This is a genomic window from Glycocaulis albus (assembly GCF_014639075.1).
GTDB classification, from domain to species: Bacteria; Pseudomonadota; Alphaproteobacteria; order Caulobacterales; family Maricaulaceae; genus Glycocaulis; species Glycocaulis albus.
In genome coordinates, this window is sequence record NZ_BMFS01000004.1 from 55152 (window position 1) to 111249 (window position 56098).

52 protein-coding genes, 1 tRNA gene and 1 pseudogene (1 of these 54 running past the window's edge) are annotated in these 56098 nt (G+C 63.7%); 34 read left to right on the top strand and 20 right to left on the bottom strand.

Going from position 1 to position 56098, the window contains the following annotated elements:
* From IEV75_RS05670 to IEV75_RS05685, 4 genes are all read left to right on the top strand, one after another.
* Positions 1-392 carry the 3' end of a phosphonate ABC transporter ATP-binding protein gene (locus IEV75_RS05670; RefSeq protein WP_188451586.1) on the top strand. Its footprint begins 409 nt before the window's first position, so 392 of the gene's 801 nt are visible here — the last part of the coding sequence; its start codon lies beyond the left edge, outside the window; its stop codon occupies positions 390-392.
* Positions 389-2392, top strand: a complete 2004-nt coding sequence (gene phnE, locus IEV75_RS05675) for a phosphonate ABC transporter, permease protein PhnE (RefSeq protein WP_188451587.1) — start codon at positions 389-391, stop codon at positions 2390-2392. Before IEV75_RS05670 ends, phnE begins: the two co-directional genes overlap by 4 nt.
* 115 nt (positions 2393-2507) lie before the next feature.
* Positions 2508-3650 carry a substrate-binding domain-containing protein gene (locus IEV75_RS05680; RefSeq protein WP_188451588.1) on the top strand — a complete coding sequence of 381 codons (1143 nt, stop codon included), beginning with the start codon at positions 2508-2510 and terminating at the stop codon, positions 3648-3650.
* Between the two features lie 101 nt (positions 3651-3751).
* The gene (locus tag IEV75_RS05685) at positions 3752-5053 is read left to right on the top strand and encodes a pentapeptide repeat-containing protein (protein WP_188451589.1); all 1302 of its coding nucleotides are present in this window, start codon (positions 3752-3754) and stop codon (positions 5051-5053) included.
* Positions 5054-5146: 93 nt separating this feature from the next.
* Here the strand turns inward: IEV75_RS05685 and secA are convergent, their stop codons facing one another.
* Positions 5147-7906, bottom strand: coding sequence for a preprotein translocase subunit SecA (gene secA, locus IEV75_RS05690; protein WP_188451590.1), 2760 nt, complete (start codon positions 7904-7906; stop codon positions 5147-5149).
* Positions 7907-8087: 181 nt separating this feature from the next.
* Between secA and IEV75_RS05695 the strand changes: the two genes are divergently transcribed.
* Genes IEV75_RS05695 through IEV75_RS05705 form a run of 3 tightly spaced genes read left to right on the top strand, consistent with a single transcriptional unit; the run spans position 8088 to position 9727 of the window.
* On the top strand, positions 8088-9095 hold the full coding sequence (locus IEV75_RS05695; protein WP_188451591.1) for a peptidylprolyl isomerase: 1008 nt from the start codon (positions 8088-8090) through the stop codon (positions 9093-9095).
* 48 nt (positions 9096-9143) lie between these two features.
* Positions 9144-9563 (top strand): (deoxy)nucleoside triphosphate pyrophosphohydrolase, encoded by a 420-nt coding sequence (locus IEV75_RS05700; protein WP_188451592.1) that lies wholly within the window; start codon positions 9144-9146, stop codon positions 9561-9563.
* On the top strand, positions 9560-9727 hold the full coding sequence (locus IEV75_RS05705) for a Flp family type IVb pilin (protein WP_188451745.1): 168 nt from the start codon (positions 9560-9562) through the stop codon (positions 9725-9727). Before IEV75_RS05700 ends, IEV75_RS05705 begins: the two co-directional genes overlap by 4 nt.
* Here the strand turns inward: IEV75_RS05705 and IEV75_RS05710 are convergent.
* Positions 9724-10647: a methyltransferase domain-containing protein gene (locus IEV75_RS05710; protein WP_188451593.1), complete on the bottom strand. Its 924-nt coding sequence runs from the start codon at positions 10645-10647 to the stop codon at positions 9724-9726. The two genes, IEV75_RS05705 and IEV75_RS05710, sit on opposite strands and share 4 nt — an antisense overlap.
* A 47-nt stretch (positions 10648-10694) precedes the next feature.
* Here IEV75_RS05710 and IEV75_RS05715 point away from each other — a divergent pair, with 47 nt between their 5' ends.
* The 5 genes from IEV75_RS05715 to IEV75_RS05735 all read left to right on the top strand — a co-directional run bounded on the left by IEV75_RS05715 (position 10695) and on the right by IEV75_RS05735 (position 15288).
* On the top strand, positions 10695-11420 hold the full coding sequence (locus IEV75_RS05715; RefSeq protein WP_188451594.1) for a ComFC family protein: 726 nt from the start codon (positions 10695-10697) through the stop codon (positions 11418-11420).
* A 46-nt stretch (positions 11421-11466) separates the two neighbouring features.
* On the top strand, positions 11467-11727 hold the full coding sequence (gene grxC / locus IEV75_RS05720) for a glutaredoxin 3 (protein ID WP_188451746.1): 261 nt from the start codon (positions 11467-11469) through the stop codon (positions 11725-11727).
* Positions 11727-12551 carry a carbon-nitrogen hydrolase family protein gene (locus IEV75_RS05725; RefSeq protein ID WP_188451595.1) on the top strand — a complete coding sequence of 275 codons (825 nt, stop codon included), beginning with the start codon at positions 11727-11729 and terminating at the stop codon, positions 12549-12551. The genes grxC and IEV75_RS05725 overlap by 1 nt, the downstream gene beginning before the upstream one ends.
* Positions 12548-12976: a DUF1178 family protein gene (locus IEV75_RS05730; protein WP_188451596.1), complete on the top strand. Its 429-nt coding sequence runs from the start codon at positions 12548-12550 to the stop codon at positions 12974-12976. The genes IEV75_RS05725 and IEV75_RS05730 overlap by 4 nt, the downstream gene beginning before the upstream one ends.
* 404 nt (positions 12977-13380) lie before the next feature.
* The gene (locus IEV75_RS05735) at positions 13381-15288 is read left to right on the top strand and encodes a peptide MFS transporter (RefSeq protein ID WP_188451747.1); all 1908 of its coding nucleotides are present in this window, start codon (positions 13381-13383) and stop codon (positions 15286-15288) included.
* Positions 15289-15337: 49 nt separating this feature from the next.
* Here the strand turns inward: IEV75_RS05735 and IEV75_RS05740 are convergent, their stop codons facing one another.
* The 3 genes from IEV75_RS05740 to IEV75_RS05750 form a co-directional block, all read right to left on the bottom strand.
* Positions 15338-17344: a TonB-dependent receptor plug domain-containing protein gene (locus tag IEV75_RS05740; RefSeq protein ID WP_188451597.1), complete on the bottom strand. Its 2007-nt coding sequence runs from the start codon at positions 17342-17344 to the stop codon at positions 15338-15340.
* Positions 17345-17481: 137 nt separating this feature from the next.
* Positions 17482-18906, bottom strand: coding sequence for a metalloprotease TldD (tldD, locus tag IEV75_RS05745; protein WP_188451598.1), 1425 nt, complete (start codon positions 18904-18906; stop codon positions 17482-17484).
* A 202-nt stretch (positions 18907-19108) separates the two neighbouring features.
* Positions 19109-19690: a tetratricopeptide repeat protein gene (locus tag IEV75_RS05750; RefSeq protein WP_188451599.1), complete on the bottom strand. Its 582-nt coding sequence runs from the start codon at positions 19688-19690 to the stop codon at positions 19109-19111.
* 216 nt (positions 19691-19906) lie between these two features.
* On the opposite strand from IEV75_RS05750, the gene coxB reads away from it, so the two are divergent.
* From coxB to IEV75_RS05800, 10 genes are all read left to right on the top strand, one after another.
* A complete protein-coding gene (gene coxB, locus IEV75_RS05755) occupies positions 19907-20773 on the top strand; it encodes a cytochrome c oxidase subunit II (protein WP_188451600.1) in 867 nt (288 codons plus the stop codon).
* A gap of 18 nt (positions 20774-20791) precedes the next feature.
* Entirely contained in the window at positions 20792-22411 is a 1620-nt protein-coding gene (gene ctaD, locus IEV75_RS05760; protein ID WP_188451601.1) for a cytochrome c oxidase subunit I, read from the top strand.
* A 35-nt stretch (positions 22412-22446) separates the two neighbouring features.
* Positions 22447-23427 (top strand): heme o synthase, encoded by a 981-nt coding sequence (locus IEV75_RS05765; protein ID WP_217980817.1) that lies wholly within the window; start codon positions 22447-22449, stop codon positions 23425-23427.
* Between the two features lie 6 nt (positions 23428-23433).
* Positions 23434-23598 (top strand): cytochrome c oxidase system small membrane protein, encoded by a 165-nt coding sequence (locus IEV75_RS05770; protein ID WP_170175458.1) that lies wholly within the window; start codon positions 23434-23436, stop codon positions 23596-23598.
* Between the two features lie 7 nt (positions 23599-23605).
* On the top strand, positions 23606-24190 hold the full coding sequence (locus IEV75_RS05775; RefSeq protein WP_188451602.1) for a cytochrome c oxidase assembly protein: 585 nt from the start codon (positions 23606-23608) through the stop codon (positions 24188-24190).
* 115 nt (positions 24191-24305) lie between these two features.
* The gene (locus IEV75_RS05780) at positions 24306-25184 is read left to right on the top strand and encodes a cytochrome c oxidase subunit 3 (RefSeq protein WP_188451603.1); all 879 of its coding nucleotides are present in this window, start codon (positions 24306-24308) and stop codon (positions 25182-25184) included.
* A gap of 9 nt (positions 25185-25193) precedes the next feature.
* A complete protein-coding gene (locus IEV75_RS05785) occupies positions 25194-25562 on the top strand; it encodes a DUF983 domain-containing protein (RefSeq protein WP_188451604.1) in 369 nt (122 codons plus the stop codon).
* A 32-nt stretch (positions 25563-25594) separates the two neighbouring features.
* A complete protein-coding gene (locus tag IEV75_RS05790; RefSeq protein ID WP_188451605.1) occupies positions 25595-26293 on the top strand; it encodes an SURF1 family protein in 699 nt (232 codons plus the stop codon).
* A 41-nt stretch (positions 26294-26334) separates the two neighbouring features.
* The gene (locus tag IEV75_RS05795) at positions 26335-26913 is read left to right on the top strand and encodes a GNAT family N-acetyltransferase (protein ID WP_188451606.1); all 579 of its coding nucleotides are present in this window, start codon (positions 26335-26337) and stop codon (positions 26911-26913) included.
* Positions 26910-28067 (top strand): EAL domain-containing protein, encoded by a 1158-nt coding sequence (locus IEV75_RS05800; protein ID WP_188451607.1) that lies wholly within the window; start codon positions 26910-26912, stop codon positions 28065-28067. Before IEV75_RS05795 ends, IEV75_RS05800 begins: the two co-directional genes overlap by 4 nt.
* Here the strand turns inward: IEV75_RS05800 and IEV75_RS05805 are convergent.
* Positions 28053-28634 (bottom strand): YqgE/AlgH family protein, encoded by a 582-nt coding sequence (locus IEV75_RS05805; protein WP_188451608.1) that lies wholly within the window; start codon positions 28632-28634, stop codon positions 28053-28055. The two genes, IEV75_RS05800 and IEV75_RS05805, sit on opposite strands and share 15 nt — an antisense overlap.
* A 140-nt stretch (positions 28635-28774) precedes the next feature.
* On the opposite strand from IEV75_RS05805, the gene IEV75_RS05810 reads away from it, so the two are divergent.
* The gene (locus tag IEV75_RS05810; RefSeq protein ID WP_188451609.1) at positions 28775-29257 is read left to right on the top strand and encodes a peroxiredoxin; all 483 of its coding nucleotides are present in this window, start codon (positions 28775-28777) and stop codon (positions 29255-29257) included.
* A 187-nt stretch (positions 29258-29444) separates the two neighbouring features.
* On the opposite strand, the pseudogene IEV75_RS14045 reads toward IEV75_RS05810, so the two are convergent.
* Positions 29445-30007, bottom strand: a pseudogene (locus tag IEV75_RS14045) (AMP-binding protein); the annotation flags it as partial.
* A gap of 223 nt (positions 30008-30230) precedes the next feature.
* Here IEV75_RS14045 and IEV75_RS05820 point away from each other — a divergent pair.
* Positions 30231-30473 (top strand): hypothetical protein, encoded by a 243-nt coding sequence (locus tag IEV75_RS05820; protein WP_188451610.1) that lies wholly within the window; start codon positions 30231-30233, stop codon positions 30471-30473.
* Here IEV75_RS05820 and IEV75_RS05825 read toward each other — a convergent pair.
* The 10 genes from IEV75_RS05825 to IEV75_RS05870 form a co-directional block, all read right to left on the bottom strand.
* The gene (locus tag IEV75_RS05825; protein ID WP_188451611.1) at positions 30470-31309 is read right to left on the bottom strand and encodes a ferredoxin--NADP reductase; all 840 of its coding nucleotides are present in this window, start codon (positions 31307-31309) and stop codon (positions 30470-30472) included. The genes IEV75_RS05820 and IEV75_RS05825 overlap by 4 nt on opposite strands.
* A 42-nt stretch (positions 31310-31351) precedes the next feature.
* Positions 31352-32455: a phosphoadenylyl-sulfate reductase gene (locus tag IEV75_RS05830; RefSeq protein ID WP_188451612.1), complete on the bottom strand. Its 1104-nt coding sequence runs from the start codon at positions 32453-32455 to the stop codon at positions 31352-31354.
* Positions 32445-34076, bottom strand: a complete 1632-nt coding sequence (locus IEV75_RS05835) for a nitrite/sulfite reductase (protein ID WP_188451613.1) — start codon at positions 34074-34076, stop codon at positions 32445-32447. The genes IEV75_RS05830 and IEV75_RS05835 overlap by 11 nt, the downstream gene beginning before the upstream one ends.
* Before the next feature lie 4 nt (positions 34077-34080).
* Complete coding sequence (locus IEV75_RS05840) at positions 34081-34362, bottom strand: DUF2849 domain-containing protein (protein WP_188451614.1); 282 nt, start codon at positions 34360-34362, stop codon at positions 34081-34083.
* Positions 34359-35774 (bottom strand): siroheme synthase CysG, encoded by a 1416-nt coding sequence (gene cysG / locus IEV75_RS05845; protein WP_188451615.1) that lies wholly within the window; start codon positions 35772-35774, stop codon positions 34359-34361. The genes IEV75_RS05840 and cysG overlap by 4 nt, the downstream gene beginning before the upstream one ends.
* A 173-nt stretch (positions 35775-35947) precedes the next feature.
* Complete coding sequence (gene radC / locus IEV75_RS05850; protein ID WP_188451616.1) at positions 35948-36631, bottom strand: RadC family protein; 684 nt, start codon at positions 36629-36631, stop codon at positions 35948-35950.
* 6 nt (positions 36632-36637) lie between these two features.
* Positions 36638-37447 carry a type I methionyl aminopeptidase gene (gene map / locus IEV75_RS05855; RefSeq protein WP_188451749.1) on the bottom strand — a complete coding sequence of 270 codons (810 nt, stop codon included), beginning with the start codon at positions 37445-37447 and terminating at the stop codon, positions 36638-36640.
* 119 nt (positions 37448-37566) lie between these two features.
* Entirely contained in the window at positions 37567-38481 is a 915-nt protein-coding gene (locus tag IEV75_RS13890; RefSeq protein ID WP_233351773.1) for a hypothetical protein, read from the bottom strand.
* 177 nt (positions 38482-38658) lie between these two features.
* Positions 38659-40272: a M28 family metallopeptidase gene (locus tag IEV75_RS05865; protein WP_233351774.1), complete on the bottom strand. Its 1614-nt coding sequence runs from the start codon at positions 40270-40272 to the stop codon at positions 38659-38661.
* A 123-nt stretch (positions 40273-40395) separates the two neighbouring features.
* Positions 40396-40905 (bottom strand): acyl-CoA thioesterase, encoded by a 510-nt coding sequence (locus IEV75_RS05870; RefSeq protein WP_188451617.1) that lies wholly within the window; start codon positions 40903-40905, stop codon positions 40396-40398.
* Between the two features lie 109 nt (positions 40906-41014).
* Here IEV75_RS05870 and IEV75_RS05875 point away from each other — a divergent pair, with 109 nt between their 5' ends.
* The 8 genes from IEV75_RS05875 to IEV75_RS05910 all read left to right on the top strand — a co-directional run bounded on the left by IEV75_RS05875 (position 41015) and on the right by IEV75_RS05910 (position 49415).
* Positions 41015-41767 carry a competence/damage-inducible protein A gene (locus IEV75_RS05875; RefSeq protein ID WP_188451618.1) on the top strand — a complete coding sequence of 251 codons (753 nt, stop codon included), beginning with the start codon at positions 41015-41017 and terminating at the stop codon, positions 41765-41767.
* Positions 41768-41857: 90 nt separating this feature from the next.
* On the top strand, positions 41858-42481 hold the full coding sequence (locus IEV75_RS05880; RefSeq protein WP_188451752.1) for an ATP-dependent Clp protease proteolytic subunit: 624 nt from the start codon (positions 41858-41860) through the stop codon (positions 42479-42481).
* 22 nt (positions 42482-42503) lie between these two features.
* Positions 42504-42592, top strand: a tRNA-Leu gene (locus IEV75_RS05885).
* A gap of 339 nt (positions 42593-42931) precedes the next feature.
* Entirely contained in the window at positions 42932-43378 is a 447-nt protein-coding gene (locus tag IEV75_RS05890; RefSeq protein ID WP_188451619.1) for a GNAT family N-acetyltransferase, read from the top strand.
* A gap of 148 nt (positions 43379-43526) precedes the next feature.
* The gene (locus IEV75_RS05895) at positions 43527-47117 is read left to right on the top strand and encodes a PAS domain S-box protein (protein WP_188451620.1); all 3591 of its coding nucleotides are present in this window, start codon (positions 43527-43529) and stop codon (positions 47115-47117) included.
* Positions 47118-47149: 32 nt separating this feature from the next.
* Entirely contained in the window at positions 47150-47542 is a 393-nt protein-coding gene (locus IEV75_RS05900; protein WP_188451621.1) for a DNA-binding transcriptional response regulator, read from the top strand.
* Positions 47543-47553: 11 nt separating this feature from the next.
* Positions 47554-48372 (top strand): sulfurtransferase, encoded by an 819-nt coding sequence (locus IEV75_RS05905; RefSeq protein WP_188451622.1) that lies wholly within the window; start codon positions 47554-47556, stop codon positions 48370-48372.
* Positions 48373-48455: 83 nt separating this feature from the next.
* The gene (locus IEV75_RS05910) at positions 48456-49415 is read left to right on the top strand and encodes an NAD(P)H-dependent flavin oxidoreductase (protein WP_188451623.1); all 960 of its coding nucleotides are present in this window, start codon (positions 48456-48458) and stop codon (positions 49413-49415) included.
* Between the two features lie 446 nt (positions 49416-49861).
* Here the strand turns inward: IEV75_RS05910 and IEV75_RS05915 are convergent, their stop codons facing one another.
* On the bottom strand, positions 49862-51835 hold the full coding sequence (locus IEV75_RS05915; RefSeq protein WP_188451624.1) for an alpha/beta hydrolase family protein: 1974 nt from the start codon (positions 51833-51835) through the stop codon (positions 49862-49864).
* 127 nt (positions 51836-51962) lie between these two features.
* Positions 51963-53081, bottom strand: coding sequence for an alanine dehydrogenase (gene ald, locus IEV75_RS05920; RefSeq protein WP_188451625.1), 1119 nt, complete (start codon positions 53079-53081; stop codon positions 51963-51965).
* Between the two features lie 196 nt (positions 53082-53277).
* Between ald and IEV75_RS05925 the strand changes: the two genes are divergently transcribed.
* Positions 53278-53784, top strand: coding sequence for an Lrp/AsnC family transcriptional regulator (locus IEV75_RS05925; protein ID WP_188451626.1), 507 nt, complete (start codon positions 53278-53280; stop codon positions 53782-53784).
* Here IEV75_RS05925 and IEV75_RS05930 read toward each other — a convergent pair.
* On the bottom strand, positions 53742-55445 hold the full coding sequence (locus IEV75_RS05930; protein WP_188451627.1) for a cation:proton antiporter domain-containing protein: 1704 nt from the start codon (positions 55443-55445) through the stop codon (positions 53742-53744). The two genes, IEV75_RS05925 and IEV75_RS05930, sit on opposite strands and share 43 nt — an antisense overlap.
* Positions 55446-55566: 121 nt before the next feature.
* On the opposite strand from IEV75_RS05930, the gene queF reads away from it, so the two are divergent.
* Positions 55567-56031 carry a preQ(1) synthase gene (gene queF, locus IEV75_RS05935; protein ID WP_188451628.1) on the top strand — a complete coding sequence of 155 codons (465 nt, stop codon included), beginning with the start codon at positions 55567-55569 and terminating at the stop codon, positions 56029-56031.
* Positions 56032-56098 lie beyond the last annotated feature (67 nt).

Here is a 56098-nt window from a genome sequence, read left to right on the forward strand (position 1 = left end):
AGGCGCTTGAGCGCGTCGGCGTGGCCGGCCATGCCGGCAAGCGTGCGGCCAACCTCTCCGGCGGCCAGCAGCAGCGCGGCGCCATTGCCCGCGCGCTCGTTCAGCGCGCCGAAGCCATTTTTGCCGACGAGCCTATCGCCTCGCTCGACCCCGTGTCCGCGCGGCGCGTGATGCGCCTTCTGGCCGAGCTTAACGAGCAGGACGGGCTTACCGTCGTGGTGACGCTCCACCAGGTGGACTACGCGCTGAAATATTGCCGCCGGGCGGTCGCGCTGAAGGCGGGCAAGATCATTTATGACGGCCCGATATCCGGGCTTACCCGTGAACGCCTGATCGAAATCTATGGTGACGAATACCGCGACGTGATGGACGAGGAGCCTGTACGCGCATGATGATCCTCGTCCGCATTCTGGGCGCCCTTGCGCTTGCTTGTGCCAGCGGTGCCGCCATCGCGCAGGAGCGCGAGCGCATCGTGTTCTCTGTCATTTCCACCGAGCAGACAGAAGCGGTTGAAGCCCTGTGGCAGCCCTTCGTGGAAGATATGGAGGAGACCACCGGGCTGGAGGTCGAGCTGGTCTCTGCCATTGACTATGCCGGCGTGATCGAAGCCATGCGTTTTGGTCAGGTCGATGTAGGCTGGTTCTCCAACCTCTCCGGCCTGCAGGCCATCCGCCTTGCCGATGCCGAAGTTTTCGCCAAGACGCTCTATCCCGGCGGGCAGGAGGGGTATCGCTCCGTCATACTGGTGCGCGATGACAGCCCTATCCGCACACTGGAAGATCTGCTGGTCTGTGACGGCTCGCTCTCCTTTGCCCTGGGCGATCCCAATTCCACCTCCGGCACGCTGGTGCCGCTGGCCTACATTTTCGCGCCGCGCGGCATTGATCCGCAGTCCTGCTTCTCGCAGGTCACCAACGCCAATCACGAGCAGACCGCGCTGGCGGTCGTGAACGGGTTTGTAGACGCGGGCACGAACAACACCACCAATCTGGACCGCCTGCGCCAGACCCGGCCGGAGGCACTGGCAGACCTGCGCATTTTGTGGACCTCGCCGCTGATCCAGACCGACCCGATTGTCTGGCGCCGTGATCTGTCCGAGGAGGTCAAGTCCGAGCTGCTGTCCTTCTTCCTGACCTACGGCTTTCGCGGCGATGCCGCCCAGCGCGAGTACGAGCAGGCGATACTGGAAGACCTGTTCCTGGGCGGTTTCCTGCCGGCCACTGACGAACATCTGCTGCCGATCCGGCGGCTGGAGCTGATGCGCGACCTGGCCGAGACGCAAGCCAGCGACGCGCTGGAAGAGGGCGAACGGGCAACGCGGCTGGAGCAGGTAGAGCTGGCCATGCGTGAGCTGGCCGTCGAAGAACGGCGCGTCGCCGTGCGCGATCTCGCCGATGACCTCATCGAGGCCCGCGGCCGCATGGAGGCCGAACCGGACGCTGCCAGCGCCGACATCAACACGCTGGTCTCTGCCTTCCTGTCTGCCCAGCCCCGCATCGAGGTCGAGCGCCGCATCCGGCGGGTGACGGCCAGCGAGCTGACGCGTGGCCTTATCGGCCTCGGGGCCGGTCTTGCCCTTTTCACACTCCTGATGATCCGCTCGCGCCCGCCGCGCTTTGGCCCGTCGCGGCTGATGAGCGACCGTCTGATCGATGCAGCTATCTGGTCGGGTCTGTTCGGCCTGCTGATCTGGAGCTTCTGGCCGGCGGAAATGTTCAAGCTGCCGCTTCTGGGCACGAATGCACCGCGCATGGGCGAGTATATCGCCGGCTTCTTCCAGCTCGATCTCGATGGCTGGGAGACCTATGCCCGCCAGACCCTCATCACGGTGCAGATCGCGCTGTGGGGTACGGTGGTGGCCGTTATCGCGGCCATTCCGTTCGGCCTGCTGGCTTCTCGCAATATCGCGCCTGTCTGGATCGTGCAGCCGGTGCGCCGCCTGATGGATGCCTTCCGCGCCATCAACGAGCTGGTTGTGGCGGCGATTTTCGTGGCGGCGGTCGGCCTTGGCCCGTTTGCCGGCGTGATGGCCCTGGCCCTGCACACCACAGGCGTTCTCGCCAAGCTGTTCTCCGAGGCCGTGGAGGCGATTGATGACGGCCCGGTGGAGGGCGTGCGCGCAACCGGGGCCGGACCGATGAACGAGGTGGTCTGGGGCGTGATCCCGCAGGTCATTCCGCTCTGGGCGTCCTACGCGCTCTACCGGTTTGAATCCAACACGCGCGCGGCGACCATTCTGGGGCTGATTGGCGCGGGTGGTATCGGTCAGGTGCTGATCCAGAACATCCGCTCGTTCGAGTATGGCAAGACGGCCACCATCCTGCTCATCATCATTGCGGCAGTGACAGCGGTGGACCTGATCTCGCAAATGCTACGCAAGCGGCTGGTCTAGGGGGCCGCCTTCAAGATGACGTACACGTGACAGATATATCGGCAAGATGTCACACAGCTGACATCTTGCCGTGCGAAGTGCTGCGCAACGTTTGTCAGCCCCGAAGGGTCAAAGCATGAAGCTCGCTGTCCTGTCTTGCGTCTCTGCCATTGCTATCTCGCTGGCTATGGCGGCGCAGAGCGCCGAAGCGCAATCGCGTGATTCGATCCGCATTGTCGGCTCATCTACCGTGTTCCCGTTCACCACGGCGGCCTCGGAGAATTTCGGTTCGACCTCCGGCTTCCGTACGCCGGTCGTGGAATCAACCGGTACCGGCGGCGGCATGAACCTGTTCTGCGCCGGTGTTGGATTGCGTCACCCGGACATTACAGGCGCATCGCGCCGCATGCTGCCGACCGAGTTCGAGCTTTGCCGCCGCAATGGCGTGACGGCCATTACCGAGGTGCCGATCGGTTTTGACGGTATCGTTGTGGCGCGCGCAAGCGGCTCGCCGGCGATCGATTTCGAACGCCGCGAGCTTTTCCTGGCTCTTGCCGCGACCATACCGATGCCGGTGGACGCCGATGGCGCGCCGGTATTTGATGCCAGCGGAGCTTTGCTGAACGGGCGCGATTTCAATGATGTCGCAGCCTATTCCTGTGAGGCCTTCATCCCCAACCCGCACCGGCTCTGGTCCGATGTTTCCAACGATCTGCCCAGCGACCGTATCGAAGTGCTCGGACCGCCCCCGACCTCGGGTACGCGCGATTCCTGGATTGAGCTAGGCATCCATCCCGGTGCCCGTCAGATCGAATGCATGGATGCACTGCGCAGCAGCGACGCCGACCGCTTCGACGAGGTGGCGAGCCGCATGCGCGAGGATGGCCCGTGGATCGATAGCGGCGAAAACGACAACGTTATCGTCCAGACGATTGCCAATTCCGCGACCGCCTTCGGCGTGTTCGGCTATTCCTATCTCGAACAGAATGCCGACCGTCTGACAGCGGCCACGATCGAAGGCGTCGAGCCGGAATATGACGACATCTCCGAAGGTGTGTATCCGATCGCCCGTTCCATGTTCGTCTACGTGAAGAACCAGCACGTGTCTGCCGTACCGGGTATCGTGGAATGGATTGAGGAGCTGACCAGCGAGGATGCGTTCGGTCCGTTCGGATATCTGGCTGACCGGGGCCTTGTTGCCCTTCCCGAGGCACGCCGCGAAGAAGTGCGCGAGCAATCGCAGGCGCTGACACCGCTGACGGGAATCGATTCGCACTAGCCGCATTTAATGTCATCAACGCGCCGTTAAGCCCGGCAGGGTTATCCTGAACGCATGGCGGGACCTGTGGCCCGCATGGCGGCAAGGGCTTGACGCGCGTAATGATTGGACGCCCCGTAACCTATCACCGGCTCTCGCAGGACGAGGTCGACAATATCTGCCAGCGTCATGCCAATCTGTTGCAGGGGCGCATGAATGGCGCACGCGCGAGTTTCGCCTACAAGGTGATCGAGGGGCTCGACCTGTCGGGGCGCAATCTGTCTGACGCCGATTTTTCAGGTGCGGTATTGGCTGGCGCCAATCTGGCCGGTACCAATTTTACCAGCGCAAACCTTTTTGCGGCGGACATGCGCCGCGCCAATCTCGCGGGCGCGACATTGCGCCGGGCCGACATGCGCGGTGCGATCCTGAGGGGGGCCAACCTCACCGGAGCCGATCTCAGTCAGGCCGATCTGCGCGAAGGCGCCATTGCCCAGGTGGACCGGGAAAAGGGTCTCGCCATCATTACGCATGAGCAACGCCCCAACGAGGCCGTGGAGGCCAATTTCACGGGCGCCAACCTGTCCAATTCCAAAATGACCGGCGCTATCGCCCAGCGCGCGGATTTTTCCGATGCGGTGCTGATCGGCGCGCGCATGCAGCGCGCGAACTTGCGTGGCTCGCGCTTCCCCGGCGCCAATCTGGAAGGCGCTGACCTTTCCGGCGCAGACCTTACCGAAGCTGACCTGTCGCACACCGTGCTTATCGGCACGAAGCTCGATTCCGCACGCACTCGCGGCATGTGCACTGACGGCGCCCTGACCGACACCCCCACCGGCCCCGAACTGGCGGCCAATGCCGATGAGACGGCGAAGGCACTGGAAGCCCACGCGCTCTGGTGTGAGACCGGCGGCAAGCAAGGTGCCCCATCCACGTTCGATGGCGCGGACATGCGCGGCCTGAAAACGCTCTCGGGGCGCAATCTGACGGCCTTGCAGGCGCGCGGGGCAACCCTCTACGGGCTGGATCTGGGCGGTGCGCAGTTGCAGGGCGCGCGCCTTGAAAGAGCCGATTTGCGCATGGCTTCCTTGCGGGGCGCAGACTTGCGCGGTGCAGACCTCACGGGCGCCCGGCTGAACAATGCCGATCTGCGCGGCGCCAAGATCGGTGCGCTATTGCTGCCCAACGACCGCAAACTGGCCGCCAGCCTGGCTGCCGCCGTGCTGCGCTATGCCGATCTTGATGGCGCGGACTTACGCGATATCAGCGCGACAGGCGCGGACTTTTCATACGCCAGCCTGAAAAATTGCGATGTGCGCAGGGCGCGCTTCACCGGCTCATGCTTTACCGGCACCAAACTTCCCGGTGATTTTCGCGAGCACGCGGAGGATCTTGCCGGCGCCGTGGACCTGGACGCCGCCTGAAATTGTAGAATTCTTGGCGCGGCAGCGGTCCGGGGCCTCTCTCCGGATTTGCCGGGAACGGGTTCCTGATAGCCTTCCGGACTATGCGGGCGTTCAGCGTGCCTCGGTTTCCGCTCCGATAGCACCATGACAATGCTTGTACTTCTTGCCTGACCCGCAAGGGCAGGGCGCGTTGCGCTGGACACGGCCCCAGGTGGAGGGATCATTCGGGTTGATCGCGGTTGCGGCAGCCCGGCTCACTGCAGGGCCCCGCGCTGTGGTGCGCGGTGCGCCATCACCCGAGACGGGCTCGCCGGTCGCCGGATCCACGCGTGAAGCCTGCATGTTTTGCGGCGCGCGCGGCATTTGCGGCGGCGGCGCAGCGGGCTCAACCCGGATTGAGGACAGGATGCGCGTGGTTTCAAAGCGCAGATTGTCCAGCAAATGCTCGAACAGGGCGAAGGCCTCGCTCTTGTACTCGTTCAGCGGATCGCGCTGGGCATAGCCACGAAGACCGATCACCGAGCGCAGCGCATCCAGCTGATGCAGATGTTCGCGCCAGTTCTGGTCGATGGTCTGCAGCAGCATCTGCTTCTCGATCCGGCGCATCAGCTCCGGGCCGGTATTGGCCGCCTTTTCTGCGTAGGCCTCGTCGGCGGCTTTAAGCACGCGCTCAAGGATTTCCTCGTTCGCGATACCATCTTCGGCAGCCCATTCCTTGATAGGCAGCTGCAGATTGAAGTGTTTTTCGATCTCTTCCTGCAGGCCTTCCGTGTCCCACTGGTCAGCATAGGCGCGCGGCGGCATGTGGCGTTCCACCAGGTCTTCGGCGCACTGGTGGCGCATGTCCTTCACCACGTCAGAGACGTTTTCCGCTTCCATGAACTCGATGCGCTGTTCGAAGATCGCCTTGCGCTGATCGTTCATCACATCGTCGTATTTCAGGATGTTCTTGCGGATGTCGAAATTGCGCTGTTCGACCTTTTTCTGCGAGGTTTCGACCGCCTTCGACATCCAGGGGTGCTGGATATGTTCGCCCTCTTTCATGCCCATGGTGCGCATGATCGTGTCGAGGCGCTCGGGCGCAAAGATGCGCAACAGATCGTCTTCCACCGAAATGAAGAATTTCGAGCGGCCCGGATCGCCCTGACGGCCGGTCCGGCCGCGCAGCTGGTTGTCGATGCGGCGTGATTCATGGCGCTCGGTGCCGATCACGTACAGTCCGCCCGCTTCCAGCGCGACCTTCTTGCGTTCGGCGACTTCGGCCTCGATGGCCTTGCGCTTTTCCGAAATCGCGGTGTCGTCCGGCTCGCGCCCGGCCTTGCGTTCCTCGTTCAGCCAGTCATTGACCAGGAAGTCGACATTGCCGCCCAGCTGGATGTCGGTGCCGCGCCCGGCCATGTTGGTGGCGATGGTAACGGCGCCCGGAACGCCGGCCTGCGCGATGATCGCCGCTTCCTGCTCGTGATAGCGCGCATTCAGGACCTGGTGCTTGATCTTGCGCTTCTTCAGCAGCTCGGAAAGCACTTCCGACTTCTCGATGGAGACCGTGCCCACAAGAATGGGCTGCTGGCGCGCATGCGCCTCCTCGATGCTGGTGATGAGCGCGTCGTACTTCTCTTTGGCGGTCCGGTAGAGCTCGTCGTCCTCGTCAATGCGCTGGACGGGGCGGTTGGTGGGAATTTCAGTCACACCAAGGCTGTAAATGCCGGCAAATTCCTCAGCCTCGGTAGAGGCCGTGCCGGTCATGCCCGAGAGCTTCTTGTAGAGGCGGAAATAGTTCTGGAAGGTGATGGAGGCCAGCGTCTGGTTTTCCGGCTGGATTTCGACGCCTTCCTTCGCCTCGATGGCCTGGTGCAGGCCGTCGGAGAGCCGCCGGCCGGTCATCATCCGGCCGGTGAACTCGTCAATGAGCATCACCTTGCCTTCGCGGACGATGTAATCCTTGTCCTTCTGGAACAGCTTGTGGGCCTTCAGGCCCTGATTGACGTGGTGAACGGTGGCGATGTTCTCGATATCGTAGAGATCGCCCTCGTCCAGCAGGCCATGCTCGCGCAAGAGCTCTTCGATATGCTCATTGCCTTCCTCGGTGAAGGTGACCGAGCGGTTCTTCTCGTCGAGCGCAAAGTCCTCGTCGTTCAGGAAGGGGATCAGCTTGTCGATTGTCTTGTAGAAGTCAGAGCGGTCGTCGGTGCGCCCGGAAATGATGAGCGGGGTACGCGCCTCGTCGATCAGGATGGAGTCCACCTCGTCGACAATGGCGTAGGCGTGGCCGCGCTGCACCATCTCGCGAAGCGAGTATTTCATGTTGTCGCGCAGATAGTCGAAGCCAAGCTCGTTATTCGTGCCATAGGTGATGTCGCACGCATAGGCGCGGCGGCGCTCTTCATCGAGCATCTGGTTGAGAATGACACCGGTCTTCATGCCAAGGCGTTCAAATACCCGGCCCATCCATTCGGAGTCGCGCTGGGCGAGATAGTCATTGACCGTCACGATATGCACGCCCTTGCCGGGCAGGGCGTTGAGATAGGCAGCCAGGGTGGAGACAAGCGTCTTGCCTTCACCGGTCTTCATTTCCGCGATGCCGCCCTCGTGGAGCACCATGCCGCCGAGCAGCTGCACATCGTAATGGCGCTGGCCCAGCGAACGCTTGGCGGCTTCGCGCACGGCAGCGAAGGCCTCGACCAGAAGGGCGTCCAGTGCCTCGCCCTGTTCCAGCCGTGCCCTGAATTCGCCGGTTTTACCCTGCAGGGCTGCATCATCGAGCAGTTCAAACTCCGGCTCCAGCGCGTTGATCTGATGCACTTTGGGCATCATGCGCTTTACGGTGCGGTCATTTGAGGAGCCAAAGAGCTTGCGGGTAAAAGAAAGCATGTTTTATCAGCCGTCGCGGGGCGAAATGGGTGATCAGGCACGCCGGGCCAGTGTACAAGGCAAATCCGTACATGGCCTGGGCGCCTGTGCGGCGCTGGCCCTGAAGCAGCGCGCTCGAGATCAGGGACTTAAGGAGGCAGGCATAGTGTGTCAATCGAACCGGACCGCCAGACGCTGTAGTATGGCGCTCGCAGCCCTCGCCGGCCTGTCGCTGGCGGCGGCCTGCAGTGCCGAGCCCGAGGGCCCCGAAGCCCCGGCCCAGCCCGCCGTACAGGCCGAGGGCCGTGTGGACGTGCTGGCCCGTTTTCTCGCACTGGAGCCTGCCGGCCCTGACGATCAGGTGGTGGCCGAGGTCGGCACCACAGTCATTTACGCCTCCGACGTGCGCCGCGAGATCGCCGCGCGCAGCCTGCATGACAACCCGTCCAGCGTTGCGCCCTCCGACCCTGTGTTCCAGCAGGTTCTCTCCGAGCTGACCGAGCAGCGCCTTCTGGCGCTCGAAGCGCTGCGGCGGGGCATGGACCGCGATGTCGAGGCGCGCCGGCGTCTCGCCGCTGCAGAGGAACGCATTCTGGGCAATATCCTGGTGGAGACGGTCGTGGCCAATGCCATCACCGATGAGGCCATTGCGCGCATCTACGAAGAACAGAACCGCCTCGCCCCGCGCGTGGAGGAAGTGCGCGCCAGCCATATCCTCGTCACCACGCGCGAGGAGGCCGAGGAAGTCGCCCGCCTGCTGGCCGAAGGCGAGGATTTCGCCCAGCTCGCCCGGCAGGTCAGTCAGGATCCCGGCACCCGCCTCGATGGCGGGGATCTGGGCTATTTCACGCGTGACGGCATGGTGCAGGCCTTCTCCCGTCAGGCGTTCGCCACGGAGGTCGGCGAGATTTCCGAGCCCTTCCAGACCGATTATGGCTGGCATGTGCTGCGCGTTGCCGACCGGCGCGTGCAGCCGCGGCCCGGTCTTGAATCGCTGCGCGGCAATATTGTGCGCTTCCTGACGCTGGAGGGCATCCAGACCCTGCTGGACACGGTGCGCCAGACCTATCCGGTATCGCGCAGCGGTGTCCCGGCGCCGGCCCAGATACGCACGCCCGGCCCCGTGCAGCCCGGTGATCCCGAGGAAGCCGGCGAGGACGAACCCGGTGATACCGGCATGGACGAGGCCGGAGAGACGCCGGAGCGTTAGGCTGGCGCTAACCGTGTCCACACACCTCAATTTAACGAAGGAACAGGCATGATGCCGGCTGAGAAAGCCCCCCTCTTGCTGGTGGCGGCGTGTGCGCTGATTGACCCCGATGGCCGGGTGCTCATCGCGCGGCGCCCTGAAGGCAAGGCCTTTGCCGGTGCCTGGGAGTTCCCCGGCGGCAAGGTGGAAGCGGGCGAGTACCCCGAAGCAGCCGTTGTACGCGAGCTGCGCGAGGAACTGGGAGTGGAGCCATGCGAGCGTTGCCTTCAGCCCTTCGCCTTTGCGTCCCATCCGATGGAGGACGGACGCCATCTCCTGATGCCGCTCTATGTCTGCCGCAAATGGGATGGCTTCCCGGACCCGAAAGAGGGCCAGGAGATCGCCTGGGTGAAACCGCACGATTTGAGCAGATATGCGCTTCTGCCCGCCGACATTCCGCTTGCCGCCGAGCTGCGCGACCGTCTCTGAGTGCCGATCAGCGCGGCGCGACAGCGATAGAATATGCGTTGTTGGCCAGCCTGATCGCGTTGGTCCTGATCGGCACGCTGACACTTCTGAGCGGGGGCAATGGCGGCATGTGGGCTCACGTCCAGACCGAAGTTGCCGGCGCCTTGCCGGGAGAGGGGGGTTAACCCGCCTTCTCGCCCGCGCCCATCTCCTTCACGCCCAGAGCATCGGCAAGGCGGACCTTGGCCGAGCCGGGGCGCAAGGGCTTTGGCTGGCTCTCATGGGGAGCCCAGCCGGCGGCGTGCAGGATTTCAAACTTCGCCGGGATGCGCCCGTCGGCTTCGGCGAAGCGCTCTGAGTAGATCTGTGCCGTCTTCACGAAGAATTGCCGGTGGACGGGTGTGCGCGGACGGCTGGCGAGCACGCTCGTCTCGCCCATGCGGCGCAAATCGCGCATCAGCACAAAGGCATTGCCATAGCGCACGGTCACGCGGTCCACATCCGATACCGGCATGGCAAAGCCTGCGCGCGCCAGCAATCCTGCAAGGTCTACCGTGTCGGCAAAGGGCGAGACGCGCGCCGACACCTGGCCGTAGATTTCGTCCTCTGCGGCCATGAGTGATTGGCGCAGCTCGGTCAGCGTCGCCCCGCCCAGCATGGCGCAGGCAAAGAAGCCATCGGGCTTCAAGGCCCGGTTGATCTGGATCAGCGCGCCGACAAGATCATTCGTCCAGTGCAGGGAGAGGCAGGAGAGGACGAGATCGACGCTTTCGTCGGCGATCGGCAGGCGCTCCTCATCCATCACCAGTGCCGCGCCTGATGCTTTGGCGGCCATGGCGGGAGAGATATCGGCCTCGATCAGCGTTCCGATTTTGGAGGCGAGTTCCGGGCGCGCGGCAATCGCCCGGCCCACCGCGCCCGCCCCGCCGATCACCAGCGCGCGCTCGAATGTGCGGTTCACCGCCATCAGACGGTCGGCCAGATCATCGGCGGCACGGCTCGCCAGAAAGGCAAATTCCTCATAGCCTCTTGCCGCACGGGTCCGCCGCTGACGCAGCAGCGCGCGGTCAAACAGTAGAGGCGGGGTGTCAGAGGATGATGCCATGGGGCGGATATGGACCGGCGCGCCTCGCGAGGGAAGCCTCGCGGGTGATGAGGGGTTTTGCCGATCTTGTCTGGCCGCCGGTCTCGCTGCTCTCCTACGAGCCGGTTACCGCCCATGGTCAGCTGTCACCGGCCGACTGGTCGAAGATTGTTTTCCTTGATGATCCGCAATGCGCCGCGTGCGGGTTTCCCTTCGACTGGCCGCCGGGCGAGGGCGCCGTGTGCGGGCCGTGCGCCGCCAGAGCGCCTGCCTTCGATACCGCCCGCTCGGCTTTCGTCTACACGCCGGAAAGCCGCCGTCTGGTGCTGTCTCTGAAACATGGCGGGCGGGTGGACGGGCCCGCCGCCTTTGGCGGCTGGATGCGCCGGGCGGGCAGGGCGATGCTGGCAGAGGCCGATTATCTGGTGCCTGTACCGCTACACGCGCGCCGCCTGCGCCAGCGGCGCTTCAACCAGTCACTTCTGCTCGCACAGTCCGTAGCGAAACTGTCCGGCGTGGCCTGTGACCCGCATATTCTTATGCGCCGCCGAGCCACACCCAGCCAGGGCGGGCAGAGCGCCAGGGGCCGAAGGCGCAATGTGGCGGGTGCCTTCGCGGTGCGTGACGGGGCGAAGGCGCGCATCAGGGACGCCCGTCTCATCCTCATCGATGATGTCTACACCACCGGCGCCACGCTGGAGGCGTGTGCACGGGCGTTGAAACGGGCAGGCGCGGCGCGCGTTGATGCCCTGACGCTTGCACGCGTTGTCAGAACCAGCGACGTGCTTACATAAGCGCCAGACCTGATTTTGCTGATTCACGAAGGCCAAGCCTATGACCATGCCCGCCATCACCATCTACACACGGCCGTTTTGCGCCTTCTGCTCGCGCGCTCTGTCGCTGCTGGCCGATAAGGGCGTGGAGGTGAAAGAGATCGAGGCAGGCTTCGACCCCGCCTTGCGCGCCGAAATGCAACAACGTTCGGGCCGCAATACCTTCCCGCAGATTTTCATCGGCGATACGCATGTCGGCGGCTGTGATGACCTCTTCGCGCTGGAGCGCGAAGGCCGGCTCGATCCCATGCTGAAAGCAGGCGCGTAATGGCGAAGACGAAGATCGCCCTTGTCCAGATGCGCTCGGGCACCGACGCGGCGCGCAATATAGATGCCGCCGAGGCTGCGATCCGTCAGGCGGCGGGCGAGGGCGCGAAGCTGGTGGCGACGCCGGAAGTCACCAATCTGGTGCAGAAGGACACAAAGGCGCTGTTTGAAACCTTGCGCGCACCGCAGGACGACATCGCCATAAAGCGCCTCTCTGCGCTCGCGGCGGAGTTGAAGATCGATGTGCTGGCCGGATCACTGGCGCTGAAAGGTGATGACGGCCGTGCGGTGAACCGCTCCATGCTGTTCGGTCCCGACGGTGCGGTGAAGGCCCATTACGACAAGATCCACATGTTCGATGTGGCCATCGGCAATGGCGAGATCTGGTCGGAGAGCACCAATTACGCGCCCGGCAGCCGCGCCGTGATCGCGGACGCCGCGGGCATGAAGCTCGGCCTGACCATCTGTTACGATGTGCGCTTTGCCTATCTCTACCGCGCGCTGGCGATGGCCGGAGCGGTGGCCATCACCGTGCCGGCCGCCTTCACCCGGCCTACCGGCAAGGCGCACTGGGAGGTGCTCCTGCGCGCGCGTGCCATCGAGACCGGCAGCTTCATCCTGGCGCCCGCGCAAGGCGGCATGCATGAGGATGGCCGCAAGACCTGGGGCCGCTCCATGGTGGTCGGCCCCTGGGGCGATGTGATCGGCGTTCTGGACCATGACGAGCCGGGCATTCTCCACGCCGAAATCGATGCGGAAGACGCGTTGTCGGCGCGCCAGCGCATACCGGCGCTCAAAGGCGGGCGGGAGTTCACCGGCCCATGATCCGCTATGCCCTGCAATGCGATGAGGGCCATGGCTTCGAGGGCTGGTTCTCCTCCAGCGATGATTACGAGAGCCAGGAGAAGCGCGGCCTGGTCGAATGCCCGGAATGCGGCTCGGTGGCGGTCACGCGCGCCGTGATGGCGCCTGCTGTGCGCACGACCAAGGGCCGGGAAACCAGCACCAATGGCCAACCGGACATGGAGGCAGTCGCCCGCAAGGTGCGCGCCCATATCCGTAAGAATTACGACTATGTCGGGCCGGACTTCGCATCAGAAGCCCGCGCCATCCATGAGGGCGAGAAACCCGAACGCCTGATCTACGGCGAGACGACGCCGGAGGAACGCGCAAAGCTTGCCGAGGACGGCGTGCCGTGCGCGCCCTTGCCGGAACCCTTTGCGCCCACCCCGCCCAAGAAGGCGAATTAGGGGTTTCTCCCTTCATTCTTCGTTCCCGCGTGAGGCGGGAATCCAGAGCCAGCTGGCACTGGGTTAGCCCTTCGATCTGTGGACCCCGGCTCAGAGGCCGGGGCCCCGGGATATTTTGCGGCTATGAACGTTCTGCCGGATTTAGCGCTGCCCTCTCCTCCGGGGTCCCGGTCCCCGAGCCGGGACCCATGACAGTCCGTGAGGCGTTCGCCCTACCATCTCTGGATCCCCGCCTGCGCGGGGATGACCAGTAAAGCTGACGCTTTCCGGCTTGCGCCGGTGAAACGCGACAGGCGATGGAGGAACGCCCCACCTTGCCGTCAGCCCCGGAGCGTGATCCTGTTGCGCACATCAGATCAGGGCAGGCCGTCAGAAAGCCGCCCCATCGGGGACAGGACATGATCATCAATATCGTCGTTGCGCTGGGTATTCTCATAACGCTGGTGACGGCCATTCCCGTCTTCACCCAGATGGCAAAACACCCCAAGGGGCTGCACATTCTCTTTTTCGCCGAGATGTGGGAGCGCTTCTCCTATTACGGCATGCGGGCCCTGCTGATCTTCTACCTGACCCAGCACTTCCTCTTCGATGACGGCTTCGCGAGCACTCAGTACGGAGCCTATACCTCCCTCGTTTATCTCCTGCCGCTCGTCGGCGGGTTCGTGGCGGACCGATATCTCGGCAATCGCAAGGCCATTGCCTATGGCGCCCTGCTGCTGGTTGCGGGCCATCTTGCCATGGGCATTGAGGGGCGTCCGTCCGAGGAGGCGCTGCAATATGAAGGATCGTCCTATTCGCTCGTGGCCGAAGGGCGGGGCGGGCTGCGCACCGTGCAGCTCGAGGTCGACGGTGCGCTCTATGACTTCTCGGCCAATCGCGAAGGCGATCTGGTGATAGCCGGCCTGCCAGACGGTGCCAGCCTGCCCGCCACGCTGCCCGCAGGCAGCTTTGACACCGAGGTGACCTATCAGGACCAGCGTGGCCTCGCCATTCTCTATCTCGCCCTGTCGTTGATCATCATGGGTGTCGGTTTCCTCAAAGCCAGCATCTCCTCCATCGTCGGCCAGCTCTATGACGAGCATGATCCGCGCCGCGATGGCGGGTTCACGCTTTACTATTACGGCATCAATCTGGGTGCGTTCTGGGCAGCCATATTGTGCGGCCTCCTGGGCGAGACGGTCGGCTGGTGGGCCGGTTTCGGCCTTGCCGGCCTTGGCATGCTGCTGGGCTTCATCGTGTTCGTGCGCGGCAGGCTCGCCTTCTTCCTGCCGGGCAGGAATTTGCTCGCGAATGTGGGCAATCCGCCAGATCCGGCAGCCCTGAAAGCGCGCGTGCTCGGTCCACTTAACCGCGAGACAGTAATTTACCTTCTGGGCATTCTCGGCGTCGGCGTCGTCTACTGGCTGATACAGGCTCATCAGGTGCGCCTGCCGGTTCCAGGGCTGGGCGGGATTGACGCCATGCTGCTTTTGCTGATCGCGGGAGCGGCGGTGTTTCTGGGCTATATCAGCTGGTACATGAACGCCAAGTGCTCGCGCGAAGAGGGTCAGCGCCTCCTGCTGGCGCTTATCCTGATTGTCGTGTCGGTCGTGTTCTGGGCTCTATTTGAACAGGCCGGTTCCTCGATGAACCTGTTTGCCGCGCGCAACACCAATCTGGAGCTTGCGCCCCAGCGCCTGATCGAGCTGGGACCGATTACGCTGGATATGTCGCTGACGGCCTCGCAAACACAATCGTTCAATTCCGGCTTCATCCTGATCTTTGCGCCGCTGTTTGCGGGCCTGTGGGCGTTTCTGGCGCGGATGCAGCGCAATCCCAACACGCCGCTCAAATTCGGTCTCGCCCTTGTCCAGGTGGGCCTCGGCTTCCTGGTGCTCGTGTGGGGCGTGCAGTTTGCCGATGACAGCTACCGTGTGCCGCTCTTCTTCCTGGCGCTGGCCTATCTCCTTCACACCACGGGCGAGCTGTGCCTGTCGCCGGTCGGCCTGTCTGCGGTGACGAAACTCTCTCCGGCAGCGGTGGTCAGCTTCATGATGGCGGGCTGGTTCCTCTCCAGCGCGTTTGCCCAGTATGTCGGCGGGCTGATCGCGGCCCTGACCGCCACCGATACGGTGGCCGGGCAGGTGCTTGATCCGGAACGCGCGCTGGCAGGCTACGCGCAGGTATTCGGCGTCATCGGCATCATAGGCATCTTCCTCGGCGTGGTGATGGGGGCTGCGAGTTTCGGCCTCAAGGCGCTGGGCCACGGCCGGGCCGAGGACCAGTTGCCTGCCCCGTCAGAACCGGGACCGGAAGTCCCGATGCGCGAGTAGAAGCACGACGGCCCGGAAGCGATCACTTCCGGGCCGCATTGTCCGGCCTCTAGAAAGTCCGGCGCAGCCTTAGCTGGAGGAAGTCGCGCGGATCAATGCGCTGTTCCTCGCGGAAGGCCAGGGCCTGTGTGACGCGGTCTGAATAGACATCCCGGTCGATACGGAAATCATCCCACAGCGTCACCGCCGCATAGGCCGCAAGGCCATTATCGAACGTATATTCGGCAAACAGGGTGATGTAGTTGCGCAGTTCGAACCAGCGCTTCTGGTCCGGGTTGAAGGTCGTTTCGCGGAAATACGGCGTGTAGTTCACGCCCCAGCGCAAATTCCAGTCCGGCACATCGTTTTCAAAATTGATGGAGCCCGTGAGCGGGCGCACGCGTGAGATCTGGCGGCTTTCCCCGGTCGTCGGATCGGTCACGCGGGTATGATCGTATTGCACATTCACGGTCACACGCCCGCGCTCCAGCCCCAGATCGCGCAGCGGCAGGCGCACATTGCCGGCGACACGCGTCAGGCTGCCATCGCCGATATTGCCGATAGCCGTCAGTCCGCCGTCCAGCGGAATGACGTCGATCACGTCCGAAATTGCGTCATGGCGCAAGGTCAGCGTGGCCACACCCTCGCCGTTGAAGCGCTGCTCGAAGACTGCTTCGGCAATCCAGCGCTGCTGGGGCCTGAGGTCCAGATTGCCGCCCCGCACCTGGTCGTTCGACAGAGAGGTGGAGGCAGCAAAATCGCCGAAATTGAGCTGGCCCAGCTCGCGTTCGAAGCGCAGCCGCACCTGCCGGTTCTCCTGCGGGTCCCATGTCAGTGCCAGCCGCGGCTTGGGATAGAAGAAGCTGCGTTCGGACGACGCGTCGCCGCTCTGACGGATGGTGGAGTGCTCGAGGCGAAGGCCGGCCTCGAGACGCAAGGTATCGGAACGGCGCCAGCTGGCCTGGCCGAACACTTCGCCCCGGATTTCCTCCACCAGCGTGGAAGCGAGCGGCAGGGCAACCGGCACGCCGTTACTGGTAAAGCTCTGGCTTGTGTCCATGAAGTTATAGGCTAGCTCGCCGCCGCCTTCCCAGGTCAATGTCTCGCTGCGCTGCCAGCGCAGGACACCACGGGCGATCGTCTCGCCGGAATCGCGCTCCGCCTCGAATTGCTGGTCAAGGCCGGGACCGGAGGCGCCGTTGGTGAACCCGCCCCAGCGATAGTTCTGGATCAGGCGCGATTCCAGGTTCAGCGTGTCGGACAAAGCACGCTCATAACGAACGCCCAGATCGGCCCGGCTGGCATCATCATCAAACGAGAAGAGCCGCTCAGGCGATCCTGGCACGCTGAACGACAGCTCATCATTGTATTCAAACCAGTTATAGCCGCCGGTGATTTCTACCCGTCCCTCGCCAACCGGTCCGGACCAGTTGCCGCGCGTGCTCCATCCGCCGCCATCAAAACTGTTGCGCAGGCGCTCTTCGGAGATGATGGCGCCGCTGGCATCGCGCCGGATTGATGTGCCCCAGCCGGTGGAATCGCTCATTGCCAGCGTGCGCGCTATCTGAAAGCCCCATTGCGTGCCGTTATTGCTGGAGGAGAATTCGTAGCGGCCCGTCGGGCTTGTGGGGCCCCCTTCAAAGGCATGCAGCTGTGCCATTACCGTGTGCTGGCGGGATTGCTCGCTGCGCAGGATCACGTTCACGACAACGCTCTGGCCTTGCATGTCTATGCCGGGTGCGCCGCCGCGGATCAGCTCGATGCGTTCCACCCGGCTTGCGGGGGTCCGCGACAGGACGGACGAGCCGGTGTCATCCTTGGATGCCGGTCTGGATCCGTTGATGAGTACATTACCGCCGGCACCGGCAAAGCCGCGCACCGACGCTCCATCACTCACCGAGAAGCCGGGAATGCGGCTGACCATGTCCAGCGCATTGGCAGGGCTGGAAGCGGCGAAGAAGGCCGGTTCATAGACGAGGATGTTTTCAGCTCCGCCGTTCGCCGGTTCCTGAGCGAACACAGCGGCCGGCGCGAAGGTGGCAAGCGCGATGGCCGCCGAACAAATGAGATGTTTCACGAGATAGTCCCTCCCAAGACATGGAAGGGTGTGTGCGCCCGCCGTGCGTCAAAAAACAGTTACAAGGCAGAAATGTGCGTTACATTTCAGCAATTTGATTGCATTTCGGTAATGATGCAATGCAGCGGGGGCGGGGTCTAGCCCGCCCCGCCGACAGTGATGCCTGCAATTTTCAGGGTTGGCTGGCCGACGCCCACAGGCACGCCCTGGCCCGCCTTGCCGCACGTCCCTACGCCTGGGTCCATGGCGAAGTCATTGCCGATCATGGAGATGCGGGTCAGTGCGCTCGGCCCGTCCCCGATCAGGGTCGCGCCCTTGATCGGTTCGGCAATTTTCCCGCCGCGTACCCGGTAGGCCTCCGTGCAGCGGAAGACGAACTTGCCTGACGTGATGTCCACCTGGCCGCCGCCGAAATTGGCGGCATAGATGCCGTCATCCAGGCTTTCGAGGATTTCGGCCGGGTCGTGATCTCCGGCAGTCATGATCGTGTTGGTCATGCGCGGCATGGGTGCGTGGGCATAGCTTTCGCGCCTGCCATTGCCGGTAGGCTCCACGCCCATCAGGCGCGCATTCATCCGGTCCTGCATGAAGCCGACCAGAATGCCATCCTCGATCAGCGTGGTGCGGCCCGTCGGCGTGCCTTCATCATCAATGGTCAGTGATCCGCGCCGGTTCGGAATGGTGCCATCATCAATGACCGTAACGCCCGGCGCAGCGACGCGCTTGCCGACACGGCCTGCAAAGGCGCTGGTGCCCTTGCGGTTGAAATCGCCCTCAAGGCCGTGGCCGACGGCCTCGTGCAGCAGAATGGCCGGCCAGCCCGCGCCCAGCACCGCTTCCCATTCGCCGGCAGGCGCGTCGACCGCTTCCAGATTGACCTTCGCCACGCGCAGCGCTTCGTCGGCCAGGCCCTGCCAGCTTTCCGGTGACAGCCATTGGGAGAATTCGGCGCGCCCGCCTGCGCCGGCGCTGCCGCTTTCGCGGCGGCCACTGCGCTCCACCGTAACGGAGACATTCAGGCGTACCAGCGGGCGCACATCATGGGCCATATAGCCATCAGCGCGCACAATGCCGATCACCCGGCGTGAAGCAGAGATGGAACAGCCAACCTGCACCACTTCGGGGTCACGCGCGCGCAGCCACGCATCAATCTCGCCCAGAAGGGCGGCCTTGGCCTCGAAACCCGGCTCGCCGATCACATCCACGTCATCATAGAGCTTCACATTCGTGCCGTGGGGAGGCGGGGCCATCACCGCATCGCGGCCCTGACGCGCGGCCGCTGCCGTCTCGCCCGCGCGTTTGAGCGAGGCAAGGCTGACATCGTTGGAATGGGCAAAGCCGGTCGTTTCGCCAAACACGCCGCGCAGCCCAAAGCCCCGTCCGGCGTCAAAGCTCGCCGTTTTCAGCCGCCCGTCATCGAAGGCCAGCGTCTCGTTCGCTTCGGTTTCCAGAAAGAGCTCGCCATCGTCCGCGCCGGCCAGACTGTCGCGCAGTACGCTGATCGCGTCGTCGGCGTCGAAGGAAAATCCGTCAAACGGATTGGTGGAAGGCGTGCTGGCCATGGAAGTCTCCTGCTGGGGCATTCACACCCAACATAGGGGCGCGGGCCGGTCTAATCGACCCCGTGTCGGCAGGTGGTGGATATACACCCTTCGTGCTTCGAGACGCGCTCTTGCAGAGCGCTTCTCAGCATGAGGGGGCTTGGGATTTTCCCTCATCCTGAGGGCGAACGAAGCGAGCGTCTCGAAGGACGAGGGGAAAACCCTAAGGCTGATGCCTTGCAAAGCGGCGCGGCTGGGCTGCCAGCAGGGCATTGTCAGGGGCAAGGCGCGCCGCCTGCACATAGGCCTCGTAGGCCGCATCGTACTGGCCAAGCCGCTCCAGCGCGATGGCACGGTTGAAATGCGCCAGGTGTGAGGCCTCCAGCCCCAGTTCAAGAGCCCGGCGGGCGGAGGCCTGCGCGCCGTTGAAATCACCCACACGGATCTGGGCCGCCGACAATGTCAGGTGCAGTTCAGGCAACTCGCCGAGCAGGGCCTGTGCTGCCATCAGGTCGGTCATGGCCGAGCGGCCATCCCCGCGCGCTGCAGACAGCGCGCCGCGATTGAGCTGCAGCCGCGCACGCTCCTCCTCGCCCAGTGACGAATCACGCAAGGCAAAATCGCATGCACCCAGCGCTCTTGGATCATCGGCTCCGCGCCGTGCGGCATCTTCGCATTCGGAAATCGCCGACCGGACCGCCGGAGAACGCTCCTGCGCATGGGCTGCAGGCGCGTGGGCAAGGCACGCGGCGAGGCCTGCAATCGCGCCGAAACGTATGAGCGTGTGCGGAATAAGGGTGTCCATGACGCCTCCGGCGCTTGAGATTTTGTTCGTGTAAGGCTAGCAGACAGCGCAAGCCCGCATCAAACCGAATGTCCGGGCGGCACTGAACATTGTGAGTGCCTTGCGACAAAAAGGCGCTCATATCGCACTGACACCGGCGCTGGCTGGTTCTATATTCCGCCGCACGAAGCAGGCAAACGGGCCTGCAGGCTGCCAGATACGACTCTTGGGGGTTCCATGCGTTTGAAGCTCATAGCCGGAGCTGTCCTTGCCGCCGCGATGACCGGCGCGGCATCAGCAACGATTGTCGGCGCGCCGGTAGATGGCGGGCTTGGCCTGCAAGAGGCCGTGACGCCGGTGATGGAGAATATCGTCTCCTTCCATAACCTCTTGTTGTGGATCATCTCGGCGATCTGTCTTCTGGTGCTCGGCCTGATCCTGTGGATTGTCGTGCGCTATCGCGCCAAGACCAACCCGGAGCCGAAGAAGTTTAGCCACAACACGCTGATCGAGATCATCTGGACGGCAGTTCCCGTGCTGATCCTCATCGTGATTGCGGTGCCCTCCTTCCGCCTACTCTATTTCCAGGACGTGATCCCGGAAGCCGATTTCACCATCAAGGTGACCGGCAACCAGTGGAACTGGACTTATGAGTATCCGGATCATGGCGGGTTCGAGTTCGTGTCCAACATGCTCGAGGATGACGCGCTGACCAGCGAGAACTGGGAGCAGCGCCGCCTTTTGAGCACGGATGTGCCGATCGTCGTGCCGTCAGGTGCCACGGTGCGCGTGCAGGTGACGGCGTCAGACGTCATTCACTCCTGGGCCGTTCCGGCCTTCGGCGTGAAGATGGACGGGATTCCCGGCCGCCTGAATGAAACCTGGTTCCTGGTGCCGGAAGGCCGCGAGGGCATCTATTTCGGCCAGTGCTCGGAGATCTGCGGCATCCGCCACGCCTTCATGCCCATCGAGGTGCATGTCGTGCCCGAAGACGTCTTCACCGCCTGGACCGAAGCGGCCAATGCCGACCCCTACACTGCGTCCAGCGTTCTTGCCTCCTATTATGCCAGCCAGCGCGCCACCCGCGTCGCGGCGGCCCAGTAATCCCCGGAGAGGATCATCATGTCGGCTCAAGCTGCTGAACATCACGACGATCACACCCCCAGCATCTGGGACTGGAAGCGTTGGGTGTATTCGACCAATCACAAGGACATCGGCACGATGTACCTGGTGTTCGCGATCATCGCGGGCGTCATTGGCGGTGCCATGTCGGGCCTTATCCGCTGGGAACTCGCCGAGCCGGGCCTTCAGGTCTTCAATAACGGCTTCTGGGGCAATGAGCACAACTACAATGTGATCATCACCCTGCACGGCCTGATCATGATCTTCTTCATGGTCATGCCGGCCATGATCGGGGGCTTTGGAAACTGGTTCGTGCCGATCATGATCGGCGCCCCGGACATGGCCTTCCCGCGCCTGAACAATATCTCGTTCTGGCTGCTGCCCTTCTCCTTCGCGCTCATCCTGATGTCGATGTTCGTGCCCGGTGCCGGCGGCGATAACGGCTTTGGCGGCGGCTGGGTGATGTATCCACCCTTGTCTACCACCGGCCATGGCGGGCCGGCCTTCGACCTGGTGATCCTGTCGCTGCACATTGCGGGCATCAGCTCGATCCTGGGCGCGACCAACTTCATCACGACCATTTTCAACATGCGCGCACCGGGCATGACCCTGCACAAGATGCCGCTGTTCGTGTGGTCGATCCTGGTCACCGTATTCCTGCTGCTGCTGGCCGTTCCGGTTCTGGCGGCTGCGCTGACCATGCTGATCACCGACCGCAATTTCGGGACGACCTTCTTCGACCCGGCAGGCGGCGGCGACCCGGTCATGTTCCAGCACCTGTTCTGGTTCTTCGGCCACCCCGAAGTGTACATCCTGATCCTGCCGGGCTTCGGCATGATCTCCCACATCGTGTCGACTTTCTCGAAAAAGCCCGTGTTCGGTTATCTCGGCATGGCCTACGCCATGGTCGCGATCGGCTTCATCGGCTTCATCGTGTGGGCCCACCACATGTACACGGTCGGCATGGACGTGAACCTGAAGGCCTATTTCGTGGCTGCCACGATGATCATTGCGGTGCCGACCGGCATCAAGATCTTCTCCTGGCTGGCGACGATGTGGGGTGGTTCGATCTCCTTCCGCACGCCCATGCTGTGGGCCATCGGCTTCATCTTCCTGTTCACCGTTGGCGGTGTGACGGGCGTGGTGCTGGCCAATGCGGGCGTGACCACCTCGCTGCACGACACCTATTACGTGGTGGCCCACTTCCACTACGTGCTGTCGCTCGGCGCCGTGTTCGCGATCTTTGCCGGCTTCTATTACTGGTACGAGAAGATGTTCGGGGTGAAGTACAATTCCTTCCTCGCCCGTACCCAGTTCTGGCTGTTTTTCATCGGCGCGAACGTGATCTTCTTCCCGCAGCACTTCCTGGGTCTGCAGGGCATGCCGCGCCGCTACCCGGACTACCCTGATGCGTTCGCCTTCTGGAACTACGTGTCCTCGGTCGGCTACGCGATCATGGCGCTGGGTATGCTGGTCTTCTTTGTGCTGCTGATCGAATCCATTCTTCGCCAGCGCAAGGCGGAAGCCAATCCGTGGGGCGAAGGCGCGACCACGCTGGAGTGGACGCTGTCTTCTCCGCCGCCCTTCCACCAGTTCAACGAGCTGCCGAAAATCAAGTAGGCAGGACGTTGGGCCAAAAAGGTCAGGCACGTAACGTGACTGAAAAATCGGCTGACACCATCACGGGCGGGGCTGCAAGCGCAGCCTCGCCCGCTGACTATATCGCGCTGATGAAGCCGCGCGTGATGACGCTTGTCGTCTTTACCGGCTTTGCCGGGCTGGTGGCAGCGCCCGCGTCCATGGACGTGTTCTCCGCGGCCATTGCCATGCTGGCACTGGCGCTGGGGGCAGGGGCCGCCGGCGCGTTCAACATGGCCTATGATGGCGATATTGACGCCGTGATGCGCCGTACCCGCCTGCGCCCGGTTGCCCGCGGCATCGTGCCAAGGGCCGAGGCCTATACGTTCGGCGGTGTCTTCACGCTGGCTTCGGTCACCCTCATGGCGCTGACGGCGAACTATGTCGCCGCTGGCCTGCTGGCCTTTTCCATCTTGTTCTACGCGCTCATCTACACGGTATGGCTGAAGCGCTCGACACCGCAGAATATCGTCATAGGCGGGGCCGCGGGCGCGTTTCCGCCCATGATCGGCTGGGCCGCCGCCACAGGCGGTGTCAGCCTTGATTCGGTTATCCTGTTTGCCATCATCTTCCTGTGGACGCCGCCCCATTCCTGGGCGCTAGCGCTCTACAAGTCCGGTGACTATGCAGCCGCCAACATCCCGATGATGCCCGTGGCAAAGGGGGCTGCCTCCACGCGCCGCCAGATCATGGCCTACGCTGTCGCCTATGTAGCGACAAGCCTGGCGCCGCTGGCGACGGGGCTTGGCGGCGCCATCTATGCCGGCGCGGCGCTGCTGGGCGGTGCGCTCTTCCTCGTCCTGTCCTGGCGGGTGTTGAACTCTCGTGCCGGCGAGGCTGGTACCGACGAGGACGGGCTTTACGAGGTGCGCGCCGGAGACCGCGCTGCGCGTGACCTGTTCGCGTTTTCGATCGCCCATCTGGCGCTTCTGTTTGCAGCCCTCATTGCCGAACATGGCGCGGGCCTGCACATCGCGCTGACGGGCCTGTGGAGCTAGACCGAGATGAGTGACGAAACCCCTGAGACGCCCCGCAGGCTGACCCCGGAGGAAGAAAAGGCGCGCAAGCGTCGCAATGTCGCGATTTTCTGGAGCCTGATCGGGTTTATAGTGCTGATCTTTCTGGTCACACTGCAGCGTCTGACCAGCAATATCGCTGCCGGAGGTTAGACCCGACATGAAACTGCCCGTCTTGTCAGGAAACGTGAAAGTCCTTGCCATCTGCCTCGGCCTTGCGCTGGGCATGGTCGGCATGGGCTATGCGGCCGTGCCGCTTTACGACCTGTTCTGCCGGGTAACGGGCTATGGCGGGACCACCCAGACCGCGCAGTATGATCCCGACCAGATCCTGGAGCGCACCGTGCGGGTGCGTTTTGACGCCAGCCGCTCGCGTGGTTTCCCCTGGGAGTTCGAGCCGCTGCAGCGTGACATGACGGTGCGTGTCGGCGAGACGGCACTGGCCTTCTACCGGGTGACCAACCCCACTGACGAGCCGGTGACGGGCATCGCGACCTACAATGTGACACCGTTCAAGATGGGGCCGTATTTCGCCAAGCTGGAATGCTTCTGCTTTACCGAGCAGACACTCGGCCCGGGCGAGAGCATGGAGATGCCGGTCGTGTTCTTCATCGATCCGCTGATGGATGAGGAACGGCGTATGGATGACGTGCAGACGGTAACCCTGTCATACACATTCTTCGAGGCCAGCGATTCGCGGGCCCGCAATCTTGCCGAACGCGCTCCGGCCAATACCGGACGCTAGGCTCGTAAACTTCGCCAAGGCGGGCTGAAAACCAGCGCGCCACCTTATTGATCAGGGGGGTGGGGGCCGCTATAGCTGCGGTTCAAATCGCCCGAATGAAGAGCAGGAGAGGCCGATGGCTGGCGGCGCTGTCAAACATGACTACCACCTCGTTGATCCGAGCCCGTGGCCGTTCGTCGGCTCGCTGGCCGCGTTCATCCTGGCCTTAGGCCTCGTCATCTTCATGGCCGGGCTTTCGACCAATGAGGAAAGCTGGGCCTTCTTCCTCCTGCGCGAGGGCTCTCCCTGGGTGCTCGTTCTGGGCAGCCTTGGCATCATCTACACGATGATCGGCTGGTGGGGCGATGTGATCAAGGAATCGCTGCGCGGCGATCATACGCCGGTTGTCGACCTTGGCCTGCGCTATGGCATGATCCTGTTCATCGTCTCTGAAGTGATGTTCTTTGCCGGCTGGTTCTGGATGTTCTTCGAGGCCGCGATCTTCCATGATGTCCGTGCTGGCGCCAGCTGGGACGGCACCCCGATCGGCGTTGAGTATGCGGGCTGGGAGACCTGGCCGCCGCCCGGTGTCGAGACATTTGATCCCTTCCACCTGCCGCTGATCAACACGCTCATCCTGCTGCTGTCGGGCACCACGGTGACGTGGGCTCACCACGCGCTGCAACACGGTGACCGCAAGGGTGCCAAGTGGGGGCTGATCTGCACGGTGGCGCTGGGCGCGCTGTTCACGCTGGTTCAGGCCTATGAGTACACGCACGCCTATTTCGAGTTTGGCGGCAATCTCTACGGTGCCACCTTCTTCATGGCGACGGGCTTCCACGGGGCGCACGTCATCATCGGGACGATCTTCCTGGCGGTGTGCCTGCTCCGCCTGCTGGCCGGGCACTTCACTCCGCAGAAGCATTTCGGCCTCGAGGCGGCGGCCTGGTACTGGCACTTCGTCGACGTGGTCTGGCTGTTCCTGTTTGCCTTCGTCTACGTGATCTTCCAGTAAGCGCGTGCAATGAATACTCCCCACCCCGTCATCGCAGGGATCAGCGGCCGCTGTCCCCGGTGCGGGGAGGGGAGACTGTTCTCCGGCTTCCTGAAGTTTGCCGAAACCTGCGAATCCTGCGGGCTGGATTATTCCGCCGAGGATGCCGGTGACGGTCCTGCGGTGTTCATCATCCTCATCGTCGGTTTCATCGTGGTGCCGCTTGCTCTCGCACTGGAGCTGAGCGTGGAGCCGCCGCTCTGGCTGCATGTTGTTCTCTGGCTGCCGCTGGCTCTGGGGCTGTGTGTTGCCTTGCTGCGCCCCTTCCGGGGCGCCATGTTCACACTGCAATGGCACCACTCGGCGCGCGAGGCGCGCCTCGACGAGGACGACAGCTAGCTGTCAAATGTCTCTGGAAGGACGCACCCATCATGCACTTCCGCCCCATGCCGATCCTCACAGTGCTGACGCTGGCAGCACTCGCCTTCCTCCTGACGCTGGGCGTGTGGCAGAGCCAGCGCATGGCGTGGAAGGAAGCCGAGCTGGAGCGCTGGCAGGAAGCCAGTGCCAACCCGGCGCGCGATCTCGACGAGGCGCTGTGCGTCGATGCTCCGTTCGAGGGGCGCAGCGTTGGCTTCCTGCCCGAAGAGCGCACCGGCAATGTGCGCGTCTATGGCCGCTCGCTGGAGGATAACCGGGCGGGCTGGCGGATATTCGTGCCGGTTGATGCGCCCGCCTGCCTTGATGCGCCCTATGTGCTGGCCGAGGCGGCCTTCCAGCCACTCGTGGAAAACGCGGCGCCGGTCCGCATGGTCTCGCGCTGGCGTATCGAGACACCCTTGCAGCCGGGCGCCTTTACACCGGAGGCCGATCCGGCCGAACGCACCTTCTACGCCTTTGACGCATCCGGCATGGCCGAAGCGCTGGGGCTGGAGGAGGGTGCGATTGCGCCCGGCTGGTGGCTGGCCGAGGATACGGGCGAGCCGCCCGCCTATCTGACGGCCACGCCGCCTGAGCGTCATTTCGCCTATGCCGTCACCTGGTTTGGCATGGCAGTGGCGCTGCTGGCCGTATATCTCGTGTTTCACGCTGCCAGAGGGCGGCTTGCGTTCACCGGGCGGAAAGAGTGAGTGTGGCAGTGTGTCCGGCCCTGTGATGTGGAGGCTCTTCCTTGGCGTTGTGGCGTGACGAAATCCCGGAGACAACGCTGGCAGGCGAGGGCATCCGCCTGCGTCATCCCGGCCCCGATGATTACGAGGCGTGGGCCAAGCTGAGAAGTGCCAGCCGTGGCCATACCGAGGCCTGGGAACCGGCCTGGAGCGCGGATGAGCTGACGCGCACCGCCTACAAGCGCCGCCTGCGCCGCTACCAGCAGGATGTAGAGACGGGACAGGGCTATCCGTTCTTCATTTTCCGCGCTTCTGACGGGGTGCTGGTGGGCGCGTGCAATCTCAACAATGTCCGGCGCGGCGTCTTGCAGGCTGCCGATATCGGTTACTGGGTGGGCTCGCCTTACGTGCGCCGGGGCCATGCCCGCGCGGCCGTACGCCGTGTGGTGACGTTTGCCTTCGCCCAGCTAAACCTGAACCGTATCGAGGCGGCGACGCGGCCTGAGAACGAGGCCTCACGCTCACTCTTGATGAGTGTCGGCTTCAGCCCGGAAGGCTATGCCCGCAAATACCTGAAAATAAATGGCGAATGGCGCGACCATCTCAAATTCGCCATCGTACGCGGAGATTTGCTGCGTTGAGTGCGGGCGGAGATGACCGGCTGGCAAAGGCCGCCGCGGCAGCCGGCGCATTGGCCATCGAGCTGGATCTGGCAAGCGGCAAGGCCCGCATTTCCGGCGCAGCACAGGCGTTTGGCCTGTCATGCGAGGGCGTGGGTGATTTTCTCGACTGTGTCGCGCCATCCGACCGCAAGACACTGGCCGGACAGGGCGAGGGGCCGGTCGATCTGCGCCTGCGTCTGGCGCCGCCGGGCGGAGAGGTGCGCTATGTGCGTCTGCTGGGCCAGCGTGCAGGTGAAAACGTCACGGCACTGCTCCTGCCTGCCGGTACCGGTCCGGGCACCACGCTCTCCACACTGGATGCAGAGGCGGCTCTGACAGCCGGGCTGGAGGGCCACGAGATCGTTGCGCATTTCCAGCCTATCATTGCGCTGGAAGGCGAATATCTGGCCGGATTTGAGGCCCTGGCGCGCTGGCACAGGCCGGGCCTTGGCGTGATGGGGCCGGACGATTTTCTGTTCCTCGCCGACCGTCTGGGCCTGATGGGCGAGGTGGGTGATCAGGTACGTGGCAGCGCGGCAGAGAATCTGGCGCGCTGGTTCACCGGTGCGCCGGTCACGCCCGACATCTATGTGTCGGCCAATGCCAGCGTGGGTGAGCTTTTCTCCGAAGGGTTTCTGGAGACGTTCACATCTGCGCTGGAAAGCGCGAAGGTGCCGCGCGGGCGCTACCGGCTGGAGATCACCGAAACCGAGATCATGCGCGATCCCGACAGGGCCGCAGAGATTCTTCATGCCGTAAAGGCGTCGGGCGTTAAGCTGGTGCTGGATGATTTCGGCACCGGGTATTCCTCGCTCTCCCGGCTCGACCGCTTTCCGTTCGATGTCATCAAGATCGACCAGTATTTCGTGCGCTCCATGATCGCGGATGCATCAGCCCGAGCGATCACGGCCTCTGTGGTCAAGCTGGCGCGCAATCTGGGCATGACCATTATTGCAGAAGGCGTGGAAACGGCTGAAATGGCCGATCTGGTGGCCGAGATGGGCTGCGATTACGCGCAAGGCTTCCACTATGCCGGTGCGCTGGACCCTGAGGCGGCGCGGCTGGCCGTGCAGCAGGGGCTGGCCGGGCGCTTTGCGCCCCCGCGCGCGCTGAAACGCTCAGGCGTGACCTGACGCGCCGGTCAGGTGCTCCGGGTTCACCCCGATCTTGCGCAGCGCCGCGGCCCATTTCTCTTCATGGCTTTCACCGAACACCAGGTCTTCATCGGCCTCGGTGATCAGCCACGCATTGGCCGCGATCTCGTCTTCCAGCTGTCCTGCTTCCCACCCGGCATAGCCCAGCGCCAGGGTTGAGCGCCGCGGCGGGCGGGGAGAGGCCATCGCTTCGAGCACATCATTGGTAGCTGTCAGGGCAAGGCCAGCGCTGATCTTCAGCGTCGCCGGCTCATGCTCGAAATCGTCGGAATGCAGCACGAAGCCGCGATCACGGTCCACCGGCCCGCCGTCCAGAACAGCGCGGTCAGCGACCTCTATCTCGCTTTTGACCCCCAGCTGGTCAAAAAGGGTCGGCAGGCGCAGGCGCATCGGCTTGTTGACGATAATGCCCATGGCGTGATCGTCACCATGGGCGCACATGAACACGACCGAGCGGTCGAAGCGGGGGTCTCCGATCAGCGGGCTGGCGATCAGGATCTTCCCCTTCAGGTATGGGCCTTGAAAGGTTTTCGGTGTGTGTTCCATGCGCAGAAGCATCAGGCCAAAGCGGGGGGCTTGTCCAGATAAACCGGATCAGGCCCCGTGCGCGGCCTTGCAGGCAGTGGCGCAGCGCACTAGCTAGCGGACAGGCCATATTGCCCCACCAACTTTCAGGAGCGCTTTTCATGACCATCAAGCCCGGCGACCGCCTCCCCGACGCGACCTTTATGACCATGGGCGCCGACGGCCCCATGCCGGTCACCACACAGGATCTCTGCCAGGGCAAGACGGTGGCGCTGTTTGCCGTGCCGGGCGCCTATACGCCCACCTGTTCGGCCAAGCACCTGCCGGGCTTTGTCGAGAAATCGAGCGAGCTGAAAGCCAAGGGCGTCGACACGATCGCCTGCACGGCTGTCAACGACGTGTTCGTCATGAATGCCTGGGGGCAGGATCAGAATGCCGGTGAGGGCGTGCTCATGCTGGCAGACGGCAATGGCGATTTTGCCAAGGCCATCGGCCTGACCATGGACGGATCGAAGTTTGGCATGGGCACCCGTTCGCAGCGTTACGCCATGATCATCAAGGACGGTGTTGTATCTCACCTGTTCGTGGAGGAGCCCGGCGACTTCAAGGTTTCCAGCGCGGATTATCTTCTCGAACAGCTGTAGCATCTACTCCTGGCAGCCGCGTAAGGCGGCGTCCGGGATATGAAGAAAATGCGCCGGGTGATCAGGCCTGATCGGCCCGCACCCGCGCGCGTTCTTCGCAGATTTCCCGGAAACCCGCCGCCATGAAGCGCGCCATGCGCTCCTTGACCGAGGCGAAATCATCCGAGTTGCAGATGCCGCCCGACCGCAGGTCCACGCCGATAGCGGGCCTGCCGGATTTCTCTGCAGACCTGTTCGGGTCATCAGGGAGGGCGAATGTGCCGGCAGGCGACAGCTCGGTCATGCCCCAGCTCGTCTGGACAGTAACGGCCAGCCGCTCCCCGATACGCGCCATCAGGGCAGGCGTCAGCGGCGCGCCGCCGACCACGACACGCTTCAGGCTGGGTGTTTGCCCGCCCGTGGCTTCGAGATGTTCAACAAGGCCGAGCCAGACCGTCGCAACCCTGACCGCCACCGTCACCGCCTCGCTTTTTATAAGCCCTGCAAGGCTGGCCCCGTCGAGATGACGGCCGGGCAGGACCATTTTGCCTCCACGGCAGGCAGGGCAAAGGTGAGCCCCCAGGCATTGGCGTGAAACATCGGAACGGCCACCTGCACGCTGTCGGCCTTTGAAATGCCCACCGCATCGGCCCGCATCTGACACAGCGTATGCAGGAAGCTGGCGCGGTGCGTATAGGTGACGCCCTTGGGCGCACCGGTCGTGCCGGACGTAAAACAAAGCCCGCAAGGGGCCGTCTCCTCGAACCCGCCCCGGATTTCACGGTCGGCAGCCTCCTCCAGCAGGGCTTCCCGCCCTGCCGGACAGTGCGGAGACCTATGAGGAGGCCATTCGCTGCGGGTACGGCGATCTGCCCGACGATTTTCTCGCGCTCTACCCGTCCTCCGATATTGCCAGCTCGATGCTCGATACATTCCGTGACGCCATCTATGGCCGGCGCCGGACGGCAGCGATGAGCGCGCCCTGTCAGACCTCGTGCTCGATTACTGGGTGTCGTTCGCGGCAACGGGTGTGCCGGCGAGCGTCTCCGGCCCCGACTGGCCCGCCTTCTCACACGGCGAGGCCTATATGCATTTCTCCGGCGCCGCCCGTGCGGCCCTCGACCCTGCTGCCGGCATGTTCGAGATGCACAGCGAATTCATCCGCCGCCGCCGCGAGGCGGGTGAGCCATGGTTCCTCAATGTGGGCGTGAACGCCCGGCATGATTGCGAACATTAGCGGCTCGCCGGCCTCGACGTCTCGCTGAAGGCCTTCTCGACGACAAAGCTGCCGGGCCGGGCGTTTGAGCCTTCGGCAAAGCCCAGGCCCTCGAGAATCGCTTTCAGGTCTTCAAGCATGGCCAGCGACCCGCAGATCATCACCCGGTCATGTTCCGGATCGAAGCGTGGCTGCCCGATATGCCTGAAGAACAGGCCGGACTGGATGAGGTCGGTGATCCGCCCTGTCTGCGGGCCATCCTCGCGGGTGACGGACGCAAAATAGTGCAGCTTCTCTGATGCGGCTTCACCCACCAGAGGATCATCCTTCAGGCCCGCAGCCAGCTCGCGTGAATAGGCGAGCTCGGCTGATGTGCAGCAGGTATGGGTGAGGATCACCTGCTCATGGCGCGCATAGACCTCCGGTTCGCGTACAATGCTGGCAAACGGCGCAACGCCGGTCCCGGTGGAGAGAAGGAAGAGCCGCCTGCCCGGCAGTAGCGCGTCAAGCACCAGCGTGCCGGTGGGCTTCTTGCCGACCAGAACCCGGTCTCCGGGGCGGATGTGTTGCAGGCGTGAGGTCAGCGCGCCGTCCTCCACCTTGATGGAGTAGAATTCCAACGCATCGTCCCAGCTCGGTCCGGCCAGCGAATAGGCGCGCAAGACAGGCTTGCCGTCGCCCGCCAGCCCGATCATCACGAATTCCCCGGCGCGGAACCGCAGGCTCTGTGGCCGTGCGGCACGGAAGGAAAACAGCGTGCCGGTATAGTGACGCACCTGCGTCACCTCGCAGTCAAAGAACGCGCCGGTATCGATGACCGGAGCGGAGCGTCCGGCCGTGGCTGGCAAGGCAGTCATGGAATCTCCCTCAAATCTGGCAGATGGGTCCGGCGGCAGCGCCTAGCCGATCAGGCGAACCGTGCGTCTGCTGGCGGCTTCCGCGCGCGCCGTGCGCACCGGGTCGAAAATGCCGCATTCGCTGCGGTCAGAGCCGGGCCAGCGCCCGTCGCGTGGATGTGTCCCAGCCGAGGGCGCCGTGCAGGGCCAGCAGCCGACCGATGTATAGCCTTGCGCGCCGAGCGGATGGGCAGGCAGCTTCATGTCGCGGTAGAGGCTGGCGATCCGCGCCGGGTCCAGCCCGGCCACCGGATTGATCTTTACCCGCTCGCCGTCGAATTCGAAGGGACGCAAGGCTTCCCGCCCGCTGCCATGGGCGCGCTTGCGCCCGGTGATTACCGCGTCGAACCCGTCCAGCGCGGCATTGAGCGGGCGCACCTTGCGCAAATCGCAGCACGCCTCGCTGTCACGCTCGTACAGCCGGCCATCATGGTCCTGCGCCCGGGCTTCGGCCGGGTCCGGGGTGAGAGGGCGCACATCTTCAAGACGCAGATGGGCAACCAGCTGATCGCGATAGCTCAGTGTCTGCGGGAAATGACGCTGGGTATCGAGAAAGAGGACGGGCACGGCGCGGTCCACCTGCGCCAGCAGGGCGAGCCCCAGCGCAGCCTCGATACCGAAGGAGGAGAGCATGGCGATGCGGCCGGCAAACACCTCCAGCGCCACGGCAATAATCGTCTCTGGCGGGGCGTCTCCATATTGCTGGTTCAGCGCCTGAACCTGTGCCTTGCGGGCTGCCAGCGCGCGGGCGCGGTAGGCGGGCAGCCGGTCATTGGCGCCTTTGGCAAGGCCGGGCTGATAGGCATGGGTAAAGCTTGCTCTTGCCCAGCGCGGCGAGCCTTCATCCGGCGCGATCACGTCAAACCCGCTGCGGGTGAGATAGTCCTTCTGGTCGGGCAGGATATCGCCTGTCGCGCGCAACTCGCCGGCAAAACCGCTCTCGCGGATCAGGGCGGCGAGCGAATAGCCGCGCCCGTCCTTGAACGCCGGAAAACGGATATCGATAGCGGCAGCGCGCCTGGCCGCGTCCAGCGCCGCCTGCGGCGCGGTGGCGGTGTCGATCTCGACCCGGCTGTGCGCGTGTTTCACTGATGCTTCACTGCCCATAGACCGCCTCCTTGAAGGGTTCAAACCCGATGCGGGCCAGCGTGTGCGTGAATGTCTCGCCATCTTTGCGCTTGCGCCGGAACACGCCGACACAGGCCGCAACAGCCTCTACAGCCTCGTCCGGCGTCAGGCCGGGACCGAGTATCTTCCCGATGGCCGCGCCGTTATCGGCGACGCCGCCAAGCGTGAGCTGGTAGACTTCCTCGCCCTTCTTATCGACGCCAAGCAAGCCGATATTGGCGATATGGTGATGGCCGCACGCGTTGATGCAGCCGGAAATCTTGATGGTGAGATCCTGCGTGTCCTCATCGAGCCCCCGGTCGAAGAGGGCCGCCGACAGGGCCTGCGCCACCGGAATGGAGCGCGCATTGGCCAGATTGCAGTAATCCAGCCCCGGACAGGTGACGATATCACTGGCGAGTCCTGCATTGGCGGTGGCAAGCCCCGCTTCGCGCAAGCCTTCATGGATCGCGGGCAGATGCGCGGCGATAGCATGGGGGATGACAAGGTTCTGTTCCTTGGTAACGCGGATTTCCCCGTCGCCATAGCGCTCGGCGAGGCTGGCCACCGCATCCATCTGGTCAGCGGTCGCATCGCCCGGTGCACCGGCGCGCGGTTTGAGCGAAATCACCACAATGGCCCGGCCGGGCACTTTGTGCGGCTTCACATTGATGGCCCGCCAGCGCGCATAGCCCGGCGCATCGCTCACCCCTTCAGGCAGGGTTGACGGTGAAGGCTCCGGGAAGAAGGCGGCGAGGCGGGCAGCCTCTTCTGCCGGTACGGCAAGGTCACGCCCGCGTATCTGGCGATACATCGCCTCCACGTCCTGGGTGAAAGCCTCTGCGCCCATGGTTTCGACGAGGATCTTGATGCGGGCCTTGTATATATTGTCGCGCTGACCGGCGAGATTGTAGACGCGCATTATCGCCGTCAGATAGGCCAGCAGCTCGCCCTTGGGCAGGAAGTCGCGCAGCTTCACCGCCACGCGCGGCGTGCGTCCCTGACCTCCGCCGGCATGGACCTCGAATCCGGTCTCGCCCGCGTCATTTCTCACCAGCTTCAGCCCGATATCGTGCACGCCGATGGCAGCGCGGTCGGCGTCAGAACCGGTCACCGCGATCTTGAACTTGCGCGGCAGGAAGGTGAATTCCGGATGGAAGGTGGACCATTGCCGGATCAGCTCGCACCAGGGGCGCGGATCCTCCACCTCGTCCAGCGCAGCCCCGGCAAACGGATCGGTCGTGGTGTTGCGGATGCAATTGCCCGATGTCTGGATGGCATGCATCTCCACATCGGCAAGCTGTTCCAGAATTTCAGGAATATCGACCAGGGCCGGCCAGTTATACTGGATGTTCTGGCGCGTGGTGAAATGCCCATAGTCCTTGTCGTAATGGCGCGCGATATGGGCCAGAACCCGCATCTGGCGCGCATCCAGCGTGCCATAGGGTATGGCCACGCGCAGCATGTAGGCGTGCAGTTGCAGATAGACCCCGTTCATCAGCCGCAAGGGCTTGAACTGGTCCTCGGTGAGCGCACCAGAGAGACGCGCGCTTACCTGCTCGCGGAACTCCTCCACACGCTCTGAAACGATCGACCGGTCAATTTCGTCATAGCGATACATCGGCCTAACGCTCCTGGGCGTAAAGCAGGCTGGTGCCGGTGGTCGGGCCTTTCAGCCGGATCGCCTCGCGCACATGCTTGCGCCCGCCCGGCCGCTCGCCATCCAGCTCGATCAGATAGGGGCCAACCACTGTAAGAATGTCCCGCAGGGCCGCGTCCAGCGCCGGTTCGGCGGCCCTGTCATCGGCAAAGCGCTCCGCCTCGATCAGCGAGGGCTTCCAGATGCCGTCGGCGCGCCGGTAGACGACATGACCATCGGTCAGCCGGTTTGCGGTTATCGCTCTCATGCCGCGTCCTCCAGAAGGGCGTGCCGGGCAAGGCCGGAGACCATTTCCGGCGCGCGCGCGACGACCTCGCCAATCACGATCACGGCCGGGCCCTTTATCTCGTGCGTGCCGATGAGGGCAGGAAGGTCTGCCAGCGTGCCCGATACGCTGCGTTCGCCAGGCAGGGAGCCGTTCTCGATGATGGCAACCGGCGTGTCGCCGCTGCGCCCCGCCGTGATCAGTCTCGCGCTGAGCACCGGCGCGGTGGCGACACCCATATAGACGACCAGCGTATGCCGGGCGCTGGCGAGGCTCTGATAGTCCAGCTCAGGCCCGTCGGCCTTGGGCTGGCCGGTGACGAAGGTCACCGCCTGTGCTGCGTCGCGATGGGTGAGGGGGATTTGCGCCGAGGCTGCGCAGGCGAGCGCCGCTGAAATGCCCGGCACCACCTCAACCTCGATACCGGCGGCGCGCACCGCTTCGGTTTCCTCGCCGCCGCGCCCGAAGATGAAGCTGTCCCCGCCTTTCAGACGTACGACGCGCAAGCCCTTGCGGGCTTCCTCGATGAGAATTTCGCCGATCCTTTCCTGTGGCACAGAGTGGTGGCCACGCTTCTTGCCGACATCAATGCGCCGCGCATCGCGGCGCGCGCGCTGCAATATGGCTTCGGGCACCAGCCGGTCGTGCACGATCACATCGGCGTCGCGCAGCACGCGCACGGCTTTCAGCGTCAGAAGTTCGGGATCACCCGGTCCGGCTCCAACCAGAAACACCTTGCCGGGTTCTGCCCTGCCATCGCGAAATCGGGCGAGGGCGTGGCTCAGCGCGCGGGCCGTACCCGGACCATCGCCGGCATCGGCCCTGGCGGCCGCCTCGCCGCGAAGGGCGGCTTCCCAGAAGCGGCGCCGCGCATCCAGTGCCGGCAGGGTTTCGCGCACCGTATCGCGCAAGGCATTGGCGCTGCGGGCGAGCAGCCCCACCCCCGGCGCCACCAGCCCCTCCAGCGCCGAGCGGATATCGCGCACCAGTACAGGCGCGGCCCCGCCGGTGGAGAGCGCAATTGTAACAGAACCCCGGTCGACGATGGCGGGCGTGTAGAAATCGCAAAGTGGCAGATTGTCGACCACATTGACCAGAGCGCCCGCCCGGCGTGCGCGCGCGGCAAGGCGGGCCGCGCGGGCCTCGTCCTCCAGCGCAATGAACACGAATTTCGCGCCGGAAAAAGCACCCGGCGGCACAAACCTGCCCTGCACGATGCGCGCTCCGGTCTCCGTATCCACACCTGGCAGGGCAGCGCTCTTCACGGCCGGGCGCCAGACCAGCTCGCAGGGGGCGCCTGCAAACAGGCGCAGCTTGGCGCGTGCGGCCTCGCCGTCACCAATGACGATGACGCGCGTGCCCTTTAGCGGGATGGCGGGGAGAAACTGGTCCATAAGGCTAGCCCTTCACATCTCGGCCGAAAGCCTAAGGGGCTATTGCCGGACGTCTCCAGCCAGCTCTGCTGCCTCCATCCGATAGATTTTCTGCTTGGGGCGCCTGACGCCAACCAGCGCGGTTGAATTTTGCACGGGCGTCAGTTCGCCGGCCGGGTATAGCCGCGGCGGCGTTACATCAGCCCCAGCTGCTTGAAACTGGCCACCTTGTCGCGTCCGACGACGAGATGGTCATGCACCACGATGGAGAGCGGCTTGCCGATCTCTACGACCTGCCGGGTCATGTCGATATCGGCGTGAGAGGGCGTGGGGTCGCCGCTGGGATGGTTGTGGACCAGGATGATGGCGCTGGCATCCAGCGCTATGGCGCGCTTGATGATCTCGCGTGGATAGACGGGGGCATGATCCACCGTGCCGCGTGCCTGGAATTCATCGGCCAGAAGCCGGTTCTTCTTGTCAAGGAACAGCACCCGGAACTCTTCGGTCGAGGCGTTCTGAAGGGCCGTGCGCACATAATCGAGCAGCGCCGACCATGAGGAAATGACCGCCCGGCCGGACACCTGCTCGCGCGCAATGCGTGTCGCCACCTCCTGAAACAGGTTCAGCTCCAGCGCCACTTTTTCCGAAATACCCTTGATCTCGGTGAGCTGATCGGGACGCGCGGCGCACACCCGGCCCAGATCGCCAAATCGCGCCAGCAGGTCTTTGGCCAGCGGCTTCACGTCACGCTGCGGGATGGCACGGAACAGTATCAGCTCGAGAATTTCATAATCGGCGAGCCCCTTGCCGCCGGCCTCTGAAAAGCGGGCGCGCAGCCGGTCGCGATGACCGTGATAATGGGGCTTGTCCGCCTCCATCCGCCGCTATTTCCAGGGCGGGCAGTGATAGCCGGCCGGCGAGCTGGTGAATATCTCAACGCCGGTTTCGGTAACGCCTACGGAGTGTTCGAACTGGGCGGACAGGGATTTGTCACGGGTCACCGCAGTCCATCCGTCCGCCAGCACTTTCACCGCGGCGCGGCCATCATTGAGCATGGGCTCGATGGTGAAGATCATGCCGGGCTTGAGCACGGCGCCGCTGCCCCGGTCGCCAAAATGCAGCACGTTGGGCGCGTCGTGAAAGAGCTGGCCTATACCGTGCCCGCAGAAATCGCGCACCACGCTGCAGCGCTGGCTCTCGGCATATTCCTGTATCGCTGCGCCGATATCGCCGAACGTGTTGCCGGGCTTGACCTCGGCAATGCCGCGCATCAGCGCCTCATAGGTCACTTCAATCAGGCGCTCGGCCTTGCGGCGCACTTCGCCGACGGTGAACATCCGGCTGGTATCGCCGTGCCAGCCATCAACGATGCAGGTCACGTCGATATTGAGGATGTCGCCCTCTTTCAGCGGTTTGTCATTGGGAATGCCGTGGCAGACGACGTGATTGATCGAGGTGCAGGAGGACTTCGAATAGCCCTTGTAGAACAGGGTCGCTGGCACCGCTCCGTGCTGGATGAAATTGCGCCGCACGATGTCGTCGATGGCTTGTGTGGTGACACCGGGCTTCACGAAATCCACCAGCAGGTCGAGCGTGGCCGCTGCGAGCTGACCTGCCTTGCGCATGCCGGCAAACGCTTCCGGCCCGTGCTGGCGTATCTGGCCATCGCGGACCAGTTCGGTGTCATCAATCATGCTGGCGTCGGTCACGAATAGGTCCTGAATGCTGACTGTGTATAGCTCCATATAGCGCCGCCCGGAGCGTTAGGAAACGCCCCGGGCGGCCAAAGCTCAGGCAAAGCAGCCCTTAGGGCCTATTCGCTGTACAGCTCGGAGATGACCAGCACAGCCTCGCGCAGCGAGGTGCTGCCCCAGGTGCCGACCCAGATATCGTACTGACCGGCCATCGGGCTGTCCCAGCGGATAGACGGGTTGGTGCCCACCCCGCCATCATCATTGCAGTACCAGCCGCCGTCGGGGCCGTTGATGACAAGCGTGGTGTCCGCGCTGGACGCCACCGAGATGATCAGCGGCAGGCTGCCCGGCTGGAAGTTCAGGCGGACGTCTGGCGCCTCGGAGATATAGCCGACGCAATTGCCGCCAATGCTGTCATTGGCCCGGATCGGCCCGCCCGATTGCAGCCGCACCCGGTAGGGGTCCGGCGTGAAGCCGCCGCGCAGCGAGACGGTTTCGTAGGTTGGCCGCAAAGACCAGTCAGGTCCGGACGGAGTATTAGCGGCCTGGCTGACCGTATCTGCGGTGACCGAGCTCAGCTCGGACAGGAAGAGCAGGGCATCATGGTTGGACGCGCTGCCATAGGTGCCAACCCAGATGTCATAGCGCCCGCTCATCGGCGAACCGAAATGCAAAAGCGGGTTCAGGCCCTCGCCGCCATCATCATCGCAATACCAGTTGCCGTCGGGGCCGTTGACGACCAGCGTCGTATCGCGGCCAGACGAAACCCCGATGCGGAACGGCAGCACCGAGCCGGCGCTGTAGTTCACCGAGAAGTCCGGCGCGTTGGACACATAGCCCCGGCAGCTGCCGCCAAGCGTCTGGCTGACATTGATCGAGCCGCCCGATTGCAGCGGAACCACAAACGGATCCGGGCTGAAGCCCGCGCTGAGCGAGGTGTCCCCGTAATTGGGCTGCAGGGTGTAGTCCTGCGCCATGGCTGCCGTGCCCGGCAGCGCCAGCGCCAGTGCTGAATATAGAATTGCCAGTCTCATATTGGTGTCTCCCCACCTGTTCCGGTCAGAAGCCGTCTGTCCACAGACCCCCTGACACCCGAATACGCAAATCAAGACACAGGCAATCTGGACCGGGGATGAACGGATGCACAGAAAAAACCGCCCGGATGACACGATTTGTCACCCGGGCCGCATGTCTCAGGTTGCTGAAAACGCTCAGTTCGCGAAGAAGCTGTCGTCGTTCCAACGCGGGGCCTGCTCTGTGTTGGCGACCGCCTGGATGATCTCGAAATTGATCCGCGCAAACCGGGCGCCCTGGTCAAAACGCAGGCCTTGCGACAGATCATCGCCGGGCGCGTGGTAATTGCCGCCCAGAAAGCGCAGGAAGGCCGCGCCTTCATCATCTTCCGCGTCGGGCGAGGAGAAGCCCGTCATCAGAAACACGGACGGCACGCCCTGACGGACGAAATTATAGTGGTCGGAGCGTACGAACAGGGACTGGCCGGGGATCGGATCGGGCGACAGCGTCACCCCGGCGCGTGCCACCGCGTCTGATGCCACCGGGCCGAGCGTCGAATGTTCCGCCCCGAAGGCGATCACATCGTTGAATTCATAGAGCATGACCGGCATGTCGAGATTGATATTGGCCACCATCCGGCCCATCGCAGGCGTCGGGTTGGCCGCGACATGGGCCGATCCCAGCAGGCCCTTTTCCTCAGCCGTCAGCGCGATGAATACGACCGTGCGGGCCGGGCGCGGTCCCTGAACGAGGGCGCGCGCCGATTCCAGCATGGCTGCCGTGCCCGACGCATTGTCCAGCGCGCCATTGCAGATCGGGTCTTCATCAAGCGGCTGGCAGATGCCGATATGATCCAGATGGGCCGTCACAATCACGGTTTCTGCAGACAGGACAGGGTCGGAACCCGGCAGCACACCGATCACGTTGGCGCTGGCAACCGGTTCGCGGCTGGTGGCCTGTGCCATCTCCACACTGGCGTTCAGGGCAAAGCTCTCAAGCGGCTCACCGGCCTGGGCGGCGGCCACGATGGCGGCGAAATCCCGGCCTGAATTGGCGAACAGCCGCTCAGCGCCTGAGGTGCCTGTGACGGCACTGGCCTCAATCACGGCCGGAGAGGCGGCTGCCGCGACGGTCATGGAGGGGCGCGGATTGGCCGCCATTGCTGCGAGGCGTGAGAACGGAAAGCGCGTCAGCCCGTCCGCCATGATGACGATGACGCCGCGGGCGCCGCGTGCCGCGGCAAACTCCGCCTTGGTGCGGTTATTGGACAGGTGCGCGGCAACATCGCTGGGCAGGCCGTCCGGCGCTCCGGCGAGAAGAATCACAATGCGGCCTTCCACATCGACACCCTCATAGCTGTCCATACCCAGCCCCGGCACCACAATGCCGTATCCGGCAAACACGGCCTCGGCGGTGACGGCGCTTTCATCGCGTGTCGCATGCGCGCCGATGATGAAATCGGTCCCGTGTTCGAGCACCTCGCCATTGATAGCGAGCCGCGCCCGCGATGAATCAGACACCATGTTCTGCAAGGGCACCGGCTCATGGTAGCTGCCGTCGCTGGCGCCCGGCTCCAGACCGAGAAGGCGGAAATGGCTTTCCACATAACGTGCGGCGATGTCGTAGCCGCGCGTCCCCGTATCGCGCCCCTCCAGCAGATCGTCGGCCAGGAAGCGGATATGCGCCTCGATGGCGTGCGCGGTGATGATGTCCCCGGCGGCTTCAGCCTGCGGCGCAGGCGCAGGTGTCGTGGCGCATGCGCCGAGGATAAGCGCGGCGCTGGTGGCCGCGGCGAGATAGTGCCGGATCATGTTTTTTGTCCCCGATTGTGGCGCCGGGCGCCCGCTGCCCGAAGCCCTAGCGCCTGGGGCGGGCAGGCTCAATCATGCAGGCCAGAACATGGCCAAACTTTCATCTTTGAACGGATGGCTGCGCTACTCGTCCAGCGCCCAGAGTGCTGAACGCAGATGCGCGGCGCGTACAGCTTCGGACAGGTCTGCGTCAGGCACATGGTAGTGACGCGCGAAGTCACGCGTCATGCGGGCCGGCTTGCCGGTGGAGAGCTGGAAGGACACCAGCCAGGTGCGGGCGCGGAATACCGTCTCGCCGGTGTCGCGCTTGCGGAACTGGTACCAGCGTTCCGCCCGCAGCCGCCCGTCGCTCAGCGCGATCCAGACCGCGCAGGTCAGGATGTCGCCGGCCCGGCAATGGCCGGAATAATCGGCCAGCGTGCGGATCACCGCCATGCCCCGGTCTGCATCCCGGCAGCCCTGCCGGGTCAGCCCGTCAGCCTCCCAGTGTGCCCAGGCGGTTTCGTCGGCCCAGCGCAGATAGGCGGCATTGTTGGCGTGGCCGAAATCATCGATTTCGGCCTCGTCCACGCGCCGGTTGCGCACAAAGGGCAGGGGCAGATCCCATCCCTTGTCGGTGGGCGCTATCGGCATGGCGCTTTCCTCGTTGCGTGTTGAAACAGGCTGTCCGGCGCAGCGCGGCGGGTTATGTCATGAACCACGATGACGTCAACGCGCGGCACGGCCAAAAGGATGAACGCAAATGGATGAACGACCCGTCAAGGCCGCCGTGCTGGTGATCGGTGATGAAATACTTTCCGGCCGTACGCAGGACGTGAATATCCGCCAGATCGCGGAGTTCCTTGGCCCGCTTGGCATAACGCTGGGCGAGGCGCGTGTGGTCAGTGATGTGCAGGCCGATATTGTGGCGGCGCTGAATGCGCTGCGGGCCCGCTGGGACTATGTGTTCACCACCGGCGGCATCGGTCCCACCCATGACGATATCACCGCTGATGCCGTGGCCGCCGCCTTCGGGCGGTCAATCGATGTGCGCGAGGACGCTCTGGCCATTCTGCGCGAATGGTATGCGAAATCGGGCACTGAACTGACGCAAGCGCGCCTGCGCATGGCCCGCATTCCCGAGGGCGCGGTGCTGATCGACAATCCCGTCACCGGTGCGCCGGGCTTCCAGATCGAAAACGTGTTCGTGCTGGCCGGTGTGCCCAAGATCGCGCGCGGCATGCTCGAAGACATCGCGCACAGGCTGGAGGGCGGGGCGGTGACCCGGTCGCTCAGCATCCGCCTTGAGGGTGTGCGTGAGGGCGATATCGCCGAAATTCTGGGCCAGGCCGCGAAAGACTTTCCGGCCGTCTCCACCGGCTCCTACCCCTGGTTTCAGGAGCGCGAGGGCGGCGAGCTGTCGCGCGGCGTGGCGGTTGTGCTGCGTTCTGCAGACGATGACGCGCTCGAGAAGGCGGGGCAGGTACTGAAAATGCAGCTGGCCGCACAGTCCTGACCGGCAATGCCCGCTTGCCCCGTCTGGCGGGCATGCCTAACTTGGCCTGCAACAGACAATGCACCTCGCGAGACAGGATATTTCCCCATGATGGCTGACGGCTTCCGCGCGCAACCGATCCGCAATGATGATGAAGACGCCCCCGAAAAGGATGCCGCGCCCGCAGGCGAGGACTTTGTCGGCAAGGCGCTGTTTGAAAGCCGCACCATCCTCATCACTGGCGGTATCAACGACAAGGTGGCCCGCTCGGTCTGCGCGCAGCTTTTCGCGCTGGCGGCCAAGAGCGATGATCCCATCTTGGTGGTGGTCTCCTCGCCAGGCGGCCATGTCGAGTCCGGCGACATGATCCACGACACGATGAAATTCATCAAACCGCGCGTGATTGCGCTGGGTTCGGGCTGGGTGGCGTCGGCCGGCGCGCTGATCTTTGTCGGCGCGGAAAAGGAAGACCGCTACTGCCTGCCCAATACCCGCTTCCTCATTCACCAGCCGTCTGGCGGTGCGGGCGGCGCGGCCAGCGATATCGAGATCCAGGTGCGCGAGATGCGCATGATGCGCGACCGGCTGAACCGCATTTTTGCCGAAGCCACCGGCCAGCCCCTGGAGCGCATCGAGAAGGATACCGACCGCGATTTCTGGCTGACGGCCAAGGACGCGATCGAGTATGGCCTGTGCCACAAAATCGTGACGCGTCAGGACGAGATAAAGCGCTAGGAGCTTGCCGGCGCGGCACAAAGCGGGCGTGGCGGAACTGGTAGACGCACCGGACTTAAAATCCGTTGGAGGGCAACCTCCGTGCCGGTTCGAGTCCGGCCGCCCGCACCACTCTCCTTGTCCTCCTTCACTCCGTTCAGTCAGTGCGGGCAAAAGTGCCCGGCGCGCGTTTGCGCTTTTCGGCGCTGCGCGCCAAGAGGCCGACGGCCGCCCGCGACTTTTCGCGGAACATCGCAACGCGGATGCGTTGCGGAGCTAGAAAACGCCGGGCGTCCGAGCCTATGCGAGGCGCGACGCACGGATGTGCGGAGCATCACGGAAACTCCGCGCGTTTGCGCTTTTCGGCGCTGCGCGCCGCAAGGGCAAAGCCCGTCCGCGCTCGTGCGCGGAACATCATCCAAATGGTCCGCATTGTACCCGGCCGCAAACAGCTCTGATCGATACACCATCATGACCATAACCATTATCGAAGGCGATGCAGTCAGGGCGCTTGGCGGCGGGCTGGCAGAGTTGTGCGTGGCGGCGTTCGACACGTTCGATCCCGCCTATCTGACCGGCCGGCTGGCGCATGTGAGTGACCCGTGCGCGGTGCTGGCCCGCAATGAGGAGGGCACGCTGACCGGCTTCAAGCTGGGCTATCGCCGGGGCGGGAGCCTGTTCTACAGCTGGCTGGGCGCTGTTCATCCCGATGCGCGCCGGCAAGGGCTCGCCTGCGCCATGATGGTGCGCCAGCATGACTGGGCGGCGAGGGCCGGATACCGCCAGGTGGAAACCCGTACGCGCGCCGCGAACACGGCCATGATCGTGCTGAACCTGAAATCCGGCTTTGTCATTACCGGCTTCGAGACCGACCGGCATGGCACCGGCGTGGTGACGCAGCGCAAGATGCTTGCCTGAAAATCAAGCTTACGGCCCGTTCACCCTTGCCTTGGCGGCCCGCACGCATAACGCTGTGCGCCATGTTTGCGCGATCAGGTTTTCTTGTGCTTGCCCTGACTGGCTGTGAAAGCCGGTTAAGGCCGCAGTCCCAACAGGTTGGGTAGTCATGACCACCGAGCTCGCGCACGATATCTTTTTCCAGAATCATCCCGACCCGATGCTGGTCTACGAGCTGGCGACGCGGCGCATCCTTGTGGTCAACAAGGCATTCCGCATCCGCTATGGCTATACGCCAGACGACCTGGAAGCCCTGAATCTCCGTCTCGACGAGTTGCACACGCCCGAGGAGCTTGAGCGCCTGGTCTCCAATGTCGCGGCGGTCACAGAGGGGCTGGACCGGGCCGGCGTCTGGACCACGCTTTCAAAGGCCGGCGAGATTATCTACGCCGAGGTGACGTCCCACACGCTGACCTATGCAGGCAAGGCGTGCGAGCTGGCGGTACTGCGTGACGTGACGGCCAGTGTCGAGTTTGAACGCGAGCGCGCAGAGCAGTTCGAGCGTGAGGCGGAGCTGCGCAACCGGGCCGAGGCCGCCGCCTACCACTTCCAGTCCCTGTTTGAATCTGCTCCGGGAAAGCTGCTGGTTCTCGAGCCGGAAAACTACACCATTGTGGCGATCAGCGACGCCTATCTGGAGGCCGTCATGCGCCGCCGCTCCGAGCTGATGGGGCGTCCGCTCTTTGACGTGTTCCCCGACAATCCCGATGATCCTGAAGCCGATGGTGTCGCGGTTATTACCGCGGTTCTGGACCGGGTAACGGAAACCGGACTTTCCGAAGCCGTTCCACTGGTACGCTATCCGGTCGAGCGGCCTCTCTCTGAGGGCGGCGGTTTCGAGGATCGCTGGTGGCTGTCTATCTTTTCGGTGGTGAAGGGCCCGGATGGCGGCGCGCAATACATTATCTGCCGTTCCGAGGATGTGACAGGCCTGATTGCCGGGCAGGGGCGCGTTGCGTCCGAGCTGGCCGACGAGCTGGCCACCCGTCCGCTGGACCTTGATCTGATGATGCATTCGCGTGAGCTGCGCGAGGCGACTTCACGCCTGAACGAGCGCGAGGCGAGCATCCGCACGGTGGAGCGCCTCCTTGCCATCGGCCAGTGGCAGCTCGACATGCAGACGCTGAGACTCACCTGGTCGGACAGCACCTATCGCATGTACGGGCTGGAGCCGGATCCGGCCGGGCCTGATTATGATCTTTACATGAGCCTCGTGCACCCGGATGACCGGGATCGCGCCAATGCCCGTTTCGCCGAATTCACGCAATCGGGCCGCAAGATTTTCGATTTCTGGCATCGCATCGTGCGGCCCGAGGACGGGCGCATCATCCATGTGCGCGGTGTTGGCGAGCTGACCGGTCCGCCTGGCCAGCAGACCATGACTGGTGTGGTGCAGGACATCACAGGCCAGCTGGAAACCGATGCGCGCCTGAACGAAGCCGACCGGCTGCTTCGTCTCGCCGGCAAGTCTGCGCGCTTTGGCGCCTGGCGTGTGGACCTGCAGCGTCAGATGGTCGAGTGGTCGGAGGAGGTGGCCCTCATCCACGACCTGCCCGGAACGCGGGAGGTCCGCGTTGAAGAGGGTATAAATTTCTACGCCCCGGAAAGCATAGACCGGCTGCGCGAAGTCTATGAACGCTGTGTAGAGACCGGTGAACCGTTCGACGAGGTGCTCGTCATCATTACCGCCAAAGGCCGGCGGGTCTGGTGCCGCTCGATAGGCGAGGCCGAGCGTAATGCCGCCGGCGAGGTGATCGCGGTGCGCGGCGCATTCCAGGACATATCGGAACTGGTATCGGCACGCCTTGAAAGCGCCGAACTGGCCGAGCGTCTGCAAAGCACGCTCAATACGATGAGCGACGGTTTCTACCTGCTGGATGAAGACCTGTGTTTTTCGTTCGTGAACGAAGAGGCCGAGCGCGCGTTGAGGACGCCGCGCAGCCAGATGCTGGGCAAGTATGTGTGGGACGTTTTTCCGCAGAGCGTGCGCGACACTTTGGAGCCCCATTATCTGCAGGCGCGCCAGACCGGCCAGACCGTCACTACGGGCTTCCAGTACGAACCGTTCAATGCCTGGTTCCAGGTCCGTATTCATCCCGGCGCGGAAGGGCTGGCGGTCTATTTTCAGGATGTCACCGTGGAGCGCCAGGCACAGGAACAGCTCCAGCTTCTGCAGGCGGCAGTCAAGCATGCCAATGATGTGGTCATTATCACGGAAGGCGAGATCGCGCCGGAGGGGCCGCGCATCGTCTATGTCAACGACGCGTTCGAGCAGGTCTTCGGCTATACCGCGCAGGAGGTTCTGGGCGGTTCGACGCGCATGCTGCACGGGCCGGAAACGTCACAGGAAACCATCGCCCGCGTCCTGGCAGCGATTGACGCCCGGCAGCCGGTCCGAACCGAGATACAACACTACACACGCAGCGGCGAGGCGCGCTGGATGGATATCGATGTCGTGCCGATTGCCGATGCGTCAGGCCAGCTCACACACTGGCTGTCGGTTGAGCGCGATATTACCGGACGCAAGCAGGGCGAGGCCGAGCTTCTGGCCGCGCGTGACGAGGCTGAACGCGCCAACCGGCTGAAATCGGAATTCCTCGCCAATATGAGCCATGAAATCCGCACACCCCTGAACGGCGTGCTGGGGATGTCACAATTACTGGCGCGTACCGGGCTGGACGCCCGCCAGACCCGCATGATCGAGACCGTGCAGACCTCGGGCAAGGCTTTGCTGTCGATCATCAACGACATTCTGGACCTGTCAAAGATCGAAGCCGGACTGATGACGCTGGAGCCTGAGGCAGTTGAAATCGACGCGCTGTGCGAACAGGCATTGTCTGCCGTGCGTGGAACCGCTCAGAACAAGGCGCTCGCGCTGGACCTCGCCATAGACGAGGCTGCGCCCGGCCACATCATCGTTGACCGGCGCCGCCTGGCGCAGGTGCTGATCAACCTTCTGGGCAATGCGGTGAAATTCACCGAGGCCGGTTCGGTATGGCTCAATGTCGACTGTCCCGACAGCCGGACCATACGTTTTGAGGTGGCCGATACCGGCCCCGGCATCAGCCCCGGGCAGGCCGAACACATCTTTGACCGCTTCCGCCAGGTTGATGCCTCCTATGCCCGCCGCCACGAGGGCGCCGGCCTGGGGTTGGCCCTGTGCAAGGAATTTGCAGGCCTGATGGGCGGGCATGTCACGGTCCATTCCCGGCCTGGCCAGGGCTCCAGGTTTGCCGTTCATCTGCCGCTGATCGTGACGGGTGCCGGGGACGCGCCGGCCGATCAAGGCGGCCGCCCGGTCAGCCTGCCGGCGAATCCGGGTCGCATCCTGATCGCCGAGGACAATGCAACAAATCGCGACACGCTGGAGATGTTTCTCGGCGAGCTGGGCGTGGCGCGGCCGGTCTGCGTCACCAATGGGCGCGAGGCAGTGGACCGGGCACTGGCAGAAGACTTTGCTCTGGTCATCATGGACGTCTCCATGCCTGTCATGTCCGGCCTGGATGCGATCCGGGAAATCCGCGGCAGTGCCTCGCCGCGCCGCGGCGTGCCCATACTCGCCTTGACCGCGCACGCCGCTCCGCAGGACCGGGAGGAATGCCTGAGAGCCGGTGCTAACGATTATCTCGCCAAACCGGTTGATCTTGATGCGCTGGCAAGCGCATTGTCGGCACTGATGACGGTCAGTGCCGAGGCCTGAGCGAAGCTGGAAATAACGTAAAGGGGTATTGAATGGGACAGGCATCGCGCGGGGCACTGTCCGTAGCCATTATTGATGATGATCCGGTGGAAACGGAAATCCTTTCCATTCTCATGGACGAGGTTTTCGACGCCGTTGAGGTTTCCAGCTTTGCTACGATCAGCGAGTTCGTGGACCGCAGCCGCAAACGGGATTTTGAACTCGTATTCCTTGACCGGCGCCTGCCCCCGTATTCCAGCTTCGATGAAACCCTGCCGCTGGTAGTGCCCGCAGCGCCCCATGCCGCCATACTGCTCATAACGGCGCACACCTTCGAACGGGTGAACCTGTCGGCCTACCCCAATGTTGCCGGGCCGTTTGCCAAGCTGGACCTGATGACGCCGGAGGATTTGCGTGCGCTCATCGACAAGCATCTGCACCAGTGAACGGGCAATTCATGCTGATCGCCCCTGAAGATGCGGTGACCCGTAGGGATGCGGTGTTCATCGATGCGAGCTGGTTCATGCCAGGCTCTGCAAGGAGCGGGCGCGACGCCTATGATGCGCAGCGTATCGCCGGGGCGGTTTTCTTCGATATTGATGCGGTGGCCGACCTGACCAGCCCTCTGCCCCATATGGCACCGGGCAGCGCCACGCTGTCACGCTGGTTTGCCGCCCACGCCATAGTGCCGGGGCGGCCGCTCATCATCTATGACCAGAACGGATATTTTGCTGCTCCACGTGTCTGGTGGACGCTGCGCCGCTTCGGTCTCTCGCCGTTGATTCTCGATGGCGGATTTGCTGCCTGGCAGGCTGCCGGCGGGGCAGTGGAAACAGGCGCGCCTGGCGCGCCGCGTGCCGCCGCCGGGCCTGCGCTGCATCTCATCAATGATGATGCCGTGCGCTGGAACGACGTGCTGCACCATGTCGAGGCGGGGGACGCGCTGATCGTCGATGCCCGCCCGCCGGGACGTTTCGCGGGAACCGACCCTGAACCGCGCGCAGGCCTGCAATCAGGCCACATGCCCGGCGCGGTGAACCTGCCCGCTGGCCGGCTCATTGCACCGGACGGGAAATTCCTGAAGGACGGTGCGCTGGACGCCGTGCTGCCAACACGAGACCGGCACCAGCGCATAATCTGTACCTGCGGCTCCGGCGTGACGGCGGCGATTCTGCATGCAGGTTTCACGGCCGCCGGCTTCACGGATGTCTGGCTCTATGACGGGTCGTGGACCGAATGGGCGGGCCGCGGCGATCTGCCGGTCGTGACCGGCTGAACAGTGTTCACTTCCTGTCTCGACACGGCTCCAAACCGCGCTAGCTTGCGGTGCAACAAACTTTGTTGAAGGGGAGGGCCAGCATGGCCGGACTGGACATTCTTGAAGGGCGCCTCAGCGTGCCTGTTATCGGCGCGCCGCTTTTCATCATTTCCCATCCTGATCTGGTCATTGCCCAGTGCAAGGCCGGCGTGGTGGGTTCCTTCCCGGCGCTTAATGCCCGCCCGCAAAGCCAGCTTGATGAGTGGCTGGACCAGATCACGTCAGAACTCGACAGCTATAACCGCGCCAATCCGGACAAACCCGCAGCCCCCTTCGCCGTGAACCAGATCGTCCATCGCTCGAACGAGCGGCTCGAAGCCGATCTGGAGACCTGCGCGAAATACAAGGTGCCGCTGGTCATTACCTCGCTGGGTGCGCGGGAGGATCTCAACAACGCCGTCCACTCATGGGGCGGAAAGACGCTGCACGACATCATCAATGTGCGTTTCGCGAACAAGGCGCTGGAGAAGGGCGCGGACGGCCTGATCGCGGTGTGTTCGGGCGCTGGCGGCCATGCCGGCACGCTCTCGCCCTTCGCGCTGATTGCCGAAATCCGCGAATTCTTTGACGGTCCGCTTCTGGTCTCCGGCGCGATCTCCACCGGCGCAGGCGTGCTGGCGGCGCAGGCCATGGGCGCGGACTATGCCTATATCGGTTCGGCCTTCATCGCGACGGCAGAAGCGCGCGCCACCGAGAGCTACAAGCAGGGCATTGTGGAAGGGCGCGCGGACGATATCGTCTACACCAACCTCTTCACCGGCGTACACGGCAATTATCTCAAGAAATCGATCACAGATGCCGGTCTCGATCCGGACAATCTGCCCGAAAGCGACCCGTCCAAGATGAATTTTGGCTCGGGCGGCAATTCGGACGCCAAGGCCTGGAAGGATATCTGGGGTTCGGGCCAGGGCATTGGCTCTGTCGATGCGGTGCGTTCCACAGCCGACTATGTCGCCAAGCTGAAAGCCGAGTACGAGGCAGCGAAAAAGCGGGTGTGCTGAGCGGCCATTTATTTGGCGTTTCACCGGCGAACGCCGGTGCCCAGCCTTTCTGGATCCCGGCTTTTGCCGGGAAAACGCGGATGTGGCGACGGTAGAAAGCAATGCAACCGCGCGCCAGCCCACGCGCCAAAATCTCCGCCGGTTTTCACCGCGAGAGTTTGGAAGGGGTGCGGACGGCCTGTCGGGCCGGATAGGGCAGGCGGGGCAGTTCAGGCGTGGCCTTCAAAGGCCGTCCGCACGGGCGAAGCTTCAGTCTTCCCGTATCCCCATTAAGCCTCATCAGGGGCAGTGAAAGGCGCGCCATCTTCGAACCTGGCCGCCAGACACCTGGAGCGGGGGACATGAAATCCCCGCGCCGGCCTGTCATGTGAGCGTGCCGCGAACATGCCCTTCCACCAGACCGGCAAGACGCATCATACGGGCAGGCTAGGGGGAGGGGGATAAGATCAGTCCGCCATCGCGAGCTCCGCGCTGGGCATATGGTAGGCGAGGAAGGCTTCCAGAGTTGCCAGCAGGAGATGACGATTACCCGCCAGATCAATGGCATGGCTGTCGCCGCGAAGCTCGATAAAGACCGAGTGTTCGTCCTGCCTGCCCAATCGGCGGCGAAAGGTTTCGCTCTGCGAATAGGGCACAACCGAGTCGTAGCTGGCGTGCGCAACGAGGATCGGGATACGGATATTGTTTGCCGCGTTCACCGGACTCATGGCCCGCAGATCCACCCCCTCCAGCTGTTCGCGGAAACGCTGTTCCAGCCCGAAGAAGCGTTGGCTGTGCTGCCTCATGCCGACCAGATCCGTCACGCCGTTTACGCTGATTGCAGCCCGGTACAGTCCATTATCGCGCCCGGCAGCCATAAGGGCAGCGTACCCTCCGTAGCTGGCGCCCATAACCGCGATCCTGTCTGGATCTGCGTACCCGTTGGCGGCCAGCCATTGCGCGGCGTCATCGACATCGTCCTGCATGCCCGCACCCCATTCGCCATCGCCCGCCGATTCTAGCGCACGGCCCAGTCCGCGAGAGCCGCGGAAATTGAATTGCAAAACCCCATAGCCACGCGAGGCAAGGAACTGTGCCCAGGGGTCGAAACGAGCATAATCGCGCGCAGCAGGTCCGCCGTGCACCAGGATGACGAACGGGATGGGTCGGCCGGTTGTGGTGTCTGGCTGGCGGCCGTGGGGCAGGGTGACATAGCCTCTCAGCTCCAACCCGTCGCGGGCAGGAAACCGCACCGGAAACACACCGCCCATCGGTATGTCATCGAGCCAGGGCCTGAGGCGTCCGACCTCGGTGAGGGCGCCGCTCTCTGTATCGTAGAGATAAAGTCCGCCCGGATCACTGGGCCCCTCTGCCGAGACCAGTGCGAGCCGGGCTTCCTGCGCAATGGACACAAAGCGTACATTGGTGCGGTCGAGCCGGGTTTGCAGGTCATTGCGAGCGGCCGCGTAGGCGCCGTCAAAATAGTGAAAGCCCGGTTCGTCAGCGATGTAGTACGCACCGACAACAGCTTCGCCACCTGCCGAATATATCAGGCCGCCCACGTCTACTTCCGGATGCCGGAAGAGCAATTCGTCGAACGCGCCGCGTGCCGGATCGAAAAGAAACAGGCCAATCGTATCGGCGTCATGGTTGGAGCCCACATACAGCCGGCCATCGCGATGGCGGCCAAAGGGGAGAAAATCATACTCTGCATTGATGAAGCGCGATAAATCGATCCATCCGTTCGCCCCATCGCCGACCACAAAGAACGGATCGCCTGTCTCGCGGCCCCGCTCCAGTCCGTACATGGCCACCACCGCGCCATTGCCATCTGTCAGGAAGCCCTGAGTGCCGGTGCGTCCCCGCATTATCATCGACAGTTCGCCTGTCTCGACATTGGTCCGGTAGAGATCGCGCGTCTCCCACTCACGCCAGTTCAACGCCTGGAGGATGTGCTGCGGGTCGTGGGGTAGCAGGTGCGTAATATCACCCGATAGCTGCGGGCGCGGCAGCCAGGAGCGGCGCCGGTCACCGGGATCCTCGTTCAGCGGTATGGAGGCAGAGAGGTCTACCGGCGCAGAGTACAGAAAAGTCCGGTTGTAGAAGGTGCTGGTGTCATCGCGTGAACGCGGGGTCGGGCGCCGGGTCTGGTAGATCACGCGCTCACCTGACCAGCTGATCGCGCTGACAGTTTCCCACGGGTGAACCGAGCGTATCCGAATTTGGGCGCCTTCCTCCAGACGGCTTGGCGCAACGGCAATCATGTCATTGTTCTCGCGCTGGAAAACAAACGCGATGTGGTCGCCATCCGGCGACAATGCCGCATAGCGCATCTGAGCGGGCAGCGCGAAGGCTTCGACAGGAGGCAAGCCGGCCGCGGAGGCTCCGGCCGTCAACGAGATTGCTGCCAGTGCAGCGGCACACAGTTTTACGACAATCATATGACACCCCAGGGTTGAGGTTTTAGCTTACGCAATTGCCGGGCTTCGCCAAATGTTTAGTTCACGTCTGAACATGAAAACCCCGGATCGCCAGATCCGGGGTTTCGGCCGTAAATGGGCAGGGACTCTAGATACTCTTCAGCCAGTCGGGCTTCACATATGTGTGGCCGAGATCGCGGGCGACCGGCTCGTAGGTGACATGGCCTTCGGCGACGTTAAGGCCGCGGGCCAGATGTGGATCGTCATTCATCGCCTTTTTCGCGCCCTTGTTGGCGATAGCCAGCGTAAAGGGCAGGGTGGCGTTGGTGAGCGCGATGGTCGAGGTGCGTGCCACGGCGCCCGGCATGTTGGCCACGCAGTAATGGACCACGCCGTCGACGATGAAGGTCGGGCTCTGGTGGGTGGTGGGCTTGGACGTTTCAAAGCAGCCGCCCTGATCGATGGCGATATCGACCAGTACCGCGCCATCCTTCATCTTCTTCAGCATGTCGCGGGTGACGAGCTTGGGCGCCGCCGCACCCGGGATCAGCACCGCGCCGATTACCAGATCTGCGCCGATAATGGCTTCCTCAACGGCAGCCGCCGTGGAGAAGGCCGTTTTCGCTCGGCCCTGGAACTGCGTGTCGAGTTCCGCGAGGCGTTTGATGGAGCGGTCGAAGATCGTCACGTCCGCACGCATGCCGACGGCCATCTCGGCCGCATGCGTGCCCGAGACGCCGCCGCCGAGTATGACCACCTTGGCTGGCTGCACGCCCGGCACGCCGCCCAGCAGCATGCCGCGCCCGCCATGGGATTTTTCCAGCGCCGTCGCGCCAACCTGGATCGACATGCGGCCGGCCACTTCCGACATCGGCTTCAGGAGCGGCAGGCGGCCCTCATTGTCCGTCACAGTCTCATAGGCGATGGCGATACAGCCTGAGTCCATCAGGCCCTTGGTCTGATCAGGGTCGGGCGCGAGATGAAGATAGGTGAAGAGGGTGTGCTCCGGCGTCAGGCGCGCATACTCGATCGGCTGCGGCTCCTTCACCTTCACGATCAGCTCGCCCGTCTTGAACACAGCCTCCGCGTCGGGAAGGATTTTGGCGCCCACAGCCTCGTAGGCGCTGTCGGCAAAGCCCACGCCATCACCGGCTTTGGTTTCCACAAACACCTCATGGCCCGCCTGCACCAGCTCGGCCGCACCCGCAGGCGTCAGGCCGACGCGGTATTCATGGACCTTGATCTCTCTGGGTACGCCAACACGCATGGGGTCTCTCCCTGACTGGTTTGCCGCCAATTCTGGCGGAGCATGCTTGCGGTGAAACTACATTATGCGGCGGGTGTCAGCAATTAGACCGCAAAAAACGCAAGAATCTTGCGCAATATGCTCTCCTTCTATGCTATCCTGCTGATTGAAGGGCGGCGCTGCTGCCCGCCATGGCAAACTCTTCGAAGGAGTCCGCATGCGCCTTGATGCGATGGATGTGAGCCTTCTGACCCTTTTGCAGCGCGAGGGAAGGCTGACCAATGCGGAGCTGGCCGAGCGGGCCGGCCTGTCAGCCTCGGCCTGTCACCGGCGCGTGCGCGCGCTGGAACAGGCCGGCGTGATCGACGGCTATGTGGCCCTGCTCAATGCCGAGGCGGTAGGCCGGGGTCTGACGGTGCTGGTGCTGGTGACGCTGGAGAATCAGCGCCGCGAGACCATGCAGGCCTTCGAGACCGCTGTTGAGCAGGTGGAGGAGGTGATGGACTGCTACCTCACGACCGGCGCGGAGGATTATCTCTTGCGCCTGATGGTGCGCGATGCCCGCGATTATGAGCGCGTCCACCGCGAGCGCCTGTCTGGCCTGCCGGGCGTTGCCCGGCTGGTTTCCAACATCGCGATGCGCAAGGTGTTCACCCGCACCGCCATGCCGTTGTCTGCCGGTCAGGCTGGCTCTGCCACGCGGAAGGCCGGATCGGGGGCGTAGGCCTCGATCACGTCCTGCATCCATTCATGGATGTCGCTTTCGGGAATCTCCGCATAGCGCAGCAGCGCCAGCGCAAAGTCCAGTCCTTCCGGCTGGCTGCGATTGAGAATGGCATGCATGCCGAGCGCCTCATGGCGCCGGCGGTCAGCCTCGTCGGTCACGGCCACGAAACGTTCCAGCTCGGGGAAGTTCTCGCGGATATAGGGCGTGATCTCGGCCGATATCTCGTAGCGCGGCGCGCAGATCGCCAGCGCCCGGGCCTCGGTCACGTCGATGGCGCGCAATAGCCGCGTATCGGACGGGTCACCGAATGTCACCGCAAAGCCGTCCGCTATCGCGGACAGGAACCGGTCCGGATCGCTTTCAATGGCGATGACGGGAATGTCGAAACGGGTCAGCGCGGAATAGGCCATGCGGCCCGAGGGCGTCATGGCGAAAATCAGCACCGGGCAATTCATTTCCTCTGGCGCGCTGACCGGCTTGCGGCTCGCCGTGGCGTCGGCGATGCGCCGCGCGATTCTGAGCCCCAGCGAGGCCCAGGCCGGTGTCAGCGCCAGCGACAGCGCGCTGGCCGCCACCAGAATGCCGGTCAGCTCCGCGCCCAGCGCTGCGGCTATACCGGGCAGGGCGAGGATGACGAGGCCGAACTCGGAGCCTTGCGCCAGCGCAAAGCCCAGCTGCGCGCCGCCCGCCAGGCTCCATCTGTTGATGATGGCCGCCGCCCAGGTGAGCGCTGTTTTCAGCACGAACAGAACGGCAAGGGCGGCAAGGATCCAGTGGGCCTGCTCCACCATCATCCGCCAGTCCAGCGCCATGCCGACCGTGATGAAGAAAAAACCCAGGAGAAGCGCGCCAAACGGCTTGGCCTCGGTGCGGATCACCGTCTTGAACGGCGTGTCCGCGATAATCATGCCGGCCAGAAACGCGCCCAGCGTGAGGGACAGCTCCAGCGCGCCGGTCGCCGCAGCGGTCGCCAGCACGAGGAACAGGGCGGCGGCGGTGAAAATCTCGTCATTCCGTGTCTTGGACAGCAGGCGGAAGAGCGGACCGATCACGAAGCGCCCCGCCAGCAGGGCGGCGCCAACCGCCAGCAGCGCTTTCAGCGCCGACATGCCCAGAATGGCGCCCAGATCCCCGCCGCCGCCCTCAGACAGCGCTACCGCGATGACCAGAAGGAAGATGCCGGCAATGTCCTGAAACACCAGCACAGCCGTCGCAGACCGTCCCAGCGGGCAGGTGGCGATGCCGCGCTCGGCCAGTGTCTGCGTCACCACGGCCGTTGCCGAAATGCCTGCCGCCGCGCCGATCAGCAGGGCCAGCAGCCAGTCCATGCCGGCCAGCCATCCGGCAAGGCCGAACCCGGCCGTGCACAATATCATCTGGACGGGCGCAAGGCCGATCAGGTCGCGCTTGCTCTCGCGCACGGTTTTCAGCGAGAAGCCCAGCCCGATATCAAACAGCAGGAAGACGACGCCCAGCTGCGCGAGGAGACGCGTCGTGCCGTTTTCCTCGATCACGCCCAGTCCGAACGGGCCGATCAGCAATCCGGCCGCGATGAAGGTGACGATGGGTGAGGTTTTCAGCAAGCGCGCCAGCATGATGGCGGCAATGCCGACGCCCAGCAGCTTAACAGCTGGCAGGATGGCTTCGACTTCACTCATGCTGTCCCGCCTTTGTCCCTGATGATGCCGCGCTGCACCACGATAGGCGTGAGAAGCCTCACTGCAAAGCCAAAGAGCTTTTCTCTCGCCCTTGCGCGGCGCGCGCGCTACATCCCCGGCCATGACCGATGAACGCTATACAAAACTCGAGCAGCTCGGCGCCCAGACCGGCGCGCCGGAGAGCCCTGAAACTGCCCAGCTGGAGCGGGTGTCCAACCCTGCGCAAGGCAATGATTATCTGATCCGCTTCACCTGCCCGGAGTTTACCTCTATCTGCCCGGTAACCGGCCAGCCCGATTTCGCGCACCTGGTGATCGACTACGTGCCGGACGAATGGATCGTTGAATCAAAATCGCTGAAACTCTTCCTGACGAGTTTCCGCAATCATGGCGCTTTCCACGAGGCGTGCACGATGATGATCGGGCAGAGGCTGGTGGACGAGATTGCGCCCAAATGGCTGCGCATTGGCGGCTACTGGTATCCGCGCGGCGGCATCCCGATTGATGTGTTTGGCCAGTGGGGCCAATGCCCGCAAGGCGTCTGGGTACCAGATCAGGGCGTGGCGCCTTACCGGGGCCGCGGCTAGCGGTATTCATGTAGATAAACCGGCCATTTATCTGGCGTTTATGACGATGAGCGGAGTTTGAACGCGC

Bases quoted from the DNA above. Each gene is read 5' to 3' on its own strand.
- phnE (WP_188451587.1), top strand. From the start codon at position 389: ATGATGATCCTCGTCCGCATTCTGGGCGCCCTTGCGCTTGCTTGTGCC.
- IEV75_RS05680 (WP_188451588.1), top strand. From the start codon at position 2,508: ATGAAGCTCGCTGTCCTGTCTTGCGTCTCTGCCATTGCTATCTCGCTG.
- IEV75_RS05685 (WP_188451589.1), top strand. From the start codon at position 3,752: ATGATTGGACGCCCCGTAACCTATCACCGGCTCTCGCAGGACGAGGTC.
- secA (WP_188451590.1), bottom strand. From the start codon at position 7,906: ATGCTTTCTTTTACCCGCAAGCTCTTTGGCTCCTCAAATGACCGCACC.
- IEV75_RS05695 (WP_188451591.1), top strand. From the start codon at position 8,088: ATGGCGCTCGCAGCCCTCGCCGGCCTGTCGCTGGCGGCGGCCTGCAGT.
- IEV75_RS05700 (WP_188451592.1), top strand. From the start codon at position 9,144: ATGATGCCGGCTGAGAAAGCCCCCCTCTTGCTGGTGGCGGCGTGTGCG.
- IEV75_RS05710 (WP_188451593.1), bottom strand. From the start codon at position 10,647: ATGGCATCATCCTCTGACACCCCGCCTCTACTGTTTGACCGCGCGCTG.
- IEV75_RS05715 (WP_188451594.1), top strand. From the start codon at position 10,695: ATGAGGGGTTTTGCCGATCTTGTCTGGCCGCCGGTCTCGCTGCTCTCC.
- grxC (WP_188451746.1), top strand. From the start codon at position 11,467: ATGCCCGCCATCACCATCTACACACGGCCGTTTTGCGCCTTCTGCTCG.
- IEV75_RS05725 (WP_188451595.1), top strand. From the start codon at position 11,727: ATGGCGAAGACGAAGATCGCCCTTGTCCAGATGCGCTCGGGCACCGAC.
- IEV75_RS05730 (WP_188451596.1), top strand. From the start codon at position 12,548: ATGATCCGCTATGCCCTGCAATGCGATGAGGGCCATGGCTTCGAGGGC.
- tldD (WP_188451598.1), bottom strand. From the start codon at position 18,906: ATGGCCAGCACGCCTTCCACCAATCCGTTTGACGGATTTTCCTTCGAC.
- IEV75_RS05750 (WP_188451599.1), bottom strand. From the start codon at position 19,690: ATGGACACCCTTATTCCGCACACGCTCATACGTTTCGGCGCGATTGCA.
- coxB (WP_188451600.1), top strand. From the start codon at position 19,907: ATGCGTTTGAAGCTCATAGCCGGAGCTGTCCTTGCCGCCGCGATGACC.
- ctaD (WP_188451601.1), top strand. From the start codon at position 20,792: ATGTCGGCTCAAGCTGCTGAACATCACGACGATCACACCCCCAGCATC.
- IEV75_RS05770 (WP_170175458.1), top strand. From the start codon at position 23,434: ATGAGTGACGAAACCCCTGAGACGCCCCGCAGGCTGACCCCGGAGGAA.
- IEV75_RS05775 (WP_188451602.1), top strand. From the start codon at position 23,606: ATGAAACTGCCCGTCTTGTCAGGAAACGTGAAAGTCCTTGCCATCTGC.
- IEV75_RS05780 (WP_188451603.1), top strand. From the start codon at position 24,306: ATGGCTGGCGGCGCTGTCAAACATGACTACCACCTCGTTGATCCGAGC.
- IEV75_RS05785 (WP_188451604.1), top strand. From the start codon at position 25,194: ATGAATACTCCCCACCCCGTCATCGCAGGGATCAGCGGCCGCTGTCCC.
- IEV75_RS05790 (WP_188451605.1), top strand. From the start codon at position 25,595: ATGCACTTCCGCCCCATGCCGATCCTCACAGTGCTGACGCTGGCAGCA.
- IEV75_RS05805 (WP_188451608.1), bottom strand. From the start codon at position 28,634: ATGGAACACACACCGAAAACCTTTCAAGGCCCATACCTGAAGGGGAAG.
- IEV75_RS05810 (WP_188451609.1), top strand. From the start codon at position 28,775: ATGACCATCAAGCCCGGCGACCGCCTCCCCGACGCGACCTTTATGACC.
- IEV75_RS05825 (WP_188451611.1), bottom strand. From the start codon at position 31,309: ATGACTGCCTTGCCAGCCACGGCCGGACGCTCCGCTCCGGTCATCGAT.
- IEV75_RS05830 (WP_188451612.1), bottom strand. From the start codon at position 32,455: ATGGGCAGTGAAGCATCAGTGAAACACGCGCACAGCCGGGTCGAGATC.
- IEV75_RS05835 (WP_188451613.1), bottom strand. From the start codon at position 34,076: ATGTATCGCTATGACGAAATTGACCGGTCGATCGTTTCAGAGCGTGTG.
- IEV75_RS05840 (WP_188451614.1), bottom strand. From the start codon at position 34,362: ATGAGAGCGATAACCGCAAACCGGCTGACCGATGGTCATGTCGTCTAC.
- cysG (WP_188451615.1), bottom strand. From the start codon at position 35,774: ATGGACCAGTTTCTCCCCGCCATCCCGCTAAAGGGCACGCGCGTCATC.
- radC (WP_188451616.1), bottom strand. From the start codon at position 36,631: ATGGAGGCGGACAAGCCCCATTATCACGGTCATCGCGACCGGCTGCGC.
- map (WP_188451749.1), bottom strand. From the start codon at position 37,447: ATGATTGATGACACCGAACTGGTCCGCGATGGCCAGATACGCCAGCAC.
- IEV75_RS13890 (WP_233351773.1), bottom strand. From the start codon at position 38,481: ATGAGACTGGCAATTCTATATTCAGCACTGGCGCTGGCGCTGCCGGGC.
- IEV75_RS05865 (WP_233351774.1), bottom strand. From the start codon at position 40,272: ATGATCCGGCACTATCTCGCCGCGGCCACCAGCGCCGCGCTTATCCTC.
- IEV75_RS05870 (WP_188451617.1), bottom strand. From the start codon at position 40,905: ATGCCGATAGCGCCCACCGACAAGGGATGGGATCTGCCCCTGCCCTTT.
- IEV75_RS05875 (WP_188451618.1), top strand. From the start codon at position 41,015: ATGGATGAACGACCCGTCAAGGCCGCCGTGCTGGTGATCGGTGATGAA.
- IEV75_RS05880 (WP_188451752.1), top strand. From the start codon at position 41,858: ATGGCTGACGGCTTCCGCGCGCAACCGATCCGCAATGATGATGAAGAC.
- IEV75_RS05890 (WP_188451619.1), top strand. From the start codon at position 42,932: ATGACCATAACCATTATCGAAGGCGATGCAGTCAGGGCGCTTGGCGGC.
- IEV75_RS05895 (WP_188451620.1), top strand. From the start codon at position 43,527: ATGACCACCGAGCTCGCGCACGATATCTTTTTCCAGAATCATCCCGAC.
- IEV75_RS05900 (WP_188451621.1), top strand. From the start codon at position 47,150: ATGGGACAGGCATCGCGCGGGGCACTGTCCGTAGCCATTATTGATGAT.
- IEV75_RS05905 (WP_188451622.1), top strand. From the start codon at position 47,554: ATGCTGATCGCCCCTGAAGATGCGGTGACCCGTAGGGATGCGGTGTTC.
- IEV75_RS05910 (WP_188451623.1), top strand. From the start codon at position 48,456: ATGGCCGGACTGGACATTCTTGAAGGGCGCCTCAGCGTGCCTGTTATC.
- IEV75_RS05915 (WP_188451624.1), bottom strand. From the start codon at position 51,835: ATGATTGTCGTAAAACTGTGTGCCGCTGCACTGGCAGCAATCTCGTTG.
- ald (WP_188451625.1), bottom strand. From the start codon at position 53,081: ATGCGTGTTGGCGTACCCAGAGAGATCAAGGTCCATGAATACCGCGTC.
- IEV75_RS05925 (WP_188451626.1), top strand. From the start codon at position 53,278: ATGCGCCTTGATGCGATGGATGTGAGCCTTCTGACCCTTTTGCAGCGC.
- IEV75_RS05930 (WP_188451627.1), bottom strand. From the start codon at position 55,445: ATGAGTGAAGTCGAAGCCATCCTGCCAGCTGTTAAGCTGCTGGGCGTC.
- queF (WP_188451628.1), top strand. From the start codon at position 55,567: ATGACCGATGAACGCTATACAAAACTCGAGCAGCTCGGCGCCCAGACC.